The sequence below is a fragment of the Tannerella forsythia 92A2 genome, assembly GCF_000238215.1.
Lineage (GTDB): Bacteria > Bacteroidota > Bacteroidia > Bacteroidales > Tannerellaceae > Tannerella > Tannerella forsythia.
On sequence record NC_016610.1, the window covers coordinates 1,557,127 to 1,614,797 of the forward strand.

The window sequence follows — 57,671 nt, forward strand, 5'->3', positions numbered from 1 at the left end:
GTTGAATAATGCAATCGTCAAGATAAACGCCAGAATCAGGAACGTCATCCATTTCTCCACCTGCATCATCTTAAACGATGCTTCCTGTTGTTCATAGCGATTCTGCACCCTGAACCCGTCGCCGAGTATCGTGCGAATCTCCTGCTGCACGGCTTTCGTATCGGCCTGCGACGAAAGTTTAAGTTCTAACGCCGATACTTCCTTCTCGTAACGAAGCATCGAACGCATCAGTCCGATAGGGAGAATCAGGTAATTCTCGTCATACGAAGGCTGATTAAGGCAGAAGACCCCCCCGATAAACGCATATTCGATCTGAAACGAGGTAGCCGGATTGGCCATGTTCACCCGTTCGTCACGCTTGGGAGCGTAAATCTCCATCGGCGACGTAAACGCCGCATTAACACCTAACGAAGAAGCCAGACCAATCCCCATCACCCCATACGATGTCTCACCTTCCTGCAAGACGAAACGTCCGTCGACTAACACCGTATCAATCGATACCATGTGATGAAACGCGTCGTCTACTCCTTTCGCCACGGCAACCTGCTGACGGTCGTGGTAACGTACCAGTACATGGTCCTGCAATACCCCGGTGCACATCGCCACCTCTTTCAACTCCCTGACTTGACGCACCGCCGGGCTGTCGGGATCGAACACCTTACCGACGGCCGGTGTAATCTTCAACTCCGGATCGAAATTGCCGAACATCGACGCAACTAAATCGTTAAAACCGTTGTAGACCGACAGCACACATACGAGCGCAACAGTAGCGACCGCCACACTGCACACCGAAATCATCGAGATGATATTGATGGCATTATGCGATTTCTTCGCGAACAAATAACGGCGGGCAATAAAAAACGGAAGATTCAACGGATAATTATTTTTTTAAGAGATGGTCGATGTTCTCCACATAATCGAGCGAATCGTCAAGGAAGAAAATCAACTCCGGAATCCTCCGCAGTTGCAGACGCACCCGCTGACCGAGATCGTAACGGATCGTCTTCTTATTCGCCTCGATGGCTTCCATCAGCGCCGAGCTCTTCTCCGAAGGGAAAATGCTCAAAAAGACCTTAGCCACGCTCAAATCCGCACTCACCCGTACCGCACTCACCGAAACGAGGGTACCCGGCATACCTTTCGTCTGCTTCTGAAACAGGTCGCCTAACTCTTTTTGAAGCAACCTCCCGATTTTATTTAACCTTGTTCCTTCCATGTCCTGTTCTTTTTTAATGAGGTCATCGTCATGTTTTATTCTTACAGAGAAGGAGAGGAATAATTATTCATGTAAAAACAAAAAACATGTGCAACTTCCTCCCCTACCTATGAAGTACCTGACAAAGGTACGATAAAATAAAGAAATTCCAATTCATCCGACAAGGACGGATCGCTCCTTTTTCAGCCCTATCACCTTATCCCAACTTTCGATCCATCCTATTTATGAAAACCTATCTCAACCCATACCGGTGAATGATCAGAAGCAAGGGACTCGACCTCTACTTTTGACTTTAAAACTCGATATGGATATGGAAAATCCTTCTTAATCAAAATATAATCGATACATTTCGTGGGATGTACAGAGGGACAGGTATACTCCTTCTCATTGTTAAGAACCTCCCAGGTTAATTTTAATTCTTGTATCTCCCGGTCATTCGGTGCTGCATTCAGGTCACCTGCCAGAAAAACAGGTTTATCCGTGTATTTAGCAGCTAATTCATTGATTAATTCTACGGAGGCCATTCTGTCTTCACGGGTTAGCGACCAATGGGTACAGCAAATCACATAATCATCCGTTTCTACAAGTAACATGCTGCGTTTCTCTTCTCTTCCCGGTAAAGGAATCGCTTCTTTCTTTATTGGTTTCTCTTTTGTGAGAATGCCGATACCGTATTTCCCGCCATCGTATTCAATCGAAGCATTAAACACGGCATACATTTTCGTTCTTCGGGCTATTTCATCCAAGACAAAGTCTCCGTTGCTGCGCATGGTTGCACTGTCTAATTCCTGTATGGCGACACAGTCAGCCGAAACTCGCCGGATCACCCCTGCGACTCGATCATAGTCTGTAACATCATCTGTTCCTCTTGCATTTCGTATGTTATAACTTAAAATTTTTACCTTCTCAACACCTGCATTATACTGTATCCGTTTATCGGCCGAATCAGAATAAATAAAAGATGCCAACAAGGAAAGGCAAAAGACACTTTGTAAAATATGCATCTGTTTCATTTTTAATATATTTTGAAAATCAAATCAATACACTGTTATCATTCATCACAGCCCATCCTTCCAACCGGGGTTTTGTGTTAAACTCGGGTTTAACAAACGTTCGCTTATCGGGATGGGATAAAGATACTACACTCTCTTTATCCCGATTGGTTCACCAGCCGACCGGCCAAATCATTTACCAATCGGGGTTTTGAACTAACTTTCCTTTATTTTTATCAATTTCAGACTGAGGTATCGGCCATAGATAGTGTTTTTTCTCGAATTTATATGTGACTGGTGCATCAGCAACTGCATTAAGTACGGAAATAGCTGTTTTCCATCGCTTTAAGTCAAAGTAGCGATGCCCTTCAAAGGCAAGCTCTATTCTTCGTTCATTCCGTATTTTATTTCTCATTTGTTCCTTGCTTAGCTTTGGAGGAAGTTCAGGCATTAATGCACGTTTACGGATAGTATTAATACTTTTATACACTAATTCTGTCGGACCATTCAGTTCATTCTCAGCTTCTGCTAACATCAATAATACATCTGCATAACGCATAATGACCCAATCTTGCTGACTTTTCGTATTATAACCGAAAGGAGGGGGCAGATTAGGAGATAAAAACTTATACAGACCAGCTCCTGTAGGTTTGGCATTTCCTCCTGTATATTCGCTTCCATTGATGATGTATTTTTCAATAAAGACAGTTTTAGCCAACCGTGGATCACGATCTGCTAACGAGGTATTAGAGAAAGCCTCAAGGTCAATTAGAAATTTGCTCCCTGCCTTTTTGGGAATCGGTTGTCCCGGGGTACCGTCTCTCATCTCAAAAGTTTCCAAAAAATTAATGAGAGGGCTTACAACTAACCAATCGGCATACCACATGTCTGCCGAACTGGATGTATTCGGTGCCAAAAACTTTATCGACATCATAATTTCCGGTGAAGACTCTTGCTTTAGATCATTAAAATTATCAGAAAAATCATTTGCTAATGCATAGCCTTTTATTTCACCCAAGAGCGTTTTCGCTTCAGTCATCTTATTCGTGATCATATTGCCTTCCTCATCGTATGCCGTAAAAAGAATCATCCGTGCTTTGTAGGCTTTTGCCGCATTCTTGGTCCATCGTCCTTTCGATTCACTATAAGTTTGATCAGGCAGGTTATCTATGGCAAAACTGATATCATCCATTATAAATTTATATACATCACTCATCGGCTTTTTCTCTTGATATTGTGTTTCAAGATTCAGCGGTTCACTAATAATTGGCACTTCTCCATATCCACGGTACAAATAGCTGTAAAAATATGCACGTAGCATTCTTGCTTCCGCTTCATACTGTTTTTTAATTATATCGTTCAATTTGTCAATTTTTTTCAGTTTGTCTAAAAAAATATTGACCGTAGCAATGTCAGCAAACGCATCCGTATAGACTGCAGATATGAAGCCATCGGAGGAAGGTTCGATATTTCCCATGACCATATTAGTTGTCATGCCATATTGCCTTTCAGCGTGTTGTCCGTATCCGTTATCGGTGAGATTGTCCCAACACGGCGTCGAGAACGAAAACAAGTCTCGATGCATAGCTCCATAGCAAGCTGTGAGTGCTAAATTGATGTCCTCACTTGTTTTCCAAAATGTTTCCGACGATGGCCTGTCATTCGGATTTATATCTAAATCTCCGCAAGATGTCAGGCCTGAAATCATGATTAATAGATATATTCCTATCCGTTTCATTTTTTTATATGATCAAAATTCAACATTAATTCCAAAAGATACAATTTTATTCTGGGGGTACTGAACAAATCTCCCGTCACCGGCACGTTCCGGATCGAGCCCCTTATATTGGGTAAATGTAAGGAGATTGTCTCCGGAAAAATAAAGTCTTATTTTTTCGATATTCATTTTTGACAGCAATGATTGAGGAAGAGTATACCCAATAGTGAGATTCTTCAGCCTTAAAAATGATGCATCTTGTAGAAACCATGTACTGGGTCGACGATTCGGGTTTGTTCCCTCCCATCCGAAATATATACGCGGGTATTCATTTGAAGTACCGGGGCCTGTCCACCGATTCTTTACATAATCCAATGTCGGAGCAGCACCTTGAATAAACGGTTCTAAGCCCCATCCTTCCGTATAGATGCGCCGTCCCTGTACTCCTTGAAAAAGAAAAGATAAATCGATGCCTTTCCATGAAACATTTCCGTTAAACGAATATTCAAATTTGGGAAATCTGCCGGGAATAATTGTACGGTCTTCATTATTGATTACCCCATCTTGGTTTACATCCCGATATTTCAGATCACCGGGTTTGAATTCACCGGAGAATTGTTTCGGAGAATTGTCGATCTCTTCCTGTGTTTGGAATATACCGATTGCTTCGAGCATATAAAATGAATTATATGGAAGATCATTTTCTCGTATCACGTATCCGCTGATCTCTCTTGAACCGAACTTCAGGAGCTTGTTTTTAAACAGGTCGATATAAAACCCGCCACTGTATTCCAATCCGGAAAAAATACCTTTAGTCATTCGGTCACTGTATTGTATGGACAATTCATGTCCCAGATTCAACATATCGCCGCCATTGACAAAAGGTGCTCCTAATCCAAGTGAACCTGTGACTTGGGCTTGGCGTAAGATATCGTAGGTATGTTTACGATACCAATCGTACGTAATATTTAGCTTTCCGAACAACTGCAAATCAATACCAACATCCGTCACTGCCGTCGATTCCCACTTCAACGCCGGATTAGCAAGGGCTGATTGTGCGACTCCAGGGCTCAAGGTGTTATTGTCGAATGTGTAATCGCCTGTGAAATTCAGCAGATCCTGATAGGGATAAGGATATGCATAACGGAACGGCGTATCGTTATTCAGATAAATATTTTGATTACCGAGTAATCCGTAAGAAAATCTTAGTTTAGTGCTTGTCAACCAATTATATATCTGATTTTTTTTGATAAAATCTTCTTCTGTTATCCTCCATGCGCCTGAAAAAGAAGGGAAGGCACCCCACCGAAAATCTCTGGCAATCCTTGATGTCCCATCATAGCGTATATTCGCTTCGAGTAAATATCGATCTCGATAATTATAGTTTAAACGACCGAAATAGGAACGTAATGCCCATTCTGTTGTATTTCCCCAAGCATTTTGCACAGCTGTGGCACCGGCATTTAACTCAAGCAAGTTATTTGTTACATATTTTTGACGATATCCTCTCAAAAATTGGTAATTGTCATATTCATAGCTATATCCACCCTGTAATCCAAAATGATGCGTATTGTTCAAACAAAAATCATATTTCAGATAAGTAAAAAAGTTCGTATAATACTCTCTGCTGTTTTGAGCAATCAGTCCTTCACCCCCAACATCAAGTGTACGAGCAAATTTCCCTGTATGATAGTTGTAAGTATTTACAACAGGCCTCCAATCTTTAAAGGATATATCACTCAAGTTTATCGCCATTTTAGAATACCAACTCAGTCCTTTAGCCAATTGAATATCCGTCCAGATTTGTGATGAGACATCATAATCGGTTGTTTTTCTCAGGACATCATTTTCCACAATTGCTACCATATTCTTATTATGGCTCTCAAAATCATATGCAGAATTTACATATTTTCCATCAGGTAAAAACGGCATATAGGTAGGGGCTTGCGATAACGTGGACAGAAAAGCATCATCATGATTCTGGCGTGGATTCTTTTGATCTCCTTTTTCCAATGCTATATTTACGCCAACCGTAATCCATTCTTTCAGATTAGATTTTACATTTACTCTGAAATTATATTTATCGAAGTGAAACCCTTTCATTGTACCCGGTTGACGGATGTATCCCATTGTGATATTATATGTTACACCTTTGTTTCCGCCGTTTAAAGAGAGGCTGTGATTTTGTACGAGTGCCGGATTGAACATATAGTCCAGCCAATCGAAATTGGGATATTTTACCCTATCGGTTGCATTACGATATGTGTCGATCATTTCTTGGGTATATAAACCTGTTGATATCCCCGAATTTTTCTTTGCTTCATTAAACAACTCCATATATTCAGCCGAGTTCACAACAACTTTCAGCATTTTAGTAGGCGTGTGGATACCCCAGTTGGCATTATAGTTAATTTTAAAACCTCTGTCACGACCTGTTTTTGTGGTAACAAGCACTACGCCATTTGCAGCCCGCGCACCGTAGATAGATGCTGAAGCTGCATCTTTCAATACAGAAATATTTTCGATATCATTGGCGTTCAGTTTCGACAATGAACCTGGAATTCCATCGATCAGTACCAGCGGGTCAGAACCTGCATTACTGTATGTTCCTTGACCGCGTACGCGAATTTGAGTCGACTCATTCCCGGGCTGTCCCAATCCTTGAACAATACGAACACCCGGCATTTGTCCTTGCAGCATGGTGGTTGGATTAGTTACCGGACGCTTAATCATCTCGTCGCCTGATACGGAAGATACAGCTCCTGTCAGATTTACTTTCTTTTGCACACCATACCCCACCACGACAACTTCCTCCAGTGCCTTCGTGTCATCTTTCAAGACGATGTGCATATTTGCGCCGCCTGCAGGCACTTCCTGCGTCAGATAGCCGATGTAAGAAACTACAAGTATCGCTTTATCCGGAACCGACAGCGAAAACATTCCATCGACATCCGTTATCGTTCCGTTGCCCGGTACTCCCTTTTCGATTATATTGGCTCCGATCACCGGCTCTCCTCTCTCGTCCCTCACAATCCCGGATATCGTCTTTACCGGGGTATCGGGACCTACTCCTTTTACCGGCAATCGCGTCAGCACAATCTGTTTGTTTTTTAACGTATACGTGATATCCGTACCGACAAACAATTGCGATAAGGCGTCGGGCAATTCTTTGTTCTGTACATCGATGCTGACTCTACGGGTAACATCTACTCGATCTTTGTTATACAAAAAACGATAGCTTGTTTGCGTCTCGATAGCGGATAAGACCTGTTCTAAGGGTACATCCTGCAACCTCAACGACAGGGAGGTCTGCGCTTCGGCACAGTAAACTTCCAGGTAAAACAGGAAAAACATACACAGAAGAAAGGTTGTCCGACGATAAGCCGAAAACGATGCTCCTCTTCTCTTTCTTTCGAATGAAACGGTTAGTGCTGTCATGTGTTCTATATTTAGATAATTAACATAGATTTTTTAACGCTTTACATATTTAAGACGTTTCAAAAGAAAAATCCCACATTTTTTCTTTCATTTTTGGCGTATCAAAGTGTTTATCCGGGAGTATATCTGCTGAAAATCAAATAAAAAAGACCAAATATGCCTCTTCCATCCATAATAAGTAGAATAAGAAAACTGTCTTTCATTATAGAAAAGAAGTTTATATGTCGGAGGTTCGAAAGGCCGTTGATAGGAAAAAGAGATTTAATCGGTACGATATACGTCAATGATTTTTTTCGGCTTTCGTCTTTCTCCCTTGAAATCATAACGGATCGGAGCCGAGATTCGCAGCAGCTCCAGAATTTCGTCCAGTGACTCTTGTTCGAAAGTTGCGTGATAGTGTTGTTGGGCGAGTACAGGGTCTTTTACACATATATCGACGTTATATGTTCTTGCGACTCGTTTGAAGATATTCTCAAGAGTTTCATCATGGAATATAAGTATTCCTTCTCTCCATCTGCCATACGATAAAGCATCGATCTGTCGCATACGGCCTTTTTCCGTATTTTTATTCCACACAAATTGATTGCCCGCTTTCATTTCCCGTATTCCTTCCCGATGAAGTAAATCGACCGAAACCTTCCCTTGTTCCAAGGTGACAGTACAAAGCGTATCGGAAGGATAGGCCTCTACATTGAATCCGGTTCCGGTTGCGTTGATACTCATATCCCCTGCTTTGACGACAAAAGGGTGTATGCGGTCCGCTTCAATCTCGAAAAAAGCTTCGCCGGTCAAGGAGGTTTCCCGTGTATCTTTCACAAAAGGAAGCGTATACGATAACTTACTGCCGGAATTTAACCAGACGGTTGATCCGTCGGGCAACGAAATCCGGCTGTACGTACCGGGGGGCGTCTGGATTTCCTGATGGGAGCATGCAGCATCTTTTGCAGCAGGACGACTGAAAAACAGATACACGGATAACAGTAACAACGGAACGACAATGACTGCGGAGATTCGTTGCCACCATATCGGAAAGGCCATACGATATCGCTGTCTTCTTCTTATTTTCTTCCATACGTTAGCCTCCGCCTGATCCGTGTTCACCGCCCGGGAAGAGAAAGCCGGTCGTGCCGCATCCCAGACACTCTTCATTTTCACGAACGCAGACTTGTTCACTCTGTCATCGTGATACCATTTTTTCAGTTGTTCCTCCTCTTTGGCAGAAATCGTTCCGTCAAAGAGTTTCACTACCAGTATTTCTATGTCTCGTTCCAATTTCAGATATATTTTCTTTGATCAGTCTATGTTGTTCTTTTATGAAAAGACGTTTCCATGATGACTTTCCCACACCTCAAAATTACCAATAAACTATAAAAGTAATCCAGAAAAGAAAATCACTCAAAAAATGACGCAGAAATTTCAATGCTTTGGCCATTCGCTCCTCGACAGTTCTCTCCGATAGATGCAATTCTGTTGCTATTCCTTTATTTTTTAACCCCTTATTGTGTCTCAATACAAATACGTTACGGTACTCTTCAGGCAGTCTGTCCAAACCTTCTCTCAGCCGGTTTTCAAGATCGGAATATAAGATATATTCTTCTGTTTCCCAATGACGGTCTATTCTTGAAAAAGCCATGTATTCGGCATGTACTCTGACCACTCCGTCATGTCGCAACTCATCTAAACAGCCGTTCCGAACCGATTGTAATAAAAAACCTTTGATGGAAGTTTTAATAACTCTCTCGTTACGCCGGTTCCACAAATCCGTGAACACATTCTGTACGATATCTTCACAAAGTTCCTTCCGATCGGGGAGAATTGTTCCGGCAAATAACACCAGATCCCTGTAGTATTTACGGAACAGAGACGAAAACGCTTCTTCATCCCCTTCCTTTAAATAATCGAATATCTGTTGCTCATCTGACATTTTGTATCGCCAATTAAGTACCTCACGCACAGTCTACGTATACGGATGATTTTTGTGTCCGACTTGAGACGGGCGAGTGCAACGAATCTCCCTGTCGTTATTTTTTCCAGATCAGTGTCAGGCCATCGCGCAGAGGGAGGATTACCTTCTCGACTCGCTCATCGTCCTTTATTTTTTTATTAAAGGCTAAAATGCCCTGAGTCTGAGTGTCGGACGAAAGAGTCTTTTCCTCCGCCACCTTTCCCGACCAGAGCGTATTATCGGCAAGAATCAGCCCCCCGGGACGCACCCGCGGAAAAACCATCTCGTAGTAAGTGGAGTAATCACGCTTATCCGCATCGATATACACCATATCGAACGTCTCGTCAAGCTTCGGAAGCACATCGCGTATGTCCCCCCAATGAGGGTGAATCTTCTTCTTGTCGGGAGACTGTTCGAAATAAAACCGGAAGAACGGTTCCATCTCGTCGTTGATCTCGACCGTATGGATGACCGCATCCTCATCAATCCCTTCGGCCATGCAAAACGTAGCATATCCCGTGTACGTTCCGATCTCCAAGATTCGTTTGGGACGAAGTATGCGGCAGAACATTTTCAGCGCGCGGCCCTGCAACGGCCCCGCAATCATACGCGGACGGAGCAGTTTCACATGAGCGTCACGGTTCAGCTTCGCCAGCATGGGAGGCTCGGCATCGCTATGTTGGAGAATATAATCTTCAATGCCCATGTCGGTAGTATCGAAATATTAAAAGGTCGGTAGCTGGTACTCCTCTCCTCCCTGAAGCACTCTGTGTACATCATTGATTTCGAGAAAGGTCGTACCACCTCCCCCTCCGAAGCTGCCACTCAGGTAAGCCACCTTGTCCTGCTCGGTAAGCATACTGCTTGTGATCAACTGGTTCAAGGCATCGTAATAATACTGGCGACGACTCGGCTGCCACGGCTGAAATACGGCCCAAACACCGTACGAGAGCGAGAGCATCCGCATCACCTCTTGTCGATAGCAGATGGCAAAGACAGCCGCACGCCCCCGAAAGGCAGCCAGATAACGTGCTGTACGCCCCGTATAACTGTCTGAGATAATCGCACGAACACCAAGTTTGGCCGACGACTTCACGGCTTGTTCGGCCAGGAATGACGTCACATCCGTTTCGGTACCTTCGATCGGGATGCGGATATCGTTTTCCGCAAGCTTCGTTTTTTCGGCCTCACGCGCCACTTTGGCCATCATCCGCACTGCTTCGACGGGATACTTGCCATAGGCTGTTTCTCCGCTAAGCATTAACGCATCCGTCCGATAGTAGATGGCATTGGCAATATCGGTCACCTCGGCGCGTGTCGGCCGCGGATTGTTAATCATCGAATGCAACATCTGTGTAGCAACGATTACGGGGCGTCTTGCTTCCACACATTTGCGGATCAGCATGCGCTGGATACCCGGTATCCGCTCAGCCGGCACTTCGATACCCAGATCGCCTCGCGCAATCATCACTCCATAAGCCGCCTGAAGAATCTCGCCGATATTATCGACACCTTCCTGATTCTCGATCTTGGCAATGATTTTGATTGCACTTTTACGGGCATCGAGGATGCGCTGCACGGCCTGCACATCTTTCTTGTTGCGAACAAACGAGTGAGCAATAAAATCAAGCTTATTCGCAATCGCCCACTCGATATTCTTCTTGTCTCTTTCCGTGAGTGAGGGTAAATTGATACGTACCCCCGGCACATTCACACTCTTTCGGCTACCCAATATCGCATTATTCTGCACCTCACACACCAGCCGGTCGGTTTCCTTCCTGATCACCTTCAACTCCAGGTCGCCATCGTCGATCAGGATACCGCTTCCGATCGACAAGTCTTTAACGAAATCGGGATACGAAACACAAATGCAATCGTGGGTTGTCTCAATGTCGGGGCATCCCTTCATCATCACCTGTTCGCCCGCTTTGAACTCAATCGGGGCCAATGTTTTTGTGGTACGTATTTCCGGACCTTTCGTGTCGATCAGAATCCCGATCCGGCCGGAGACCATGCGTGTGTTCATCACCACGCGATTCAACCCTTCTTCATCCATGTGCGCCGTGTTCAGTCGCACCACATTCATCCCCGCCTTGTAGAGCGAACGGATAAATTCGACGTCGCAGCGCCGGTCTGAGATTGTCGCTACTATTTTCGTATGTTTAATCATTTATTAAGCGCCTCCACCGCTAATCGGTACGAGTCCATTCCGAATCCGAGAATGACCCCTTGGCATACGGGAGAGAGCAACGAGTGATGCCGGAACGTCTCACGTGCGTAAATATTCGAGAGATGCACTTCAACCACCGGCGCCGTTACGGCCTTAATTGCGTCGTGCAACGCGATTGACGTATGCGCATATGCACCCGCGTTAAGCACAATACCGTCACATACGAAGCCCGTTTCATGAATCTTATCGAGCAGTTCGCCCTCGCTATTGCTCTGGAAATAGGTAATCTCACATTGCGGACAGGCTGCCCTCAATTGCCTCAGATAATCTTCGAACGAGACGTCGCCGTAGATTCCCGGCTCCCGTTTTCCCAACAGATTCAGATTAGGCCCGTTGATGATTTGAATTTTTTTCACACTTTGTTTTTTATAGGAAATATGCTATCTTTGTCATTCTTCAACGCACAAATATAGTGCTTTTTTTGAGAATCTCACCATGAACCGTCATCAGAAAGACGAATTTTCTCTCATTTATTTTCATGAAACGATCCGTCATAAATTCCACCAACCAAGAAGTGCAAATCGTTTTTCTTAATTTAAATACGATGAAAAACACTCGAGAACCGCTGTCGGCAAGGGACCGAAAGCTCCATCCGGTGAAGAATGGTTCTCGCATCAGAGAGTTCCTTCTATTTTGTCAAGTTTGTCTAAGATTTCATAGGTGGTACGCAGTGACGTAAAATCCGTTGGGATAGCAGGTTTGTTAATACATTCTACCCTGTCGACAAACACCTTAATTTCGTTAAAGTACCCTTGTGAGATTATTTGGTTATTTGCCAATATGGGATTGAAGTTATTCCTTGAATACAAAGAAGTCATGCAAGAGTTCCTCGTATAAACTTTCTCAAGGGGAATCTTTCCGAAAGAAAGTGAGGAGGGCGTAAAGGTTAGTGTTTCCATCTGTTGCATGTCATACATACCCGATTCCGTATTGATACAAATAGCCTCATGCGCTTCTCGCCAGGAATAGGATGTGGATAATTCCAGTGTCCCCGCAATATGATTATGCGCCAGCATAAGCAAGTAAGTTCTTCCTCCGTTTTTGCTGTTCGTTTTATGAACACCTAAGATTTTAGCATCGCCAAAAAGAAACGTGACTAAATCAATCGGATGTATAAATAAATCATAGAGTTCATTACCTTCAGGGTACAGACCCACTCGATAATGTAAGTTGTAACTTACAAGTTGCTTGTCTCTGAGTTTTTTTCTCAGAATCGCAGTAACGGGAGAAAACCTTTTCTGCATTCCGACAACGATGGTATTGGGTCCGTATAATCGCTGCTTATCAATAAGGTCGTTCAGTTCTTCTACGCACATGCAGGGAGGCTTTTCTATGAATAGAGCTTTACCTGCCTTTATTGTTTTCGATGCAATCTCAAAATGGGAAGAAGGTGAAGCGGAAACGAAAACGCCGGCAATGGTTTCATCATTCAAAATATCATCAATCGAAGTTGTCCCGATGACATTCTTAAATTTTTGCGGAATCAATTTTGCCTTTTGAGGTGAAGAACAGCAAATATACTTTACGTTGACCTGTAAATGTTGAATAATTGGATAAAGATTGTGAATGCAATGATTCCCAAACCCAATAAATGCATAATTCTTTTTATAAACTTGAGAAAGATATTGATTGTCTCTTCTGCGCTTATAACCTTTTATTATGTCTTGGAACCCTATCATTTGACTAAATTTTTGATTTTTTTGAAATATGCCTTGTAAGTACAGTTCAAGTCATCATTCCACTGATATTTCCCGTAAAAGAATTCAATGAGTCTTTTAGGGAAAAATTTCTCTGCGGAACGTAAGAGTATAATATCAAACTTTCTGTGATAGTTTATCCAACACCGGTTACAATGATGAGAATATTCACAAATAGTCTTTGCCGTTTGACGTGAATTGAAAATTTCATCGAGCGATTTCTCATACACATTACCGAGAATAACCTCTAAATTCTGGCAAATTGGAACGTTTCCGTTTGAGTGTATAACCAATTCGTTATAAATACTATGACATCTTAGTCTGAGACTTCCTTTTTTCCATTCATTATATAAAGTCACGAAATCATAATTCTCTTGTGTCTCATGGATTGATTTTGGGATTTGTCTGATATAATCATCACCGACATCCATTAATTTTTCCTTCGTGTCAAAGAAATCCATCGTATTATAAATCCCTATTCTTACATCTATATCATATTTTTGGGCAATCCGAATTACATAATCCATATCTTCAAAAGAGTTCCAGGGCGTAAGGCAAAACATGAGAGAAACAGGTACAATGTCTTTGCAGCGTTCGATGACCTGTATAACTTTGTCGTAGCCATCGACGCCTCTGACGATCTTATAGGTTTCGTTACCTCCGTCTAAAGAAAGATATAAATGTTTGGGAGTGTATTTCTGTACGGCAGAGACAACCTTGTTCGGAGCTAATCCGTTTGAAAGTAAGGTATAATTCTTATGATTCTCATGAAACCAGCTCAGTATTGCATCAGCTTCCGGATGTAAAACAAATTCTCCGCCCTCCAAGCCAACTGTTGTTCTTTTCGTTACGCATTTGCTTGACATTATATGAACAATGTCTTTTAGCGGCAAATGCTCCACAGGAGTCTTTTCCCAAATGGAGCAATGCCTGCAACGTGACTGACAAAGTGAAGTCGAATAAATCATTAAAGAGGATAAGGTCTTGTTTGTGGGGAACATTACATTTTTTATAAAAGACCCTCCTGTTGTTAGATAATCTAAAAAGTTATACATTGTGTTTGGATCGTAATTTTCTATTCAACAATAAATTAGTTTGATTTATACCGGAAATTATCGCCCCCAAAATTACAGGATCAAAATGAAACGGCCAAGAAATGACTGACGCATTTTTTATATGCATGTTTCTGTGCACTGCTTTAGATTCAATTTTCTTCTATAGCTTTCTCTGTTAAGTTTAATAAGAGAATTTTCTGCAATGTTTTGATTTTTATGCTTAAAAGTAATGAATGATAAAGTCGAACCTACGGTGCAAAAATCATCGATTTTCCTCCCATTACAGGATGAATTTTAACTATTTTTATATTGTCTGTCTTGTTTTAAGCATATAAATTTGTATTAAATTTAAATAGAACACTTATGGAAAGAGAATTTAAGAATCACATGAATGCGCTGTCTCCAAATACAACGTATGTAGTATCTGAGAACTGCACAGTGGCGAATCATCTGTCTATACCGATAGGTGTATCACTTATCTTTAAAGGAGGAATGGATCAGCAAATAACATATATTCAGAGATAAGGGGCTGCACCTTGCTGCTCTTTATCTCTTGGAAATAGACAATAAAAGACACCCATGAAACGATCAATAGCAAACGCTATCAGCAAAAAGAACAGAGATCGCAAATACAAGTATTTTAAAGAGAGGGTGGGGTTTACAGCCGATACAAAAGTGTTGGATGTAGGGTTTGCCAACCATGAATTTTCACCGATCGATAATTATCTGGAAAAACACTATCCGTTTCGAGCGAAGATAACGGCGCTCGGAGTGGGAGGCAAAGACGAATTTACAAAGAACTATCCGGATGTCGAGACTGTACTTTATGACGGAAAAGTTTTCCCTTTTGCCGACAAAACCTTCGACATCGGGTGGAGTAACGCTGTTATCGAACATGTCGGGGGAAAAGACAGGCAGCTTTTATTCCTAAAAGAGTTACTGCGTACATGTCGCACGGTTTATTTCACAACACCGAACGTTTATTTTCCCGTCGAACTGCATACCCGGACACTGTTTTTACACTGGTTGCCCAAAACTTTTTTTGACCGGTATTTAAGGCGTATCGGGAAATCATGGGCGGCAGGAGACTATATGTACTTATTGTCGAAGAAACGAATCATTGATTTGTGCCGGGAAACCGGTGCTCAAAACGTCACCGTCAAAGGCAACCGTCTTTTCGGATTTGTGATGGATTACAGTGTCATTATAACATAATCTGAAAGAGAAAAAGTATTTTTGCAGCTTGATTATGTAACCGATTTATAAGACTATTTTACTATGGCTGAAGAAATAATCATTCATCAGGGAGGGAAGTCGGAGAAGTATGCAACGTTGCTGCCGCAGATGAAAGGTTTGCTCTCGGGCGAGTCTGACAGAGTGGCCAATATGGCCAATTTTGTAGCTGCTCTCCAAACGACGTTCGGCTTCTTCTGGGTTGGTTTTTATGTCGTCCGTGAAGAGGAGTTGGTGTTGGCGCCTTTTCAAGGACCGGTAGCTTGCACGCGTATCCGTCACGGAAAAGGAGTGTGTGGCACCGCCTGGAAAGAGCGGTGTACGCTTGTGGTCGACGATGTGGATGCTTTTCCCGGACACATCGCATGCAGCTCCGCCTCGAAGTCGGAGATCGTTGTTCCGATGATACGCGACGGTGAAGTCGTAGCGGTACTCGATATCGACAGCAAAGAGTATGCGACGTTCGACCATGTTGACGCGGTCTGGCTGGAGAAGCTCGTGCAGACTTTCCCATGGTAATATCGTTCGGCCGAACCGGGGAAGAACTGCTCGGAACAGAGGCATAAAAGAAGCAGGTCGTTTTGTTCTACAGCCGACTTGCACTATCTTTGCACGCTCAAAAACAACCGGAGCATGTTTTATTACGAAGCAGATATAGAGAGAGTCCTTTCCGAGCAGCCTTTCCCGTTGATCTCGGAAACGGCCGACGAGCTGGGGCTGGAAACATACGTCATTGGCGGCTATGTGCGCGATATTTTCCTGCGCCGTCCGTCGAAAGATATCGACGTAGTAACGGTCGGGAGCGGCATCGAGTTGGCCAAGGCCGTGGCGAAACGGTTGGGCAGAAAGGCACATCTGTCGGTCTTCAAAAATTTCGGCACGGCACAGGTGAAGCACGGAGAGCTGGAGCTGGAGTTCGTCGGGGCACGCAAAGAGTCGTACCGGCGAGACAGCCGCAAGCCAATCGTCGAAGACGGAACGCTCGAAGATGATCAGAACCGCCGTGATTTTACGATCAACGCCTTGGCCCTGTGTCTGAATGGCGATCGCTACGGTGAACTGGTTGATCCGTTCGGCGGGGTGGAAGATATGGAAGACTTGCGTATCGTCACGCCGCTCGATCCGGACACGACGTTCAACGACGATCCGCTGCGCATGATGCGCGCCGTGCGTTTTGCATCGCAGCTCGGCTTCTTTATCGATCCCAATACGTTCGACGCCATGACACGCAACAGAGAGCGTATCGGGATCATCTCGAAAGAGCGTATCGCCGACGAGTTGAATAAGATCGTGCTGTCGCCCAAGCCCTCGATCGGGTTCGAGCTGCTCGACAAATGCGGATTACTGGAACTGATCTTCCCCGAACTGTGCGCCCTTAAGGGCGTCGAGACGAAAGAAGGCATCGGGCATAAGGATAACTTCGCCCATACGCTGATGGTACTCGACCGGCTGAGTCGTACAACGAACGACCTGTGGCTGCGCTGGGCAGCGCTGCTGCACGACATTGCCAAGCCGGCTGTCAAACGTTTTGACAACCGTCTCGGCTGGACGTTCCACAACCATAATTTCATCGGCGAAAAAATGATCCCCGGCATCTTCCGAAGGATGAAACTGCCGATGAACGAGAAGATGAAATACGTGCAGAAACTCGTTTCGCTGCACATGCGCCCGATCAGTCTGGCAGACGACGAGGTGACCGACTCGGCCATCCGTCGGCTGCTCTTCGAAGCCGGCGATGATGTGGACGACCTGATGAAGCTCTGCGAAGCCGATATCACGAGCAAGAACCCCGAGAAAGTGCGCCGTTTCCTGAATAATTTCCGTTTAGTACGTAAAAAAATGGCGCAGATCGAGGAGAAAGACCGGGTGCGGAACTTTCAGCCGCCCGTTTCGGGCGAGGAGATTATGGCGACGTTCGGTCTGCCGCCCTCGCAACCTGTCGGAGTGCTCAAGGAAGCGATTAAAAACGCGATCCTCGACGGGGTCATCCCCAACGAGTACGAGGCGGCGGTACGTTTCATGCACGAGAAAGCCGCCAAGATGGGGCTTTCACGTGTTTAACCGGTCGACACTTTTCACACCTTTGACTGTTCGGATTTTCTTCGTCAGCATGTTCAGCGCGGAAGTATCTTTGACCATCACGGTGAAGTTGCCCTGAAACAGTCCGTCGACCGAATCGATCTGGAGTGAACGCAGCGAAACACCGTCTTCCTTGCCGATGACCGACGTGATGTTCGTCACAATTCCGATATCGTCGTTCCCGATAATCCGCAACGTAACCGCGTATCCGTCCGTCCCTTTGCCGCTCCAGCGCGCCTGAATGACGCGATAACCGAACTTGCTGAACATCTCCTGCGCATTCGGACAGTTCGTGCGGTGAATCTTGATGCCACGTGTGGAAACGAATCCGAAGATCGCGTCGCCGAAGATCGGATTACAGCATTTCGACAGTTTGTATTCAATACCCGTCAGGTCTTTGTCGATGACAAGTACATCCTGATGCGAGGAAATCGTTTCGGCCTCCGTTGTCGTAATATACTCTTCCGCGCTCCGATTCTCCATGTGTTCGGCCGCTTCCCGCTCTTTCCGTCCGAAATCAAGGTAATCGTCGATGATTTTATTCACATCCGATTTCCCTTCGGCCAAATGGATATAAAAATCCGTCACTGTCTTGAAGCCGCTCTTTTTGATATAACGCATCAGCAGAGCCTCTTCTACTTCAATCTTCCGGTTCTTAAAACGCCGCTGCAACGATTCCTTCGCATATTCGACGGCTTTGGCCGACTCTTCGCGCAAGGCCTGTTTGATTTTCGAACGCGCTTTCGAGGTGGTCACGAACGAGAGCCAGTCGCGTTTCGGTGTCTGGGTCTGGGAGGTAACTACTTCGACCGAGTCGCCGTTACGCAACAGATGACGAATCGACACGTTCTTGCCGTTCACTTTCCCCGACACGCACCGACTGCCTACCTTCGAATGAATGGCAAACGCAAAATCGAGCACCGTCGCACCTTTCCCCAGTTTAATCAGTTCGCCGGTCGGCGTAAATACATAAATCTCATCCTGATAAAGATCCATCCGGAACTCCTTCATCATGTCCATCGGGTTCGAGGTCTGCGTCTCGAGCATGGCGCGGACATCACTCAGAAACTCATCTAATCCATGCTCTTCCCTGATCCCCTTGTATTTCCAGTGTGCGGCCAGGCCTCGTTCGGCCACTTCGTCCATCCGGCGCGTCCGTATCTGCACTTCGACCCATCGGTTCTTCGGCCCGAGTACCGTGATATGCAAGCTCTCGTAGCCGTTACTCTTAGGCACGGAAATCCAGTCTTTCATCCGCTTCGGATTCGGCTGATACATATCGGTGATGATCGAGAATACCTGCCAGCATTCCGAACGTTCTTTGTCGAGCGGCGAATCGAGAATGACACGGATGGCAAACAAGTCGTAGATCCCTTCGAAATCGATGTTTTGTTTCCTCAGTTTGTTGTTGATCGAGTGGATGGACTTCGTGCGTCCTTTGATATCGAATTTCAGCCCCGACGCTTCGAGTTTCTCCTGTACGGGTCTGATAAATTCGGCAATATATTCGTCGCGCGAACGTTTTGTCTCGTTCAGCTTCGTTTTGATGTACTGATACTTTTTCGGATCGATGTATTTCAGCGACAAATCTTCCAACTCGCTCTTGATGGTATAAAGACCGAGTCGATGCGCCAGCGGCGCGTAGAGATACGACACCTCCGTAGCCAACCGGATACGATCCTTTTCGTCCCTGATCTGCTTGCCCATGCGCATCATGCAGAGACGGTCGGCAATCATGATCAGGATGACGCGCACATCTTCGGCAAACGAAAAGAGCAAGTGATGAAAATTCTCGGAGTTGACGGCCGTATTACGGGCATAGAGATCGGAGGTTTTCAGCAGACGGCGAATCATCAGCGCCACCTCGTCGTCGAAAGTACATTCCACTTCATCGAGTGTGACAGCCTCTTTCATCACCGGCCGATAAAGTAACAGCGCGATGACGGACGTTCGTTTCAGTCCGATATCTCTCGTCGCAATCAGCGCCGTGTTGATATTACGCAACAAGCCGTTGATCCCGTTGCGGTCACGTCCGTAACAGTCGAGTGCGACGACCCGTCTCATCAGGCTTTTCATCTTCGGCGCATCCTCTTTCTGCAAGCAATACGACAAATGTGAAAACAACAGACGATAGGTCGTGAAAAACTCTTTCTTTTCCTCCGGTGTAAAAAAAGGCATTGTCTTATCCATAGCGATGAGTCTGTAAATTCGTAAAAATAATAATGATTCGGATCAGGATCTGATGTGGCCGGTGCGACCGGCAACGCGCTCCTCTCAGTCGAGCAGCGCAAGCATCTGTTCGTAGGTGAAGCCGCGGAAATCGGGAATCACGAGGTCGCACAGCCCTTCGATGGCTTCGGCCGGGTTCGTCGTAGCCAGCCCGACCACCTTCATACCCGCCCGGCGCCCCGACTCGATCCCGTGAAACGAATCTTCAAAAACGATGCAGTTCTCCGGCACCGTACCGCACGTCTCGGCAGCCAGCAGATAAGCGTCGGGAGCGGGTTTCGACCGGACAAACATCTCGGCCGTGAGGATATGCTCGAAAATCTGCCCCAACTCCGGATGAGCCCGGTGAACATGCGTCATCTTGGCTTGGTCCGAACTTGTCACCACTGCCATACGCACCCCGTTTCGTTGCAATACTTCTATAAGCATTTCGATCCCCGGAATATAATCGTAGCGCATGGCGCTCTCGAACTCCGCCAAACGGTCGAGAATCAATTGCTGCGCTTCGCGCTGATCCTTAAAATACTTCTCGAATATCTGTATCAGCGTTTGCCCCTTGATGATGCTCCCAAAATCGGGTATATCGGGTTGAAGTATCGGCGCCAGCTCTCTCCAGAAACGTGTATAATGCGTTTCGGTGTCGAATATCACCCCATCCAGATCGAACAGAGCGGCTATCGGTTTCGTTTTGTCCATCTTGATCACGTTTTCGCGTAAAATCCGAGTACAAAGATATTATTTTTTATGGCTTTCCGGGCTTTTCCCCTATCTCTTTTCTACTCTGAAAAGACCGACGGTTACGAATCTATATTAGTGAAAAGTGAAAAACGAAAAACGAAGAGTGAAACGTGAAGCCCTGCGGGCATTGAGGTGTTGAATTGTTGAGGTGTTTGTTGGCTGATGGCTGAATGCTTATTAAAACAAGGTATGGGCATCGATACCCCAACCTTATGGGATGGGGCTGAAATAGATCGGACTTTCAGCCTTTGTGCCCCTTGCGGGCGTTGAGCTGTTAAGTTGCTGATTTTTGGCTGAATGCTGACAGTTGATAGCTGAATGCTTCAACAGCCCTGAAAGGGCGTATTAATTCAGCCCAATGCGTAGCGAAGCGTTGGGAAAAAGGCAATCTCCTCGGCGGAGGGCTGAAAGCCCGACATAATTATGAATGGCTAATGATTATTTTCAGGATAGTCAGGAATAGCCATCAAACGTGCGGTAAAATCCGAACGCTGACGGCTGACAACTGACGGCCAGATACAACCGTTGTGTTGCATCGTCCCGAAAATTCGTACGATCCGACGCAAACCCGGTAGAAAACAGCAGCACGTCGGTCGGATGCCAACCAATGGACACAGTATTCTCCAGTTGACCAGCTGACAGTTTAAATTGTTTACAATACTTTCTTTTGTGCTTAATGTGGAATCTGGGATAAAATATCCTGGCACAAGAAACTTATAATTTGAAGATGATAGGCGTCTTCGTCTTTATAAAACGAAGAAAAAATGGTACGACATACAACGGATTGTAAAACATGTTATATAACATGTAAAAAAACAACAAAAATACTTGCCGCTTTGCTTAAAGCATTATACTTTCGCCATCTCTAAAAGGGAGTAAATAAGCTTTTTTAAAGAAATAAAAATATATAAATGTCCGTATATATGCCTAAAATTAATTATATATTGCTGATATACAGAAATTTATTCCCTCCCCAATCCATACATCCAAATTATTGTTATTAAATAGTTTAATGGAGCTTTTAGGTACAAACACGGATATTTATTTAAAAATAATAATGAATATCCGTATATTTGCCCAGAAATAATTATCTTTGCAAAAAAAATAAGGCAATGACACTGATCGATTTTTTATCTCACTTTCCAGACGAAGAAAGCTGCAAGCAAAAGTTTAAGGCATATCGCGACCAAGTAGGAGTTGTTTGTTCCAAATGCGGAGGCACGGATCATTATTGGAAAAAAGACAAGGAGCAATATGAATGCAAACACTGCCAAACGCGCACCACGCTAAAAAGTGGAACGGTAATGCATAAATCGAAACTACCTTTTCGTTATTGGTTTATAGCCATGCATCTGCTCACGTCAACGAAAAAGACATTTTCGGCCAAAGAAATCCAACGTCAATTGGGACATAATCGTTATCATCCTATTTGGCATATGGTTCACAAACTTCGCGAGGCCATGGGTAAAAGAGATGATGAATATGTCCTTGCAGGTTGTATAGAATTGGATGAAGGTTATTTTTCCACAGAGATGAGTCAAGAGGAAAAAGATAAACCCTTGAAGCGTGGACGTGGCAGTCAAAAGAAAAGCAAAGTTTTAGTAATGGCAGAAAGTGAAATGGTTGAATTTCCGAAAACCGGTCAAAAACCACGAAGAGTCGGCTATTTGAAAATGAAAGTAATCGATGACTTGAAAAAAGAGACCATTAATGCAGCGGTTCAGCAGTTAGCTTCCGGAGCTAATCAAATCGACACGGATCATTCTACCTCTTATGTGGAATTGAAAGACTTTGTACCTAGACACAACTCTCAGGTGATTCCCAAAGAGAAGGTGGGGGAAGCCTTGCCTTGGGTTCATATCGCCATCAGCAATGCCAAGAGACAGTTGATAAATACGTTCCATGACATCAAGCCCGAATTCTTACAAAATTATCTCGATGAATTCTGTTATAAGTTTAATCGAAGATACTGGGGAGAAGCCCTCTTTGGAAGATTGCTCGTAGCTTGCGTAACCTATAAAAATGAGTTTAGGTATAAATACGGATAATCATAAAAATAATACATGTATAATTGGCATGACCAATGGACTTTGCCAATAAAATAAAACAGTATTTTTTCAAATAAAATTTAACCGGTATAAAATGAACAAATTAGGAATATAAAATAATAGGTAAAATGAAATCAGTTAAATTATTTGTAGCCTCAATATTCGCGGCTATTTTTGTAATGAGTTGCAATGATGAAATTGCAGAATTGTCAGAGTCCAACAGGATAGAGGATAAACGCGCGAACACTAATTATAGAGTTTCCATTGATGAGGCAAAAGAAACTCTTTCTCAATTTATGGAAATGATGAATGGGGTAGATTTACGGGTGTCCGGAGGTAATTCTTCTATATCGCACGATTATAGCATAAGAAATGTTGAAGTGATAAGTTCGAATAATCACCAGGTTTATACTCGTGCAGGTAATACATCCAAAGGCATCGACACGCTGATGTATATTGTAAATTTTGAAGATAATAAAGGCTTCGCACTTGTTGCTGCAGATAAACGTACGGATCCTATCTATGCGATTATCGATGAAGGAAACTTTTCGATGGACAGCATAGATAAAGTTGATAACCCCGGATTTATGCTATGTGTAGAACGCTCTCTAAAAAAGCTGCTTATGATATCAAAAACTATTCCGTTACAAATAACGGCAAGATGATAAGCACATCTACTCCCGGTTGGGGAGGGGGAAATCCCGGACGAAAAGTCTATCCTCTGCTTTCTGTAAAATGGGACCAAAGTTCACCGTACAATAATTGCAGTCCTTATGTGGACGGTATCCAGACTTCGAATGGTCGTGGCCATACGGGGTGTGTAATAACGGCAACCGCTCAAATCATCTCTTATTTCAGATGTGTGGGGCAGATTACATACAATACAAATCAAGGAAATGATTTAAACTCGAATCATGGCACGGCAACTTTGAATTGGGACCGGATCATTGCCGATAGTAAATCTATTGCAAATGATAAAAGATATGGCACATTGGATAAAGATTTACACCATGAATCATCGTATGAGGTTGCCCGATTAATGCGCTATCTGGGAGTTGCACTTAAAGCGGACTATTCTAATAAAGGAACGGGAGCAAAGAGTGAAAAAGCAATCGACTGGTTAAATGATTGGGGAGGACTTTCCGCATCCGGATTAAGCGATTATAATGGAGAAGAGGCCGTTAAAGCGCTTGACGCCAAAAAATTAGTATATGTGAGAGCCAATGCTACTAAATCACACACTTGGATTTTTTTTAATAAATATTCAGATGGTCATGCCTGGGTAATAGACGGGTATATAGAAAATATGACAAACGGCAATTTGGACCGACGTTTGGTACATTGCAATTTCGGGTGGGGCGGTCAGTGCGACGGTTATTATATCGACGGAATATTTGACACCGGAGAAGGCACTTTTACTTGGGAACTCGAGGATGAAAACGATCCGCGCAACCCTTATACGCGTCCGGATAAGGATAAAAAAACAAGAGATAAATTGTTTTTCAGATACAAAGTAAAAATGTCGGTTATAGGTAGATGAAACGGAATATGAAAAAATTATTTAGAAATATATTAAGTGCAGGCATTCTTATAGTGCTTTGCTGCAATTGTTCTGACTCGGGGGTAGTACAGGCCGTTTCCCACAATGCTCGTATAAAAGTACTGTATTGCGATAAATCCGGCCATCTATTGAATCTTGGCAAAGGTAAAAATACGATTGAATTGATTTCCGTAAAAAAAGATGGCAGTCATATCGATGATTATGTTCCCGAATCATTGGGCTATGGAGACGAGATGATGATAAACTTGAAAGTCAATACGTATTGGGGTACTTATGAATCGGAATTACACAAGTATACCGTGAAGTGGAAGTCGAATGTTTCCACGGACGCGGACAGTCTGAATGTAACTATCCAAGGGCCTTTTCTTATCCATTATAAAAAAGATGTTTTATATAACGGTAAAAAAATATCTTTATGGGATAATGCGGATTACGGATTAAAAATGGATTTCTACGATAGGTTCCGTGAGGTTAAAGATAATATTTATCGTTATAAAGGCGGTATGGATACCATAGCTCTTTTGGATCAACAAGTATTGACTCTGATCATTCCGATTGATACGATGTCGATCGTGAACTAAAAAAGGCATAATCAACCTTAAAAGGCAGTCAGGGAGAGTATCCTTGGCTGCCCTTTGCAGTAACAGCATCAACATACTCACACAAACACAATATTTTCTGTAAGCTATTGATTATATTGTGATTTAACAGACTTCTCCCTTCTTCTTTTCTACTCCGAAAAAGACATAGGTTGTGAATCTATATTAGTGGAAACGAAAAGTGAATCGTGAAAAGCGAAGCCTTTCGGGCGTTGATTTGTTGAATTGTTGGCTGAATGCTGACGGCTAAGATCAATTACGAATGACGATATCCGAACGCAAACGGCGCAAATAAATGCAGGACTAAATAATATTAAAGGAACTTCTCTCGGTAATAAAAGGCTCAAGAGTCCAGCCATTAAAAAGAACGATTCTTCAATCTGAGTCTTCCCTACAGACATATCCCCAAATATTCAGGTGCAACAACCATTGACCTCTGCAACAAGCCCTTCAAGAAGCCACATAAACATGGCATCAGAAACTTCCTTTATCAACATAAATCATAATAAATTATAAAGCCTATTGGGGTGATTTATTAAAGACGCACCCGGCGAAAACATGCCTAAAATCGAAGTGGATAAAAACGAAGTAACCGTTGCAGGAGATTATGCATCTACCACACTCTTCAAGATTAGCACCTCCGCCGGTATTTCTCGATTAAGACTACGCTTTGAAGACGTAGACACTGTGCTTTACAATAAATTGAAGCCTCCTTTCAATCTGTATGACGACTCAATGGAAGGCGATTGGTACGTTGTCGGGACAGCGGGTCATGAATTGGCCGTCGTGCTGCAAAAGAACGATACGGGGAAAGAGTGAACGCTTTGGATCAGTCTGGATCGGGTAGCTTATCTCCCGGCAATCGTGACAATTCATCAACAAGCACAATGAGAGCCGGTGTAGTCAAGAATAGCCATTAAACTTACGGTAAAATCCGAACGCTGAAAAACTGATGGCTGTGAAAGCTCCAACGCAAACCCGGTAGAAAACAGCGGCACATTGGCCGGAGGGCTGAAAACATCGGATGAAGCGCAGGCGATTTCAAGTCTTGCGAACCCTGTATAACAACACTCTGAACTTTCTTTCAGACAGAAGAACAATATGGAATCGATCTAAAAGAGAGGGTCGGATGTCGTTTTTTTTCATTTATTCTTGTTCGATCGGAAAATACTGATTTCCTTTGCCCCCGTCACAGGTGATTCATCATGCGCTCATGGATGATGGATTGAAAAGGGAATCCGGTGCGAGTCCGGAACTGTACCCTCAGCTGTAATTTCAGTAGAATGGTTCTGCATTCTTTTTGATCACTGTATGCCGCATCAATGGCAACGGGAAGATCGCAAAACCTTGAAAAAGTCAGAAGACCTGCCTGGGCGACTTTTTTTTATTCTTGGGGAATAGGGAATGAAAAAGACTGCAACATATTTGAATCGAATAGATGTATTATTATTTTTTAAAATTAATAATTAAACCAGTATGAAAAAATGTTTTTTTTGTGTAGGAAGAATGGTAGGAGTTTTTCTACTTTTATTGAATTCTTGTTCTGATAATGCCCTTTTAGAGGATGGCATCAATGCCTCCGAAAGAGAAAAAGCAGAAAGAGTAATGTTGAGAAATGCAAATGAAGATGAGACGGAAAAATATCTCGTGCAATTTGCAGAAGTGCTTTCAAAGGCTGTCTATGAAAGAGAAGATGTACGCGCATTTTTGAAAAAAGAGTCCCTAAAGCAATTTGACAAAAACTATGATGTCTTATACGAGCTTGTAAAAGAAGAAACCATCAACGGAAAATCCTTCCGAGATATCCTTGTTTCCTATTCTTCGGATAAGATAATCAGAGAAATTGAAACCAATGTATCTTTATTAAATATTTTGGTTCCCAAAATTGCTCTGTTTAAAGTAGAACCAGAGAATTTGAACACTGAAGACAATGAAATTCCAGTAGCAATATCTAGAGATTCCGAGACATCGCTTTATTTAAATGGTAAAAAAGAATTAAGCCTCCAAAAAGGGGAAGTGCCAAGCTTTCATGTATTTGTGGTAAATGAAAATAGTCGAGTTGTAGCTGTAAATGAAGAGAGTGAAATGCTTGCTTCAACCGGAAGCACAAAAGCAAAAAGGGTTAGAAGTATGAATACCGGAACAAATCGCAAGTCTATTATTTTCAAATCTCCAAACTTTGATGGAGGGAATAATTCGGAAGCAGTGGATACAAGATCGGCTTGGGTAGGAAGTGATATAGTTGGAGAGAAAGAGTTGGAAGCTTTTGAGTATTTTTATACTAATGATGGAAGTGTTAATCAAAAAGCACTTCAACGTGACTATATTTATTATGGAATAACACCTCAAAAAACATCAGGAAGTCTAAATCGATCTATATCAGAATACATTTCTTTTTTAGAAATAAATCCCAAAACCTACTTTAAAATATCAGATCAGCGAGATTCACCATCTCCTAATAAAGACCCCTATATTAAAGAAGATGAAATCGTTAATATGAAACGTGAACTTTCCGAGGCGGAATTAGTAGATAAAATGTGGACAAAAGGTGCATATGAATTTCGATTTGAAATAGTAACATCGACAAATCAACATCCTTATATCGTATATATACCGTTGAGACCAGATGAAATATGGGACTTTCATATTGACTATGAGTATATACACCATACTTTCTTTAGACATTCTAAACATATATATAAAATAGATCCTAATAAATTTACTGCCAAAAGAGTGAATTTGACACCCAATAGAATATCATTTGGCAAATGGCACCTTGCAGAAGAATCGATTTACCGATATGTAACAATTTTAGAAGAAGATGAAAGTATAGAAAATACATATGAAAATGAATATGAGACCACTCGTGTACAAATGGACAAATTTAAAGGAGACGTAAAAGTAGGTTTAGGTCTTGGAAAAATTAATATAAATGGGGGTGTAGAGACTGAAAAAACAGAAACAAACAGTATCAGAGAGAAGAAGAAAGTAATTGTTAGAAGAAAAGAGGCGTCTGATCACTTAGGAAGTGTTCGCATCTATTTTTATGATCCTATTATTGAAAATGTTCTTTGGAAAGGGGTATTTCATGAGGTTTATACATACAATACAGGTATCGTTACATTTGGCATTTCTGTACGATAAGATAAATCATATTCAATTATGAAATCACAAAAATCACAACTTCTTTTTACTTTATTCACAGTTATGATATACAGTATGGTATTATGTAGTTGTGAGAAAGAAAACGGATATGCAAAAAAGGAGAAGAAAGAAAACCAAGTGACTATGAAAGTCTTTTGTAATACTTCCGGTGTACCTGTAAGAATATATGGGTACAAGTCTGGTGGTCTAATCATTAAAGATCAATGGGAAGGTGAATTTGTTACAAAAGACTGGGAAGTACAGTTAGTTGCTTACTGTAATGATAAAACAGCATTGGTAACATTAGAAATTTATGTAAATGGAAAGTTAAAAAGCAGAGGAGAGGGAAATAGCTATGTGGCTATTGGCGCCAAATTAAAATAACCTTTTTCATTACTGACCGACAAAAGTTTAGAATAAAAATAAGGGGCTCCACCGAAGCATTGCCCCCAAAGCTGTAAATTTGTATTGCAACGCAAATTCTCAACTATGGGCAAAGATAATACAAAGAAATTAGTTGGTCAGCCGATTTTCAAACAAATCGTAAAAATACTTCCGCGTGAGCAGTTTGACATCTTGGTACGACAATGCGGCAGCGACCGTTATTATAAGGCATTCTTTTCGTGGGATCAACTTATCGTGATGTTGTTCGGGATATTTTCCCGCTGCGATTCTATGGGCGAAGTCTGCGACGGTATGCGGGCGCTGGAAGGCAAGCTGAATTACCTGAACATGGATTGTGCACCGGCGAAGAGTACGGCGGGTGACGCCTTGCGCGAGAGGAGAGCTTTTCAGGTTGTATTACTTTGCTTTGATAGCCTATTTCTGTCCGCTTTTGTCGGTCAGCCGGAAAAAGGACGTGGGTTTCGAGGAGTTTTACGCCTTTGACTCCACTACGGTGACCTTGTTTTCGGACATCATGAAAGGTGTGGGGCGCAACCCCAAGGACGACGGGAAGAAGAAAGGCGGGCTGAAAGTCCACATGCTGACCGACGTACACGCCGACACGGCCGTTTTCGCCACCATCAGCGAGGCGAAAATGCACGACAAGAAGTTTCTGTCCCACCTGAATCCGTCGAAAGGCAGCATGCCGGTCTTCGACAAGGCGTACAATTTCTATTGTCTGTTTTCCGACCGGACAAAAGAGGGGGTCAACTTTGTCTGCCGGTTGAAAGACAATGCCAAATCTCAATTACAGGAAGTCTTGTTCGAGAAGGAACTCAAAAAAGAAGAATCCGGTGTTTACAAAATAGAACATATCCACCTGGATTATAAACGGGGAAAGAAAAAAGAGACTCTTTGTCTGCGTTTGGTTTATTACAAGGACGAAAAAGGCAGGAAATACAAGTTTATCACCAACAACTGGGAGATAGCGCCCGAAGAAGTCGCTTTGATTTACAAATACAGGTGGACTATAGAGCTGACATTCAAAAAACTGAAACAAAACTTTCAACTGCACTTCTTCTACTCGGAAACGGAAAACGGGATAAAGACGCAGGTCTGGTGCACGCTGATTGCCCATTTGCTGTTAAACGTGGTGCGAGTCTTGTCCGGGGAGCAAAAAGGCGTTTTCAACCATCGCGGCATTGGTGCGGATACACTTGATTAGTCACTTGGATTTAATTTGGGTGGTGACAGAAGGACGTAAAGCCTACTCCAAACGTACTAAAAGTAAAAATAAAAACCCTTCGAATGTTCAATTATCTTTATTTTAGAAGGAGGCAGCTTTTGAAAAACAGAAAAAGAAATGATAAATGCATGTATATTAACTAATTACAGATAAAAGCCGATGGATTTTGATTTTAGTCGGTTAATAGTGAATCTTTTTCTCTTAAAGACTAAGTAATGTTATACATTCCTTCATTCTTTCTTTTATGGAAAGGATGGCGGAATTTTCTATACAAACTAAAAATGGAATCATTGAGTAAATGAGCTATAGCGAAGAAAATAATCTTTTTTGCTTTCTCTTTTTTCTGGCCACTTAAATATAAAAAACTCTTCTTTTTATCTGATAAATCGATGTGGGAGCCAGTTTACAGTATTGACAACAAGTTCACAAGTCGATATGGAGATGAAAAACATGACTTGGCAGACGTATGAGGAGGCGTGGCACAAGGTGATAACGACATAGAATTCGAATAATTTCCTTGTGTCGGTCAGCAATCATGTACGGCTTAGATTTTCGCAAAAAGACCGTATGTAGCGCCCTCCGACGGAGGCAAAAAGCCGGCAGAGCCGCATATTACCAGACACGGCGGATGAACTGCAAAGAACAGTCCGGAGCAACGATAGCACCGGCCGACACTATCCTCAACGAGCAACTTCCGTTCCGTTACGCTCGCTTACAATAACTTGTTTATTAGCATATCTTCATCCTCTTTCAGACAGAAAACAAATATGGAATCTGTCTAAAAGAGCGTATCGGATGTCATTTTTTTTCATTTATTCTTGTTCGATCGGAAAATACTGATTTCCTTTGTCCCCGTCACAGGTGATTCATCATGCGTTCATGGATGATGGATTGAAAAGGGAATCCGGTGCGAGTCCGGAACTGTACCCTCAGCTGTAATTTCAGTAGAATGGTTTTGCATTCTTTTTGATCACTGTATGCCACATCAAGGCTACGGGAAGATCGCAAAACCTTGAAAAAGTCAGAAGACCTGCCTGGGCGACTTTTTTTCATTCTTGGGGAACAGGGAATGGAAAAGACTGCAACATATTTGAATAGATATAATTGTTGAATCTATTGCGAGAAGACAGGTTCGTGGTGTGTACACGAGGTCTTCGGATGGGTGTGTAACGCAACAGACCTTGTTCTGTGTCGACGTAAGGAAGAGTCGCGTCGTTCCGGAATCGGTGTAGAGGCGAAGTATATCCTTTTTGTTCTTCTTCGCAATGGAAGAATCGGGCAAACCGGACATTTTTTAACTTATAAAAAGAAATATACATGAAGACAAGAGAAGAGTACGTGGAAAGCCTCAGGAAGCTGAACCTGAAGGTGTATTTTATGGGTGAACGGATTCATAATCCAGTCGATCATCCGGTAATCAGGCCGTCGCTCAACTCCATCGCCATGACGTATGAATTGGCCGAAATGGAGGAGTACAAGGATATCATGACGGCGACATCGAACCTGACCGGTAAAACGGTCAACCGGTTCTGCCATCTGCATCAAAGCCCCGAAGACTTGAAGAAGAAAGTGAAAATGCAACGCCTGCTCGGACAGAAGACTGCAAGTTGTTTCCAGCGATGCGTCGGAATGGATGCCTTCAATGCCATCTATTCAACGACCTACGAAATGGATCAAGCCCTTGGCACAGAATACCACAAACGCTTTGTGGAATACATGAAATATGTACAGGATAACGACCTCGTAGTCGATGGGGCAATGACCGACCCGAAAGGCGACCGAGGACTCTCGCCATCGCAACAGGAAGACCCCGATCTATATGTTCATATCAACGAAGTAAGACCTGACGGCATCGTGGTGACAGGTGCCAAGGCCCACCAGACGGGAGCCGTAAACTCGCATGAGCACCTGATTATGCCGACGATCGCCATGAAAGAAGCCGACGCCGACTATGCCGTATCGTTTGCCATCGAGAGCGATGCCGAAGGAATCACGATGATCTACGGACGTCAGTCGTGCGACACGCGCAAGATGGAAGAAGGCGCCGATATTGACCTCGGCAATCCGATGTTCGGAGGGCACGAAGCGCTCGTCGTGTTCGACCATGTATTTATCCCCAACGAGCGAGTATTTATGTGTAAAGAATATCAGTTTGCCGGCATGATGGTCGAGCGTTTCGCCGGGTATCACCGCCAGTCATACGGAGGATGCAAGGTCGGTGTGGGCGACGTCCTGATTGGCGCGGCCGCTCTGGCTGCCGATTATAACGGCGTACCCAAAGCATCGCATATCAAAGATAAACTCATTGAGATGATTCACCTGAACGAGACGTTGTATGCCTGTGGAATCGCCTGCTCGTCGGAAGGGGTGAAGATGCCGGCCGGAAATTATATGATCGACCTGCTGCTGGCCAATGTCTGCAAACAGAATGTGACCCGTTTCCCGTATGAAATCACCCGTTTGGCCGAAGATATTGCCGGTGGACTGATGGTCACCATGCCGTCGGAACGGGACTTGCACTCGGAAGAAACGGGCGATATCGTCCGTAAATATCTGGCCGGAGCAAAAGGTAAAGACACCACCAACCGGATGCGTATCCTGCGTCTGATTGAGAATTTAACATTGGGGACGGCTGCCGTCGGCTACCGTACGGAGTCACTGCACGGAGCCGGATCGCCGCAAGCACAACGCATCATGATCGCACGTCAGGGCGATCTGGAGGCCAAGAAGAAAATGGCGCGCACCATCGCCCGCATCGACGAATCGTTAGACCAATAAGAACGTGAAGGAAACGGAACGATTCATCGAGAAAGAGGCCGTCACTGCCGTGCTGCGCGAAAAGGTCAGCCCTCTCCTGCGCAGTCACGGTGGAGACTTGACACTGACGGGAATCTCCCGGTCGGTCGTCAGAGTGTCTTTCACCGGAGCATGCCGATATTGTCCTTCGGCCTGCGAAACGCTCGAGCACGTCGTGCAGAAAATCCTTCGCGAAGCGCTGAGCGACGAAACGATCCGCGTGGAAACCGACTATGGCGTCAGTCAGGCACTGCTCGATGAAGCAAAACGGATCCTTCGAAAAACCCATGAATCGAATTTATAACAATGGAATGGAAAACAACCTATCGTAACAAAATTGTCTCGGCTGACGAAGCCGTCAGACAGATTCGCAACAATGAGCTGGTATCATTGGGTCATGCCGCCGGAGTGCCGCAGATGTGTGTCGATGCCTTGGTACGAAACTCTACGTATTTCAAAAACGTCGGCATTTATCACATGTTAGTTCTGGGCGAAGCAAAATATACGGAACCAGGGATGGAAGAGGCTTTCCGCCATGTCGCGAGTTTTATTGGGGCGAATACGCGTTCGGCGATCAAAGAGAAGCGGGTCGATTTTCTTCCGGCTTTCCTTTCCGAAGTGCCCCGCATGATTCGTGAGCGACTCATCCCCGTCGATGTCGCCATCGTACAGCTCTCCCCCCCTGACGAGGACGGGAATTGCAGCTTCGGCATATCGTCGGATTATTCGAAGCCATCAACCGAACATGCGCGGTTAGTGATCGGCGAGATCAACGAGCAGATGCCGTACATCGGAGGAGATAACCTGATTCATCTGTCGAAGCTCGACTGTATCGTGGAAGCCGACTATCCGCTTTACACGATTGCGCCTCCTCGTATCACCGAGGTAGAGGAGGCCATCGGGAGAAACTGTGCTACTCTGATCGAGGACGGAGCAACCCTTCAGTTGGGTATCGGCGCGATTCCGGATGCCGTGCTTCTTTTCCTGAAAGACAAGAAAAATCTGGGGATCCATTCGGAGATGTTCTCGGACGGAGTGCTGGAGTTAGTCAAAAACGGTGTAATCAACGGAAAGGCAAAAACGTTACATCCGAATAAAATGGTGGCAACGTTCCTGATGGGGACGCAGGCGTTGTATGACTTTGTGAATCATAACCCCGACGTGGAGATGTATCCGTCGGATTATGTGAATGACCCTCGGGTAATTGCGCAAAACGATCGGATGATCAGCATCAACAGTTGTCTTTCGGTCGATCTTGCCGGTCAGGTTTCGTCGGAGAGCATTGGCTTGCAGCAAATCAGCGGGACGGGCGGTCAGGTAGATTATGTACGTGGCAGCATGTGGTCGAGAGGCGGAAAAAGCATCATGGCCATGCCTTCGACGGCAAAAAACGGTACGACTTCGCGGATCGTAGCCACACTGACCGAAGGCACCACGGTCACAACCTCGCGCAACGATGTGGATTACGTGGTGACCGAATACGGAGTCGCCCGTCTGAGAGGCAAATCGCTCCGCGAACGCGCCAAGGCATTGATCAAGATTGCTCATCCCGATTTCAGAGAAGAATTGGAAGCATTTTATCAACAGCGTTTTCATTAAGTCCGATACGTATCATTCAAAATATTACGAATATGCAACTATTCAAATTAAAAACAACGATTCACCGGTTCGAATCATTCGGTGATTTTGCGAAAACATTTGCTCTCGGCGAGAATGACCTTGTTATTACCAACGAGTTTCTGTATGAGCCTTACATGAAATCGTGCGCCCTTCCCTGCCGCTTTATCATGCAGGAGAAGTACGGCTTGGGAGAACCGTCGGACGAAATGATGAACAGCATGCTGAATGATGTGGCGAACCTGCGCTATACACGTGTCATTGCCATTGGCGGAGGAACGGTGATCGACATCTCGAAGCTTTTCGTACTGCAAGGACTCAAGAATGTATCGGAGGCGTTCGACCGTAAGATACCGCTTATCAAAGAGAAACAGTTGGTCATCGTTCCGACTACTTGCGGAACAGGCAGCGAAGTAACGAATCTCTCCATCGCCGAAATCAAAAGCCGTCATACGAAAATGGGACTGGCCGACGATACAATTCTGGCCGACGACGCCGTCATCATTCCGGAGTTACTGCGAGGACTGCCGTTCAAATTTTATGCGTGCAGCGCTATTGATGCGTTGATACATGCGATTGAATCCTATGTCTCTCCCAAAGCGAACCTGTACACGCGGATTTTCAGCGAGGCCGCCTGGAACATCATTCTCGATGTGTTCAAAGAGATTGCTGCCAAAGGGCAGGACTGCCGTTTCGAGAAAATGGGCGAGATGATCATGGCCAGCAACTTCGCGGGAATCGCTTTCGGGAATGCCGGGGTAGGCGCCGTACATGCGCTCTCGTATCCGCTCGGAGGCACGTATCATGTACCACACGGCGAAGCAAACTATCAGTTTTTCACCGAGGTCTTCAAGATGTATCAGGCCAAGAACCCGGAAGGAAGCATTGCAGAGCTGAACAAAAAAATCGGGGAACGACTGAACTGTAGCCCTGAAGAGGTGTTCCCCGAGTTAGATAAGTTGCTGGGTTGTCTGATCGAGAAACGGTCGCTCCGGGAATATGGCATGAAACCCGAAGAAGTAAAAGGCTTCGCCGAGTCTGTTGTGAAAACACAGCAGCGTCTGCTGGCCAATAATTACGTGGCATTGACTCAGGACGAGATGGAAACCATTTATCAAACGTTATATTAAATCATCAACACTATGGAAATTAAAGAAATGATCGCCCGAGCTCGCGCGGCACAGAAGGAGTATCAGGAAAGATTTAATCAGGACACGGTCGACGAAGTCGTAAAAGCAGCGACCAAAGTCGTATATGATCGTGCCGAATTATTGGCGCAGATGGCCATCGACGAGACGCAGATGGGGGTGTACGAACACAAGGTCGCCAAAAACAGAAATAAGGCGAAAGGCGTATGGAGTAACCTGCAAGGTAAAAAATCGATGGGAGTGATGGATATCGATGACAAAACAGGACTGATTAAAATAGCCAAGCCCGTAGGAGTCGTTGCGGCCATCACACCGATGACAAACCCGATTGTGACCCCGATGGCTAATATCGCTTTCGCGTTGAAGACGAAGAATGCCATCATCGTAGCACCGCATCCCAAAGCCAAAAATTGTTCGACATACACGGTCAACAAAATCGTCGAGTGTCTGCGCAATTATAACGTTCCCGAAGGACTGATTCAGATCATCGAAGAGCCAAGCATCGAAAAGACGCAGGAACTTATGGCTTCCGTCGATGTGGTGGTGGCTACCGGAGGCATGCAGATGGTACATTCGGCCTATTCGTCGGGCAAACCGTCGTTCGGCGTGGGAGCCGGCAACGTACAGGTGATCCTGGACCGTTTTATCGATTACGACGAAGCAGCCGACAAGATTATCACGGGGCGTGCTTTCGACAACGGCATCATTTGTTCGGGCGAGCAGAGTTTTATCTATCATGCGAAAGATAAACAGGAAGTTTTTGAATCTTTCGTAAAGCACGGTGCATATTTCGTACCCGAAGAAGACCGTGAGAAAGTCGTGAATGCCATCTTCAATAACGGCGCTCTTTGTCGCGACATCGTAGGGCAGAGTGTTGAAATGATCAGTCGAAAAGCAGGTATCTCCGTTCCTGAAGGAACCAGGGTACTGGTCGTGCAGGCTCATGGAGTCGGCCAGGAAGATATGATATGTAAAGAGAAGATGTGCCCTGTCATGGCCTGCTTCCCGTATAATTATTTTGAAGAAGCCATCGATATTGCAAAGACGAATTTGAACCTCGAAGGCAGCGGCCATACGGCAGGTATCCACTCGAACGATCAGGCCAATATCATCAAAGCCGGAATGGAAATCTCCGTCTCACGCCTGATTGTCAATGCACCTTGTTCCATCACTGCCGGCGGGTCGATTCAGAATGGGTTGTCCGTGACCACCACGCTGGGATGCGGAAGCTGGGGAAATAATTCCATCTCGGAGAACTTTACCTACAAACACTTGCTCAATATCACACGCGTTGCACAGGTGTCACCGCATATTCAGATCCCTACCGACGACGAAATCTGGGCAATGAAATAAAATCAACGGACCAAGATAGAAATGTATGGATTTTAATCAGACACGTGAGGAGGCCTTGTTCCTCCAGATGATTCGCACCTTTGCCGAGAAAGAGGTGAAACCGCTGGCTGCGGAAATCGATGAGCAGGAGCGTTTCCCGATAGAGACCGTGCGTAAGATGGGGAAAATCGGGCTGATGGGCATTCCTTTTCCGGTAGAGTACGGCGGAGCGGGAGCCACAAATCAGATGTATTCCATGGCGGTCGAAGAACTGTCGAAAGTGTGTGCTACCACGGGAGTCGTACTGTCGGCGCATACGTCGCTGTGCACCGCCCCCATCTATGAGCACGGCACTGAAGAGCAGAAGAAAAAGTATCTGCCCAAACTTTGTTCGGGCGAGTGGATCGGTGCCTTCGGGCTGACCGAGCCGAATGCCGGAACGGATGCGGCCGCACAGCAGACCTTCGCCGAGGAGGAAGACGATCACTACATCCTCAACGGGAATAAAATATTTATCACCAATGCCGAGTATGCCCATGTATATGTCATCTTCGCCATGACGGATAAAAGTCTTGGCACGAAAGGAATCACGGCTTTCATCGTAGAGAAAGGTATGCCCGGGTTCAGCATCGGAAAGAAAGAATTGAAAATGGGGATACGGGGATCGGCCACATGCGAACTGATCTTTGAGCATTGCATCGTTCCGAAGGAAAACATGCTCGGCACGGTAGGCAACGGCTTCAAGATTGCGATGAAGACGCTCGACGGAGGACGTATCGGGATTGCATCGCAGGCATTGGGAATAGCGCAAGGCGCCATGGACGAGACGGTAAAATACGTGACCGAGAGAAAGCAGTTCGGTAAATCCATCGGTCAGTTCCAGAACACGCAGTTCCAGCTCGCCGATCTGGCAACGCGCATCGAAGCGGCTCGCCTGCTGGTACGAAAAGCCTCGTGGAAAAAAGATCGGAAGATGAATTATACGATGGATTCGGCCATGGCCAAGCTGTATTGTGCCGAGGTAGCGATGGATATGACCATCAAAGCTGTCCAGTATCACGGCGGATACGGTTATACCCGCGAATATCCGGTAGAACGGATGATGCGCGACGCGAAGATTACCGAGATTTACGAAGGTACATCCGAAGTACAGCGACTTGTGATTGCCTCCAACCTACTAAAAAAGAAAAAATAATACATTATGAATATCGTTGTTTGTATCAAACAAGTTCCGGATACGACGGAAATCAAACTCGATCCGGTGAAAGGAACGCTTATCCGCGACGGGGTGCCGAGCATCATGAATCCGGACGACAAGTGCGGACTGGAACAGGCATTGCTCCTGAAAGACAAGTTCGGGGCGCATGTTACGGTCCTTACGATGGGGCCGCCGCAGGCCGAAGCGATTCTTCGCGAAGCGTATGCCATGGGCGCAGACCGTGCCATCCTGCTTAGCGATCGGAAATTCGGCGGAGCCGACACGTGGGCAACATCGTACACGCTGGCTGCCGCCCTGCGAAACATCCCTTTCGATGTCATCTTCTCCGGAAGGCAGGCGATTGACGGCGACACGGCGCAGGTAGGTCCGCAGATTGCCGAACATCTCGGATTGCCGCAGGTTACGTATGTGGAACACGTAGAATATGACGGGGACGAGACGTTCACCGTCACCAAAAGCACGGAAGAAGGGTACGAGATACTCGAAGTCGGCCGGCCTTGTCTGTTCACCGTTATTTCGGCGGCCGAGCCGCCGCGCTATATGAATGTACGGCTCATCATGACTGCCTATGAGCGGGAAATTGAAGTGTGGGGTTTCGATCATATCCGTGTGGACGCGGAACAGATCGGTCTCAAAGGCTCTCCGACAAGGGTAGCCAAATCGTTCACCAAGGGAGCGAAGGCGATGGGAGTGCTGCATGAAGTATCTCCCGAAGAAGGCGCACAGATTATTTTTGAGAAATTACAGGAAAAATTCATCATCTAACACCCCGCTATTGTGATTACATCATGAACAAGGAAGAATATAAAGGAATCTTCGTCTTTGCCGAACAACGGGAAGGCGAAATCAAAAACGTAGCTTTTGAACTGATCGGAAAAGCGCGCGAGTTGGCCGAAGCTGTGGGTGAAGACGTCACGGCGCTGTTGCTCGGCGATCAAGTATCCCCCTTGGCACAGAGCCTGATCGAAGCGGGCGCCGACAGGGTGCTGGTCATCGACTCGCCCGAACTGAAAGATTATCTGACGGAGCCATACACGCAAGCCGTTACCCACCTGATCAAGACCTACAAGCCGGAAGTCCTGCTTATCGGAGCGTCGACGATCGGGCGCGATTTGGGCCCGCGTGTCTCGGCACGGGTAAAGACCGGGCTTACGGCCGACTGTACGGCGCTGGCCGTTTCGGACGAGCGCGACCTGCTAATGACGCGCCCCGCGTTCGGCGGAAATCTGATGGCGACGATTGTCTGCAAGGAACATCGTCCGCAGATATCGACCGTTCGCCCCGGAGTGATGCGCCGCCGGCCGGCCGACAAGAACCGTACAGGAGAGATCGTAAACGTAAACATGCAGTTTGATGCCTCGGCGTTCAAGGTACGTTTAGTCAAAAAAGAAAAGAAACCAAAGAGTCTGGTAGATATTACCGAAGCCAAAATCTTGGTATCCGGCGGACGCGGCGTAGGCAGCAAGGACGGCTTTTCACTGCTCGAAGCGCTGGCTTCGTCGATCTGTGCAGAGGTCTCCTCGTCGCGCGCGATGGTCGATGCCGGCCTGATCGATCACGAAAGGCAAGTCGGACAGACGGGCAAAACCGTTCGCCCCGACGTGTACTTTGCCTGTGGCATATCAGGCGCCATCCAGCACCTGGCAGGTATGGAAGAGTCGGACTATATCATTGCCATCAATAAAGACAAGTTCGCGCCGATCTTCCACGTGGCCGACCTCGGTATCGTGGCCGACCTGACGAAGGTCGTGCCGTTACTTACCCAGAAGCTGCAAAAGGCTCAGATGAAAACGTAAAACCGTAGACTTCTTTATTTATTTGGGTTTTGCCCCGGGACGGCACACGAACTTAGAAGTTCGTATCTGCTGCTTCCGGGGCAAATACTTTTCAAGGGCTCGGCGGCAAAGCAACCGAGACCATCTGCGCTTTGACGGTCACGACGCCGGCCGCTGTAAGCCATAGCTCCATGCGAACCTTCCGGGCGGTAACTTCGAGAATTCGCGCGTGGAGTTCAAGCGTCATCCCCATGGGAGTAGGCTTCAGGTAATCGAGTTGAAGAGAGGCCGTCACGTAGCGGAGCGCGGGCAGACTGCCCATCGCTCGTCCGTGAAAGCGGTAACCGGCTGCTGCTGCCGTTCCGTTGCCGTGACAGTCGAGGATGGCGGCAATGAGTCCTCCGTACACATATCCCGGATAACCGCCCGTATGATACGGTTGAGGGGTGTAGAAAGCGATGGTCGCATCGTTCGCATCGTCGTTCCAGTAGCTTTTGATATGCAGCCCGTGCGGATTCTCCGCGCCGCAGCCGAAACAGTGCCCGAAGGCTTCGGGGTAATAATCTTGAAATGCTTTTAGGTTCGTCATGATAAAGTTGTATGATAGCATGCGTGTTGATACGTATGATTTACGGCCGAAAGATACAAAAATATCCTATCTTTGCAGCGGGTAAAAAAATCAGAACCGATGGATGAACAGCAAATGATGCTCCGCACCGAAGATTTGGTGAAGAAATACCGCACACGCACGGTGGTGAATCACGTATCGATCAATGTAAAGCAGGGCGAGATCGTCGGGTTGCTCGGCCCTAACGGGGCAGGTAAAACGACGACGTTCTATATGAGCGTGGGGCTGGTCACTCCCAATCAGGGCAAAATCTTTCTGGACGATACGGAGATCACCGGTTATCCCGTCTATAAGCGCGCCCGCCTCGGAATCGGTTATCTGGCGCAGGAGGCCTCGATTTTTCGCAAGATGACGGTCGAAGACAATATCCGTTCCGTACTCGAGATGACCGACAAGCCGAGGGAGTATCAACGGGCGAAGATGGAAAGCCTGATCGAGGAGTTCGGTCTTCAGAAGGTACGCAAGAATCTGGGCGACCGCTTGTCGGGCGGTGAGCGCCGTCGGGCGGAAATTGCCCGCTGTCTGGCCATCGACCCGAAATTTATCATGCTCGACGAGCCGTTCGCCGGTGTAGACCCCATCGCCGTGCAGGATATTCAGACCATCGTCGCCCGTCTCAAGCATAAAAACATCGGCATCCTTATCACCGACCACAATGTGCACGAAACGTTAAGCATCACCGACCGCGCCTATCTGCTGTTTGAAGGGAAAGTACTCTTTCAAGGCACGGCCGAAGAGCTGGCAGCCAACGAAATTGTGCGCGAGAAGTATCTGGGACGAGACTTTGAGTTACGCAAGAAAAACCTCTAAGGCCTCTGCGAACATCAAAAGCAGGGCGCTTGTCTTGTCCATAATTTTCATAATTTTCACTGGTTTCAAATAGCATGCTGACAACCGATTATCCAACCGCAAACAACCTTTGCCGCAAAACGAAAAAAAAATGCCTCAGGCTTACAGCCCTGCAAGTGTTGAGGTGTTGATCTGTTGAGGTGTTGATCTGTTTGCTGACCGTTGTAAAAGCCCTGAAAGGGCGCATTAATTCAGCCCAATGCAGAGCGAAGCGAAGCGTTGGGAAAACAGGCGCCCCCTCGGCGGAGGGATGAAAGCCTGACGTAATTCAGTTGTTAATTGTCAATTGTTATGCGTGGTTATCCGAACGCAAATTTCGCAAATGGCGCAAATCAACGCTGTACGCACCGTAGAGACGCAATGACTTTTGCGAGTAAGCGAGAGCAGAGCCGAATTTATTCGAGCTATGCCGAGCGTGAGCAAATTGTTAGAATAAAATTGCATCTCTACACCATGTACCCGGCATGACCATTGACAATTAACCATTGACAATTAATTTCGTCGATGGGCCTCGGGCGGTGAGCTGACGGAGCAGCGAGCAGGGCGAAAGAAAATCAGGCTGTCCGAAGCGAAGCGAGTTACCTGATTTTCCGACCTGCGAGCGTCGCGAAGGCGTGTGAAGCGCACGAAGCCTTGACCTTTTGGTTACTTTTGGGTCAAGCCAAAAGTGACAGAAGGAGATTCTTCGCTTACGCTCTGAATGACATATTAATGGTTAATTGTCAATTGTCAATTGTTATGCCGGGTACACGGTATCCGAACGCAGAGGGACATCCCCCCCCTTCAAAGGGGGGAAGAGCGAAGCGAAGGGGGATGTTATCCCTTCAAAGGGGGGGGAAGAGCGGTAAAACGAAAAAATCTGTGTGAAGATTTATTCCCCGCAAATTGTTTCTGATAAATCACAGTTGTGAATTATCTCCTGCAAATTGTTTTTAATAGATCATAGTTGTGATTTGTCTCCCGCAAAGGGGGTTGTCATCAATCCACGTGAGGGATTGGTGTCTTTTCGTTGTCAACTCTTGAAGTGCGAGGCAAGTTCATCATCCGTCAGGATAAAGAGGATGGGTTTTCCATCGGGAGTCAGGCGATTCGATTCGGACGAGAACAGGGCGGCCATCATCGCTTCCATTTCTTCGACGGAGAGCGGTTTTCCCGGACGTATGGCAGCCGATTGGGCCAGCGAGAGCGCAAGAGCTTCGGCTATCTCGTCGCCGAGAGCGCCGCATAACTCGGCTGCACTATGAACGAGGTCTTTGAGCAGCTCGGCAGGATTGTTTTCCTCCACTCCGGCCGGGAGCGCCGTTATCGAGTAACTGTTGTTTCCCATCGGGTTGAGGTCGAAGCCCAGCCGGCGCAGGTCGTCCATCAAGTTCGGAATCAAGGCGGCTTCGGCAGGTGTAAGCTCGATGAGTTCGGGGAAGAGCATCTGCTGTGAGGCGGCTTTCTGCTGTCTGACGTTGCGGATGTATTGATTGTACAGAATCCGTACATGCGCCCGATGCTGGTCGATCAGTACCAGTCCCGATTTCAGCGAAGTGATGATATAGCGGTTTTTATACTGGAAGCAAGGAGAGGAAACGTCGGGGAACAGACTTTCCGGCTTCGGTTCACGCGAGGAAATATCGGAAGATAGTCCCATCTCTTCGGAGGTGTCTTTGCGTCCTTTTTCAAAATCCTGATACAGCATTTCCCAATTCCGTTCGGGATAGGAAGGCCGATGTGAGGTCTGAAACGGATTGTATTTCGTATCGACCTGCACGACAGGGGGGCGAACACGTCCCTGCATCGAAGGGTTGTATGTCGGGATATCGATGGCGCCTTCGGTATCGAAGTCGATGCTCGGTACGGAATTCGATTTGCCCAGCGCTTCCCGTACGGCCGACGAAAGAATCTGCCAAATAGGCTGTTCGTTTTCGAACTTGATCTCCGTTTTGGTGGGATGGATATTTACATCGATTTCAGAAGGGTCTAACGTTATGTAAATGAAATAGTCAGGATATTCGCTGGCCGGTATCAGCGGCTCGTAAGCGTGCATGACGGCTTTGTGGAAATACGGATGCCGCATATATCGTCCGTTGACGAAGAAATAGTTCTGGTACCCGCGTCGGCGCACGGTATCCGTCCGTCCGATGAATCCTTCGATTTTCACGAGCGAAGTTGCGCTTTCGAGCGGGAGGAGTTTGGGACTAAAACTTTTGCCGAATACGTTTACGATGCGTTGACGCAGCCCCGATGCCGGCAGGTTCATCACCTCCGTATCGTTGTGATAGAGTTTGAAGGCAATCGGCGGATGCACGAGTGCAACGCGCTCGAACTCGGTCATGATGTTGCGAAATTCCGTTTCGTTCGATTTGAGAAACTTACGGCGTACCGGAACATTGTAGAACAGGTTTTTAATCGAGAAAATAGCTCCTTGGATGCAGGCATCGGCTTCGATGGATTCGAGCACGGAGCCGCAGATCGAGAGCCTCGTTCCCAGTTCGGCGTCTCTTGCCCTCGTGCGCAATTCAACTTGCGCCACTGCTGCGATCGAGGCCAGCGCCTCGCCGCGAAAGCCCATTGTGCGCAAGGCATAGAGGTCTTTTGCATCCGAAATCTTCGAGGTGGCGTGACGCTCAAAAGCCATGCGGGCATCGGTCTCCGACATGCCTTTGCCGTTGTCTGTCACCTGTACAAGCGTACGCCCTGCGTCCTTGATATTTACGATGATCTCTGTCGCCTCGGCATCGACTGCGTTCTCCATCAGCTCTTTTACGACCGAGGCAGGTCGTTGAATGACTTCGCCGGCTGCGATCTGGTTGGCGATATGATCGGGTAATAGGTGGATGATGTCGCTCATTGACGAATGTATAAGAACCAGAAAATGAGGGAAAGAATGGCCAGAATGAGCAGCAAACGCATATTCTTGTATATGCGATTGCGCACGTCGTCTCCTTTTGTTTTGCTTTTTTTCAGGTGGGTCGTCCCTTCGATGAAACTGCCTCTGATAGCCTCTTTATATTGTTCGTAATCGGTTTCTTCGACACCCATTTCCATTTTTACCCGATGAATTCGTTTCTCGAGATTTTCCTTGCGGGGATCCCAATAAATCGGTTTATGCTCGAACTGCCGAGGCTTGCGCACGTTATAAAAAGAAAACATTCCCATGATTGTCCCTATCGATTATTCGGGGGCTAAATTACGAAATTTATCGCTTCGTTTGGGTATGTCCTGCGTTTTTCTTCGTACCGGCGTGTAAATATCGTCTTTATTGAGAGGACGCATATAGTCGTACCAGTAAAAGTCTTTGAGTGTTTTTTGCTCGGGATGGAGTTGAGGGATGGGGGTCAGAGTGCCTTGCGGCGACGGCCAGATAAGAAGTTTGTCGATTTTGTTTTCTTTCAACCAGATCGTCATATAGCTGCTCTTCGTCTCGTTCATCCCCACCATGCTCCCGTCTTTCTCTAACGGATAAAATATGGATTCGGCATTGCCGTCGATATGAATCTTACGGACGGCACGTCCCTCGAAATAGGCTTTCAGATCACTTCCTTTCAACTGGTTGAAGCAGGACGAGTCAAGATGCTGAATGGAGAAGGCGAAACGGATCACATGCACATAATCGACGGTCGTGTCTTTCATATAGACGGCAATCGTATCGCCATAGAGCTGATACTCTCCGCTCCACAGTACGGGGTCGGTGTACAGATATAAAACCGAATCTCTCGTGCTGAACTGCATCGAGTCACAGACTCCCTGCAAATCGGCGCGGAAGAAACGCACACCGTGATAAGCTTTGACAATTCGCACCGTCGAATCGACCGTCATCATTTCGAACGTGTCGGCATGCATATAAAGCGTATCGCCTTGCGAATATTCGAGGCAACGGGCGCTGTCGGTCGCAAATGCGTATTCGTTCTTTTCGTCGTAAAACCCGTACTGTCCTTCGAAAATAATTTTTTGTGCCGTGTCCTGCAAGAAGATATTGCCAAAAGCTTCGCCAAAGCCCACCTCCCGCTTATAGGAGATCGAGTCGCCTGTCAGCAGACGGTTGCCGGAGACGATTTGCGAACGGTCTAAGAGCAGCGCCGTATTCTCGACCGTGTTGTACCAGCCTTTTGAGGTGTATATCTTACCGCTGTCCGATACGATGACCGACGGCCCCAGAATCGTCGCGATCTTCGTTTCCGTACTGTATTGCAACGTGTCGGAATATAATGTGAATTTTTCGTTTTGAAGTCGCACGCTATCGTTAAAGACGGCGATCTTTGTGCCCGGAGCATATTGACCGTAGAAGGAGGACAACTCGTTCTGAGCGTCTACAATTGTTCCTCCTTCGAAATAATAGCCGATATTGGCGGCGCGGTCGTAGTTCAGGCTGTCGGTAAAGAGTGTTACGACCGAGCTGTCTGCCTGAATATTTTCCATGCGCACGTTTTCGCGCATCTTAGCCAATTGTATATTCCCGTCATAAAAGAGGTAGTTCCCGTACACAAACAGGGTGTCGCCCTGTTCCATACGTACCGACCCGAATGCTTCTAATGAACTGCTTTGTTCATAGAAGTAAGCGCTGTCACAATACATATACGAACTGTCGTGACGGAAACTGACATTACCACTCAATACTTGCCGGTCGGCGTTCACCTCTTTGTCGAACAATTGCATGTCCGCATGTTCCAGATAGACTTTTGTTTTTGAAGAAGGGGTTCTATCTGCCTGCTGTGCGGCAAGAGGGAGGCAAAAGAACGGCAAAAGACGGAGCAAGATGTATCTGCCGGCAGTCTTCATTCTTTGATCCAGCCCGGATACCGGAAGTCGCAATTACGCCATCCGTCGGCAATGCGGACGTAGGTTGTTTTTTGTTGTTTAATGACCCAGTCCTTCAGCAATTCTTCTCGTTTGCGGTTTTCGACCAGCGTTTTCAATACTTGATAATCGTCGGTGATGTTTGCGCGATGACTATCCGTTCTTGCTTTGAGCTTGACAATGGCAATCACTTCTTTCTGTTTGTCTGTCAGCATTCGGAAGGGTTTCGACAGTTCTCCCACCTTCATCCCATAGACGACCTTGCTGACGTCCTGCGGCAACTCCTGCATCTCGAACTTAGGAGTTCCGGCATGACTGCTTTCATAATTCTGATTAACCATCAATCCTTTGTTGTTACGGGTATCCTTGTCGAACGAAAGATACATTGCCGCCTCTTCAAACGTCAGTTTATGGCTTTGGATATCGGCATAAAGCGAATCCATGCGGGCGGTTGCTTCGTTCAGCTCCTTGTCCGATACCCTTGGGCGTAACAGGATATGCCGACAATTGACGCGGTCTCCTCTTTTTTCGATCAGCTGGATGATGTGATAGCCGTATTCAGTTTCGACAATATTCGAGACGCGTTTCGGGTCGGAAAGGTTAAATGCGACGTTGGCAAATTCGGGCAACAAGCTTGTCTTGCCCAGAAAGCCCATCTCCCCGCCGCGGGAGGCGGAGCTGGGATCTTCGGAATAGAGACGTGCCAGCGTTGAAAATTCCATCTTACCGCTGTTTACCTGTTCGGTAAATTCGCGTAATCGAGCCTTGATGGCATCCGTTTCTTCGAAAGATATTTTAGGCTCCATCGTGATGATCTGTACCTCGACGGTTGTAGGGATCATCGGTAGACTGTCCTCCGGGATATGCTGAAAATAACGGCGCACATCCGAAGGGGTGAGCTTGATTTTACCGACCAGCTTCTTCTGCATCTCCTGCACAATCTGCTGCTCCCGTACCATCACCTTCCGCTCTTCCTTGATCTGTGGCAGTTTTTTGTTGTAGTATTCTTCCAGTTTTTCTTTCGATCCGCTCTGGTTAATCGCCCAAGTGATCCACTGATCCACAGCACGGATCACCTGACTTTCACTCACGTCTACACTGTCGGTTTTCGCCTGATTCAAGTATAATTTCTGAATCGCGATCTGTTCCGGAATGATACAGTATGGATCACCGTCGAAACGTTGCCCTTCGTTTTGCATATACAGGCGCTGAAATTCTACGTCCGAGAGGAGTATCGCTTCGTCACCCACCACCCAAACAATCTCATCGATCACATTCTTCTGTCCGTAAGCCATGCCTAGATGACAAGCCAACAAGAAGCATATCCAACCTTTTTTCATCTTATTCTATATTTTATGGTTTTGTATTATAAAAGATGACGTTCCCTTTCCGTACGGCATCACGGTATAGCTCTTCTTCAAAATTTCGTAGAAACTCGACTTTTCGCTTATTGATCATCTCTTCCTCAATTTGCGGTTCCGCATATTCATAAGGAGCAACATTGCCGGCTAACAGATGTTCGGCGATATTCAGGAAATAACAGTAGGAGCTGTCCGTGAATTCCACGTAACGGTTGGTTTTGAGAAATTGGGCCTTATTCGATACATGCATCGGTATCTTAGCTAAGGCTTCATCGAAATCGACCCATCGGTCATAGAAGTAGTCGTAGATCGATGCGTTTTGAATACTGTATTTCTCAATATTCTCTACGGCGTCCAGCTTATCGGATTTATACCATTTTCGTACATTTTCCAAACCGGGAGCATCGACCGGGACTTTGATAAAAAGTCCTTTGATCAGATGCCGGTCTAAGATGAATTTCTGAATATGTTCCTGATAATAGCTTCGCCTGTCATTCTCTCGAATCTCGGCAGACAGTTTGCTGTGTACCATCCCTTCCAGATAACGATGCCGGAGCAATGCCCTGCGATATTCTTCGACAAGCCGGTTGACCTCCTTTTCGTCTTTTCCCAGATTATGCTCGGCAACTTCATAGATCAAGATATCCGTGATCCATTTCTTGATGTAGTTCTCGGCCATCAGGAGACTGTCGGCCGGCGTACTTCCCTGCGGAATGACTTTCTCCACCTCGCTGCGTGTGAGGGTCAGTCCTTCGACCTCTACCAGGATATCAGTCTCTTCCTTTACGGTCGAAGGCCGGCAGGCACTGAAGATACAGAAACCGGCCCATACACACCACAACAATGGAGTTTTTCGTTTCATCGTAGAAAGGGTTATATCACCGAATATATTTTTTCAGATTTTTCAGAACCTTCCAATGGACTTTTGCGTCATATTTACCGTTCAGCTCTTTGATCCACTCTTCTTCAAGTCGGGCCTGGTCTTCGACCGGTTTGCTCCAAACCCGTTCGTTGCTGATCTCGAACAACAGGATACCATCGCGGTACTCTTTCAGCAGCTGTTGAAACTCCGGATGATTTCCTTTCAGGCTACGCCGTCCGAGCTCGTTGATGATATCGCGGACAAAGAGCCGATACACTTCGTTCATAAAATCGCCCGAATACGTTTTTGTAGAGAACGGATAACGACGAAGGTACTCCGCAAACTCTTTCTGAGGGAAATCCATATTATTCATATGCATCAGCACTTTGTCCATTTTGCTGGCGCGGTTATAGAATGCCGTATCGGTAGGGAAATAGTCATCGCACAGACGCTGCAGTTCGTCATACGCTTCCTGATTCAGTTTATAACCTAACTTTTTCTTTTCACGTTCATCATAGCTGTAGAAGAGTTCGAAGTTGTATTCTCCCTGCCGCATGGCATTATAATATGCTTTTTCAACTTCTTCGTACGGGGCTTGAGGTTTACGATCCAACAACTTAATGATATGATAGCCGTAACGTGTTTGAACCGGCTCGGAAATGTCGTTGATTTCTTTCAACGCAAAGGCGGCTTGTTCAAAAGGTTTGACCATCTCGCCCAATCCGAAGTAAGGTACGGCTCCTCCCGTAGCATACGTTCTTCCGTCAATGGAATACTTAGGGACTAAGTCTTCAAATTTTTCTCCGTTCTTCAGTTTTTCGTACACTTCTTTGGCCTTTTGAGCGAACACGATGGTGTCAAAAGCTTCGCCCGATTGTTGCTCGGGGCCGACTAAGATATGTGCCACGCGAACTTTGCCCGGATTCGGAATCTTCCGGTCGATACGGATAATATGGAAACCTAATGGCGTACGTACGGGCTCGGAAATATCTCCGACATTCATCCGGAACACAGCATTTTCAAATGCCTTTACTGCTTGAAGAGGATACAAATACTCGATACGTTCGTACATAACGGTATCCTTGTCTCCACTTGAGGCCATAAGCTCTTTACCGACTTTATCGAAGTCTTCCCCTCCTCGGATGCGGTCGTAGGCGGCTTTTGCTTTGCGATACACCGAGACGGTATCTTTCGATACTGTCTGACTTGGCAACGGAAAGAATATCTGTGTGACTGTCGGAATCTCCTTGCTCCTGTTATAGAGCTCACGAATGGCTAACGCTTCACCGCGTTTATCGGACAGGAAACTGGCGCGCAGCTGTGATTCATAAGTTGTCAACTCTTCCTGAAAGGCTTTCGTTTGGTCTATGCCGGCTGCTTCGGCATCTGCCACTTTCAACTTAAAGTTTTTAAATAATGTCACATAGTTTTCCAGCGATTTTTTATTCATTAAATCTACCCCGCTGTCTTTCTGTGCGATAAACAGAAACTCCGATAAAGGAATATCTTTTCCTGCAATCGTCATAACGACTGGGTCTTCAGCCGTTTTTTCCTGTGCAAATATCGGCGTACCTATCGCTACGGCTAACGCGGTACATAAAATAATCTTCTTCATTACCTTTGCTTTATTTTATGATGTTTATTGTCATGTTTTAATTGGCCATTTCGGAAAGGAATTTAATACGGATCAGACGGATCTCCTCTTCCGTATAGTCGCTTCCCAACTCATCGATGGCTTCCTCCAAATCATCGGTTTTTGCTTCTTTGAAATATTCGTAGATATCATCAACATGATCTTCATCCATTGCTTCCTCGATGAAATAATCGATATTGATCCGTGTACCCGAATATACAATCGACTCGACCTCGTCCAATAATTCGCTGAATTCCAGTCCTTTCGATGCGGCGATGTCGTCAAGAGCGACCTTCCGGTCAATGCTTTGAACAATCCATACTTTCAGCTTTGATTTGTTCGCAACGGTACGTACACGCATGTCTTCCGGACGTTCGATCTCGTTCTCTTCGACATATTTTTTGATCAGCGCCACAAACGCCGTTCCGTATCGTTTCGCTTTTCCGGCTCCCACTCCCGGAATATTTTGTAATTCATCCAATGTAATCGGATAGGTTGTTGCCATCGCTTCCAATGAAGGGTCTTGAAATATTACGAAAGGAGGTACATCCAATTGCTTGGATAGCTTCTTCCGCAAGTCTTTCATGATTGAGAACAGGGCAGGGTCTACGGCACTTGATCCTCCGCTTCGTAGCGTCGTTTCCGTGGCATCATCTTCTTCGAACTCGTTATCTTTTACAATCTTGAATGATACCGGCTGCTTCATATACTCTCTTCCCTGCGGAGTAATCTTTAACAATCCGTAATTTTCAATATCCTTGGCGATATAACCGGCTATCTGCGCCTGACGGATGACCGCATTCCATGTTTTTTCATCTTCATCCTGACCGGCACCAAATAATTCCAGTTCGTTGTGTTTGTATGACAGGATATCGGCAGTCTCATTCCCCAGTAAAAAGCTGATCACATACTCAGTCTTGTATTTTTCTTTTAACGAATCGACAGCTTCCAGAACCGTGAGCAACCATTCTTTTGCCTCGATCAGGGTCTTCGGGTTGAGACAATTGTCACAACAACCGCAATTTTCTTCGAAGTATTCTTCACCAAAGTAATGCAACAATACTTTACGGCGGCATACGGCCGTTTCGGCATAAGCTGCCGTTTCAAGCAATAACTGCTTGCCGATCTCCTGTTCCACAATCGGTTTGCCTTGCAAGAATTTTTCCAGCTTCTGCAAGTCTTTATTCGCGTAAAATGCAACACATTGCCCCTCGCCTCCGTCACGTCCGGCACGTCCCGTTTCCTGATAATATCCTTCTAAACTTTTCGGGATATCGTAGTGTATGACATAACGCACATCGGGCTTATCAATTCCCATACCGAAAGCGATCGTGGCCACAATCACATCGGTTTTTTCCATCAGAAAAGCATCCTGATTGGCCGAACGCTGCTGCGAGTCCATGCCGGCATGATAAGGCAGGGCTTTGATTCCGTTTGCACACAGGATATCGGCAAACTCTTCCACTTTTTTGCGGCTCAGGCAATAGATAATACCGGACTTGCCTTCGTTGGCCTTGATGTATTTAATGATTTCACGATCGATATCTTTCCCCTTCGGACGTATTTCGTAGTACAGATTGGCCCGATTAAATGAAGATTTGAATACTTTCGCATCCATCATCCCGAGATTTTTCTGGATATCGTGCTGTACTTTCGGAGTAGCCGTAGCCGTCAATGCAATCAAGGGGCGTTTCCCGATCTCGTTGATGATGGGACGAATCCGACGGTATTCCGGACGAAAATCATGTCCCCACTCTGAAATACAATGTGCTTCGTCTACCGCGTAGAACGATATTTTAACTTGACGCAGAAACCCGATATTTTCCTCCTTGGTCAGCGACTCCGGGGCTACATAGAGTAATTTTGTTTTACCGGACAGGATGTCCTGCTTGACTTGTTCGATGGCTGCACGGTTCAAGGATGAATTGATAAAATGGGCTACGCCGTCTTCCTCGCTGAAGTTGCGCATGGCATCCACTTGATTCTTCATCAGAGCAATCAGAGGTGAGATAACTAAAGCTGTCCCATCCATCATCAGCGACGGCAACTGATAGCAAAGTGACTTCCCTCCACCGGTCGGCATGAGCACAAACGTATCTTTTCCGGCTAAGACATTCTCGATAATTTCTTTCTGGTTGCCTTTAAACGAGGAAAATCCGAAATGAAATAGCAGCGCTTCCGTTATGTCGGCACCGGTAAGATCCTTCTTTGTCCGACCCGTAGAAACTTTTTTTGCGGTTTGTGCAACGGCTTCGCCCGACATCTTCTTGCCCGACTTACCTGCCGGCGTCTTCTTCTCTACGGGTTTACGTTTCTCCGCCGACGTTTTTGTCTTTTCTACGTTCGGTTCGTCCTCCGTGATGTCTTTTTTCTTTGCCATATGTTTTGTAAATATTTACGATAGCTTTATGCTCTTTGCAGGCGGCTGACATCTGTTTTCTCGAACTGTTCTTTTGCATAATCCAAGGAAACGGCCAGTTTTTTCCTGTTTTGGGAAGGCATTTGATACATGGCGTCCATCATAATTGCTTCCACGATAGAACGCAAACCACGTGCTCCCAGTTTAAATTCAATGGCTTTATCTACCACATATTCATAGACCGCCTCATCAAAGGAAAGTTTGATACCGTCCATTTCGAACAGCTTAACATACTGCTTGATGATAGAGTTCTTCGGTTCGGTTAAAATCTGTCGTAAAGCCGACCGGTCTAAAGGTTCCAAATAGGTCAAAATCGGCAGCCGACCGATAATCTCAGGAATCATGCCGAACGATTTCAAGTCGGTAGGGGTGATGTATTGCATCAAATTGTTTCTGTCTACGACAGCCGTTTCTCTGCTGGCTGCATAGCCGACCACCCGTGTGTTGAGCCGCTGGGCGATTTTTTTTTCGATGCCGTCGAATGCTCCTCCGCAAATGAACAGGATATTACGGGTGTCCACGGCAATCATGCGCTGCTCGGGATGTTTGCGCCCTCCCTGCGGCGGGACATTTACGATCGATCCTTCCAGCAATTTCAGCAAGCCTTGCTGTACCCCTTCGCCGCTGACATCGCGTGTGATCGACGGATTGTCACTTTTGCGAGCAATCTTGTCAATCTCGTCGATAAAGACAATTCCCCGCTGAGCAGCCTCAACATGATAGTCGGCCGCCTGCAACAAGCGTGTCAGAATACTTTCGATATCTTCTCCCACATAGCCGGCTTCGGTGAGTACGGTAGCATCGACAATGCAGAATGGCACATGCAGCTTGCGCGCCACGGTTCGTGCCAGCAACGTTTTTCCCGTCCCCGTGGCTCCGACCATGATGATATTCGATTTCTCAATTTCCACATCGTCCGGCGTCACTTTTTGCATCAGTCGCTTGTAATGGTTATAGACAGCTACCGAAAGGTAACGCTTAGCCGTATCCTGACCGATCACATACTGATCAAGGAATGCTTTTAGTTCCTGAGGCTTAGGGATGTCCTCTCCTTTTGGCATAAATCCTTGACTTTTCGGTTTTGCCTCACGCACGATGTCGTATGCCTGCATGACACAGTCGTCGCAGATCGCACCCGTCAGACCGGTAATCAACAACGTCGCATCTTTGCGACTTTTCCCACAGAAAGAGCAAGAACCGTCTAATGTCTTTGCCATCGTATTCTTTTCGTTGTTTATTTACGCTTCATAATTTCGTCGACCATCCCGTATTCCTGCGCTTCTTGTGCGTTCATCCAATAATCGCGGTCACTGTCGCGAGAAATCACTTCATACGGTTTGCCCGAATGTTCGGAGATGATACGATAGAGTTCGTCTTTTACCCTCAAGACTTCACGAACGGCGATTTCCATGTCCGAAGCCTGCCCCTGCACGCCACTGAGCGGTTGATGAATCAGCACGCGCGAGTGCGGCAAACAGTAACGTTTCCCTTTTTCACCGGCTACGAGTAACACCGAAGCCATGGATGCGGCAATCCCGGTGCAGATCGTTGTCACCTGACTTCCGATGAACTGCATCGTATCGTATATCCCCAGTCCTGCATATACCGAGCCACCGGGTGAATTGATATAGATCGAGATATCTTTACCCGGGTCGCTCGAGTCTAGATAAAGCAACTGGGCTTGTATGACATTGGCGGTATAATCGTCGATCTGTGTACCCAGGAAAATGATGCGATCCATCATCAGACGTGAGAAAACGTCCATCTGAGCGACGTTCAACTGGCGCTCTTCGATGATGGTCGGCGAGATATAACTGCTTGAGACATTCATATAGCTCTCAAGTGCCGTAGCACTCATTCCTAAATGCTGGGTCGCATATTTCTTAAATTCGTTTTTCATTCGTGTCTTTTTTTTATTTCCGTTTTTCTGCCAGCACTTTTTCAAACTCGTCGAGCGAGATTGTTTTCGTCTCTACCTTAACATGCTCTTTGAGCCATTCCGCAAGCTTCCCGTCAATTACACGATCAACCAGATTCTTTACGGTTTCTTCCTTTTTCATCATGTCTTTGGCATAATTCTCAAGTACATCGTCGGGCACGGAGAGCATGCCGTACTGTGCAAACTGTGTCCGGGCTACCTGTTTGGCAAGCGATTCAACGTCTGCGTCTTCTACTTTAAGATCATGGGTACGTACAAGCTGTTCCTTGGCCAGATGCGCTTTCAGGTCTTCCACGACATGCGGATAGTCTTTCTCTACCATCTCCGGCGTATTCTTCTCGTCCGACTTGAGCAGCCAGCGCTTCAGGATATCGTCGGCAAAAGATATGTCGGCTGTCTTCTTAAGCATCAAGGCACGTACATCGGCAAAAAACGTATAATCGCTCTGCGGACGGAACTGCTCTTCCAGCGACTCTTTCACCCGATCGCGAAATTCGGCTTCAGTCTTCACCGCTCCTTCGCCGAAGATCTTATCATACAATTCCCGGTTCAAGTCGGAGGGCTTGTGGCGTGTGATTTCTTTGATCTCGAAACGGAAATCACGGGTAATACTCGCCACTTCTTCCTTCTTTACATTCAGGAAAGATGCGATCTCCGCTTCGGCTCCTTCGTAGGCTTTATTCGGATTGAAAACAACCTTGTCGTTCAGTTTGGCACCAAGGAATTTGTTGCGTTCTTCTTCGTCTTTGATATATTGGGGCATGAGCATGGCTTCTTCGACCCATATACCGCCGGGCAGTTGTTCGTCCCCCTCCATCTCTACTACTGTACCTTTTACAAGGTCATTTTCCTCAATGTCTTCCACATTGTCGTACGATCCGAAACTTCGCCGGTACGAGTCAATCTGCTTGTCTATCAATGCATCGTCAACATCCACTTCATACCGTGTCAGTTTATCGCGTTTCGTCAATTTGATATCGAGTACAGGTGCCAATGCGACGTCGAACCGAAACTCAAAATTCTCCTGTGTGTCGAAGTCAACCGTCGGATGATCGGTGCATGGCACAGGCTGTCCGAGAATAGCGATGTTATTTTCACGAATGTAATTAAACAGACTCTCTGAAGCGATCCGGTTAATCTCTTCGGCCAGCACGTATTTGCCGTACATTTTCTTGATCAAGCCCAACGGGACCATCCCTTTCCGGAATCCCGGCATATCGGCTTTCCGACGATACTGACGCAGATTCTTATCAACCTGCGCTTCGTAGTCTTTCTTTTCTATCGCTACTGTCACAACGCCACTGACGGAGTCGTTGCTTTTTAATGAAACATTCATTCCGTTCTGTTTAATATTTAATCTTTTAAATCTGTTTTTTCTTTTATGCAGGGTGCAAAATTAGACTTATAATTTTAATCTCGCAAATATAAAACATCCAATAAACAATAATTTTCGCTATAAAACACTTGTTTATTCCGATTTTATCTGTTTCTTTGCGGCGTGAAAGGAGTGATTATACTTCCGAACGTACTTAACAATCGGTTTTTATCTCTGTCAGCGATTGATGATTTATTTTTCATTGTTTTGAACTTCCGGTTTTCTTGCACTTTTCATTAGTAACGATCGAGTATTTTTAATTTTATATTTTATGAACATTTACATTGGAAACCTGAACTATCGTGTCCGGGAGAATGAATTGCAGAAACGATTGGAAGAGTATGGGGCGGTAGACTCTGTCAAAGTAATCAAAGACCGCGAGACGGGCCGGTCGAAAGGTTATGCTTTTGCTGAGATGCCGAATACGGCTGAGGCACAGCGAGCGATCTCGGAGATGAATGAGACGGAGTTTGAAGGCCGTCAGATGGTTGTCAAAGAAGCGCTTCCGAGAGCTTAAACGACGATATCTCTTTGAAGGGATGAAAGGATAACTTCCGTCGCTCGTCGAAAAGACGGGGGCGGAAGTTGTTTTTTATACTTTTGTATCGATGAAAGGGATTTTTGCCGATCGAGGGGCCGGATTTCAGGCCGGTGTGTTGCTCATCACTATGATGGTCGGATATTTACTTGCCTCGTTGTTTTATGCAAGCATCCTGTTGATGACGGGAGAAAATGATAAAACACATCTGCCGCCCGGCATACTGTTAGGGATGCAGTTCGTTGGCTCCGTGACAGCCTTTTTGATACCGGCACTCGTTACCGCCTTTCTTTGTAGCGACGATCCCCGTCGCTTTCTGCAGATGAACAGCCTCCCTAATATACGTATTTGGTTTCTGGCGGGTGGTATGACCATGCTCCTGATGCCGGTCGTTTCGCTCATCAGCATCCTGAACGCGCAGATGGAATTGCCTGATGCGCTGACACCGCTCGAAAGTCGCATGCGCGAGACACAGCAAGCTGCCGACACCCTCGTGCGACAGATGCTTTCCGGCTCTTGTACATTGCTGCCATTCAGCCTGCTGGTGATGGCCGTAGGAGCCAGCGTAACAGAAGAATTCTTTTTCCGCGGGACTCTCTTCTCTCTCCTGCGAAAGAAAATCCGCAATCCTCATGCACTGATCTGGATTGTTGCCGCACTTTTCAGCGCCCTCCATTTCCAGTTTTACGGATTCCTGCCACGTATGCTGCTGGGCGCATTTCTGGGTTATCTGATCTACTGGTGTCGTAGCATCTGGATGCCTGTCTTCGCCCATTTCATTAACAACGCGTGTGCGATCATCGGGATATCGGCTGGCGGAAAATCGGAAAATGCTGTCACGGCGGATGCTTCGCCCGAGAGACTTCGAATGTTGGCCGTCGGCTCTATCGTGGGACTTGCTTTATTTGTCGTCTTGACGATGCGTATGAAACGCCTGCTACGAAAGTAGAGAGAAACGTAATGCCTCTATGGTTTTCCTTGATGCGATCCTCCTCCATGCCCGCCGCGTCCTCGCTTCTGCATAAATTCACGCATAAACCGGGCTTCTGCTTCCTGATATTTATATAACTTTTCCACAGATAGTATCCGCTTGAATTTCTCGTGGTATTCTTTTTCCAGCTTGGCTTCTTTCAGCCGTGTTTCGGTCGTGCAATCGACCAGCTTCTGCTGTTCTTCTTCCGTCAGCCCTTCTTTCGAACGGCTCCTGCGTGCCAATTTCCGGCAATCCCGCCCAATCTCGAACTTCTTTCGCTGCATTTCATTCTCGATCGGGATAAAAGCTGCGGCTTCATCGGCTGTCAGGCCGGCTGATGCCGTGATATAAGCGTTTCGTTTAGCCATAAAAACTTCACGGTCAAACTTCCCTTTGTCATCCTGTGCCATAACCGTAAGAAAAATACCTGTTACAGCGACCATAATCAATATAAAAAGTGTACGCTTTCTCATACGTTCTTATTCCATGGCTTCGACTTCTTCTAAAAACAGCTCGTCCGCATATTGCGCCTCCAGGTATTCCAGAAATTCCTGGTCCTCCTCGGAGATCGCATTCAACGAGGATTCGGGTGCTTCCGTTTCCACAAGCAACGGATCGACCGTATGCTCTTTTTGCATCCCCCCCTCCTGTATCCCTTTGAAGATTAGGAGCAGTCCGATAAAGCTTGCCGCCAAATAAAGCCACGGACGCATCTTCTCAGCCATCGAAACGGCTTGGTTTTCTTTCTGTTGAGGACGCTCCGGCAGACCAGCCATAATCCGATCCGTCAGCCCTTCCATATACCCTTCAGGCACACGAAACGGATTCTTCTTCTTATCCTTTATATTGAATTGCTGTATCTTCATAACTG

At 45.9% G+C, this 57,671-nt stretch carries 51 protein-coding genes, 1 pseudogene and 2 riboswitches (1 of these 54 running past the window's edge); of the genes and pseudogenes, 23 read left to right on the top strand and 29 right to left on the bottom strand.

Translation table 11 applies throughout. The features are described 5' to 3' along the window. From BFO_RS16095 to BFO_RS06375, 13 genes and pseudogenes are all read right to left on the bottom strand, one after another. Positions 1 to 873, bottom strand: a pseudogene (locus tag BFO_RS16095) (FtsX-like permease family protein) (its annotated part extends 345 nt beyond the left edge of the window); the annotation flags it as partial. Between the two features lie 7 nt (positions 874 to 880). Further along, positions 881 to 1,216: a 30S ribosome-binding factor RbfA gene (gene rbfA / locus BFO_RS06325; protein ID WP_014224812.1), complete on the bottom strand. Its 336-nt coding sequence runs from the start codon at positions 1,214 to 1,216 to the stop codon at positions 881 to 883. Between the two features lie 218 nt (positions 1,217 to 1,434). Then, a complete protein-coding gene (locus BFO_RS06330; protein ID WP_014224813.1) occupies positions 1,435 to 2,229 on the bottom strand; it encodes an endonuclease/exonuclease/phosphatase family protein in 795 nt (264 codons plus the stop codon). A 45-nt stretch (positions 2,230 to 2,274) separates the two neighbouring features. Continuing rightward, entirely contained in the window at positions 2,275 to 2,325 is a 51-nt protein-coding gene (locus BFO_RS16645) for a hypothetical protein (RefSeq protein WP_394330004.1), read from the bottom strand. Positions 2,326 to 2,404: 79 nt separating this feature from the next. Beyond that, positions 2,405 to 3,946 carry a RagB/SusD family nutrient uptake outer membrane protein gene (locus BFO_RS06335; RefSeq protein WP_014224814.1) on the bottom strand — a complete coding sequence of 514 codons (1,542 nt, stop codon included), beginning with the start codon at positions 3,944 to 3,946 and terminating at the stop codon, positions 2,405 to 2,407. Positions 3,947 to 3,958: 12 nt separating this feature from the next. Further along, positions 3,959 to 7,363 (bottom strand): TonB-dependent receptor, encoded by a 3,405-nt coding sequence (locus BFO_RS06340; protein WP_014224815.1) that lies wholly within the window; start codon positions 7,361 to 7,363, stop codon positions 3,959 to 3,961. A 261-nt stretch (positions 7,364 to 7,624) separates the two neighbouring features. Then, positions 7,625 to 8,635: a FecR family protein gene (locus BFO_RS06345; RefSeq protein ID WP_060827729.1), complete on the bottom strand. Its 1,011-nt coding sequence runs from the start codon at positions 8,633 to 8,635 to the stop codon at positions 7,625 to 7,627. Between the two features lie 82 nt (positions 8,636 to 8,717). Then, a complete protein-coding gene (locus BFO_RS06350) occupies positions 8,718 to 9,287 on the bottom strand; it encodes an RNA polymerase sigma-70 factor (protein ID WP_014224817.1) in 570 nt (189 codons plus the stop codon). A gap of 97 nt (positions 9,288 to 9,384) precedes the next feature. Then, a complete protein-coding gene (locus BFO_RS06355) occupies positions 9,385 to 10,014 on the bottom strand; it encodes an O-methyltransferase (protein ID WP_014224818.1) in 630 nt (209 codons plus the stop codon). Between the two features lie 18 nt (positions 10,015 to 10,032). Then, the gene (pyk, locus tag BFO_RS06360) at positions 10,033 to 11,478 is read right to left on the bottom strand and encodes a pyruvate kinase (protein ID WP_014224819.1); all 1,446 of its coding nucleotides are present in this window, start codon (positions 11,476 to 11,478) and stop codon (positions 10,033 to 10,035) included. Further along, complete coding sequence (aroQ, locus tag BFO_RS06365) at positions 11,475 to 11,894, bottom strand: type II 3-dehydroquinate dehydratase (protein ID WP_014224820.1); 420 nt, start codon at positions 11,892 to 11,894, stop codon at positions 11,475 to 11,477. Before aroQ ends, pyk begins: the two co-directional genes overlap by 4 nt. 258 nt (positions 11,895 to 12,152) lie before the next feature. After that, positions 12,153 to 13,217, bottom strand: coding sequence for a Gfo/Idh/MocA family protein (locus BFO_RS06370; protein ID WP_041590732.1), 1,065 nt, complete (start codon positions 13,215 to 13,217; stop codon positions 12,153 to 12,155). Continuing rightward, complete coding sequence (locus BFO_RS06375) at positions 13,214 to 14,290, bottom strand: radical SAM/SPASM domain-containing protein (RefSeq protein WP_041590733.1); 1,077 nt, start codon at positions 14,288 to 14,290, stop codon at positions 13,214 to 13,216. The genes BFO_RS06370 and BFO_RS06375 overlap by 4 nt, the downstream gene beginning before the upstream one ends. A gap of 579 nt (positions 14,291 to 14,869) precedes the next feature. Here BFO_RS06375 and BFO_RS06380 point away from each other — a divergent pair. From BFO_RS06380 to BFO_RS06390, 3 genes are all read left to right on the top strand, one after another. Further along, positions 14,870 to 15,505 (top strand): class I SAM-dependent methyltransferase, encoded by a 636-nt coding sequence (locus BFO_RS06380; RefSeq protein WP_014224825.1) that lies wholly within the window; start codon positions 14,870 to 14,872, stop codon positions 15,503 to 15,505. Between the two features lie 63 nt (positions 15,506 to 15,568). Continuing rightward, positions 15,569 to 16,042, top strand: a complete 474-nt coding sequence (locus BFO_RS06385; RefSeq protein WP_014224826.1) for a GAF domain-containing protein — start codon at positions 15,569 to 15,571, stop codon at positions 16,040 to 16,042. A 114-nt stretch (positions 16,043 to 16,156) separates the two neighbouring features. Beyond that, complete coding sequence (locus BFO_RS06390; RefSeq protein WP_014224827.1) at positions 16,157 to 17,584, top strand: CCA tRNA nucleotidyltransferase; 1,428 nt, start codon at positions 16,157 to 16,159, stop codon at positions 17,582 to 17,584. Here BFO_RS06390 and BFO_RS06395 read toward each other — a convergent pair. The 3 genes from BFO_RS06395 to BFO_RS15600 all read right to left on the bottom strand — a co-directional run bounded on the left by BFO_RS06395 (position 17,573) and on the right by BFO_RS15600 (position 21,184). Next, a complete protein-coding gene (locus tag BFO_RS06395; RefSeq protein WP_014224828.1) occupies positions 17,573 to 19,792 on the bottom strand; it encodes a RelA/SpoT family protein in 2,220 nt (739 codons plus the stop codon). The genes BFO_RS06390 and BFO_RS06395 overlap by 12 nt on opposite strands. Positions 19,793 to 19,876: 84 nt before the next feature. Beyond that, positions 19,877 to 20,527 carry an HAD family hydrolase gene (locus tag BFO_RS06400; protein ID WP_014224829.1) on the bottom strand — a complete coding sequence of 217 codons (651 nt, stop codon included), beginning with the start codon at positions 20,525 to 20,527 and terminating at the stop codon, positions 19,877 to 19,879. A 495-nt stretch (positions 20,528 to 21,022) separates the two neighbouring features. Continuing rightward, the gene (locus BFO_RS15600; RefSeq protein ID WP_014224830.1) at positions 21,023 to 21,184 is read right to left on the bottom strand and encodes a hypothetical protein; all 162 of its coding nucleotides are present in this window, start codon (positions 21,182 to 21,184) and stop codon (positions 21,023 to 21,025) included. A gap of 497 nt (positions 21,185 to 21,681) precedes the next feature. Here BFO_RS15600 and BFO_RS06405 point away from each other — a divergent pair, with 497 nt between their 5' ends. From BFO_RS06405 to BFO_RS06490, 17 genes are all read left to right on the top strand, one after another. Further along, complete coding sequence (locus BFO_RS06405; protein WP_041590710.1) at positions 21,682 to 22,617, top strand: IS1595-like element ISTfo1 family transposase; 936 nt, start codon at positions 21,682 to 21,684, stop codon at positions 22,615 to 22,617. Positions 22,618 to 22,745: 128 nt separating this feature from the next. Beyond that, positions 22,746 to 23,282, top strand: coding sequence for a Spi family protease inhibitor (locus BFO_RS06410; protein WP_080561786.1), 537 nt, complete (start codon positions 22,746 to 22,748; stop codon positions 23,280 to 23,282). Continuing rightward, entirely contained in the window at positions 23,279 to 24,157 is an 879-nt protein-coding gene (locus tag BFO_RS14935) for a C10 family peptidase (protein WP_014224831.1), read from the top strand. Before BFO_RS06410 ends, BFO_RS14935 begins: the two co-directional genes overlap by 4 nt. An 8-nt stretch (positions 24,158 to 24,165) precedes the next feature. Then, the gene (locus BFO_RS06420; RefSeq protein ID WP_014224832.1) at positions 24,166 to 24,759 is read left to right on the top strand and encodes a hypothetical protein; all 594 of its coding nucleotides are present in this window, start codon (positions 24,166 to 24,168) and stop codon (positions 24,757 to 24,759) included. A 576-nt stretch (positions 24,760 to 25,335) separates the two neighbouring features. Beyond that, on the top strand, positions 25,336 to 25,596 hold the full coding sequence (locus BFO_RS06425; protein WP_014224833.1) for a hypothetical protein: 261 nt from the start codon (positions 25,336 to 25,338) through the stop codon (positions 25,594 to 25,596). A 357-nt stretch (positions 25,597 to 25,953) separates the two neighbouring features. Further along, a riboswitch (cobalamin riboswitch) is annotated at positions 25,954 to 26,164 on the top strand. A gap of 89 nt (positions 26,165 to 26,253) precedes the next feature. Next, positions 26,254 to 27,921: a hypothetical protein gene (locus tag BFO_RS06430; RefSeq protein WP_014224834.1), complete on the top strand. Its 1,668-nt coding sequence runs from the start codon at positions 26,254 to 26,256 to the stop codon at positions 27,919 to 27,921. Positions 27,922 to 27,939: 18 nt separating this feature from the next. After that, positions 27,940 to 28,305, top strand: coding sequence for a hypothetical protein (locus tag BFO_RS06435; protein WP_041590738.1), 366 nt, complete (start codon positions 27,940 to 27,942; stop codon positions 28,303 to 28,305). 105 nt (positions 28,306 to 28,410) lie between these two features. Then, positions 28,411 to 28,809 (top strand): DUF4372 domain-containing protein, encoded by a 399-nt coding sequence (locus tag BFO_RS06440; RefSeq protein ID WP_041590739.1) that lies wholly within the window; start codon positions 28,411 to 28,413, stop codon positions 28,807 to 28,809. Further along, positions 28,781 to 29,530 carry an IS4 family transposase gene (locus tag BFO_RS06445; RefSeq protein ID WP_041590740.1) on the top strand — a complete coding sequence of 250 codons (750 nt, stop codon included), beginning with the start codon at positions 28,781 to 28,783 and terminating at the stop codon, positions 29,528 to 29,530. The genes BFO_RS06440 and BFO_RS06445 overlap by 29 nt, the downstream gene beginning before the upstream one ends. A gap of 863 nt (positions 29,531 to 30,393) precedes the next feature. Then, a riboswitch (cobalamin riboswitch) is annotated at positions 30,394 to 30,603 on the top strand. Between the two features lie 265 nt (positions 30,604 to 30,868). Beyond that, positions 30,869 to 32,329: a 4-hydroxyphenylacetate 3-hydroxylase family protein gene (locus BFO_RS06455; protein ID WP_014224837.1), complete on the top strand. Its 1,461-nt coding sequence runs from the start codon at positions 30,869 to 30,871 to the stop codon at positions 32,327 to 32,329. 4 nt (positions 32,330 to 32,333) lie between these two features. After that, positions 32,334 to 32,651 (top strand): NifU family protein, encoded by a 318-nt coding sequence (locus tag BFO_RS06460; protein WP_014224838.1) that lies wholly within the window; start codon positions 32,334 to 32,336, stop codon positions 32,649 to 32,651. A 2-nt stretch (positions 32,652 to 32,653) separates the two neighbouring features. Further along, positions 32,654 to 33,946 (top strand): acetyl-CoA hydrolase/transferase family protein, encoded by a 1,293-nt coding sequence (locus tag BFO_RS06465; RefSeq protein ID WP_014224839.1) that lies wholly within the window; start codon positions 32,654 to 32,656, stop codon positions 33,944 to 33,946. A gap of 32 nt (positions 33,947 to 33,978) precedes the next feature. Further along, positions 33,979 to 35,094: a 4-hydroxybutyrate dehydrogenase gene (locus BFO_RS06470; protein WP_014224840.1), complete on the top strand. Its 1,116-nt coding sequence runs from the start codon at positions 33,979 to 33,981 to the stop codon at positions 35,092 to 35,094. Between the two features lie 12 nt (positions 35,095 to 35,106). Next, entirely contained in the window at positions 35,107 to 36,465 is a 1,359-nt protein-coding gene (locus tag BFO_RS06475; protein ID WP_014224841.1) for an aldehyde dehydrogenase family protein, read from the top strand. Between the two features lie 25 nt (positions 36,466 to 36,490). Continuing rightward, on the top strand, positions 36,491 to 37,639 hold the full coding sequence (locus BFO_RS06480) for an acyl-CoA dehydrogenase (protein ID WP_014224842.1): 1,149 nt from the start codon (positions 36,491 to 36,493) through the stop codon (positions 37,637 to 37,639). A 6-nt stretch (positions 37,640 to 37,645) separates the two neighbouring features. After that, on the top strand, positions 37,646 to 38,428 hold the full coding sequence (locus BFO_RS06485) for an electron transfer flavoprotein subunit beta/FixA family protein (protein WP_014224843.1): 783 nt from the start codon (positions 37,646 to 37,648) through the stop codon (positions 38,426 to 38,428). Positions 38,429 to 38,451: 23 nt separating this feature from the next. Beyond that, the gene (locus BFO_RS06490) at positions 38,452 to 39,459 is read left to right on the top strand and encodes an electron transfer flavoprotein subunit alpha/FixB family protein (protein WP_014224844.1); all 1,008 of its coding nucleotides are present in this window, start codon (positions 38,452 to 38,454) and stop codon (positions 39,457 to 39,459) included. Positions 39,460 to 39,550: 91 nt separating this feature from the next. Here BFO_RS06490 and BFO_RS06495 read toward each other — a convergent pair whose 3' ends face one another. After that, positions 39,551 to 40,027 carry a PaaI family thioesterase gene (locus BFO_RS06495; protein ID WP_014224845.1) on the bottom strand — a complete coding sequence of 159 codons (477 nt, stop codon included), beginning with the start codon at positions 40,025 to 40,027 and terminating at the stop codon, positions 39,551 to 39,553. A gap of 99 nt (positions 40,028 to 40,126) precedes the next feature. On the opposite strand from BFO_RS06495, the gene lptB reads away from it, so the two are divergent. Then, complete coding sequence (lptB, locus tag BFO_RS06500; protein WP_014224846.1) at positions 40,127 to 40,876, top strand: LPS export ABC transporter ATP-binding protein; 750 nt, start codon at positions 40,127 to 40,129, stop codon at positions 40,874 to 40,876. A gap of 1,051 nt (positions 40,877 to 41,927) precedes the next feature. On the opposite strand, the gene mutL is transcribed toward lptB, so the two are convergent. From mutL to tig, 10 genes are read right to left on the bottom strand one after another with little or no spacing between them, the layout of a single operon-like run. Continuing rightward, positions 41,928 to 43,754 (bottom strand): DNA mismatch repair endonuclease MutL, encoded by a 1,827-nt coding sequence (gene mutL, locus BFO_RS06505; RefSeq protein WP_014224847.1) that lies wholly within the window; start codon positions 43,752 to 43,754, stop codon positions 41,928 to 41,930. Beyond that, a complete protein-coding gene (locus BFO_RS06510; RefSeq protein ID WP_014224848.1) occupies positions 43,751 to 44,062 on the bottom strand; it encodes a hypothetical protein in 312 nt (103 codons plus the stop codon). Before BFO_RS06510 ends, mutL begins: the two co-directional genes overlap by 4 nt. Before the next feature lie 15 nt (positions 44,063 to 44,077). After that, on the bottom strand, positions 44,078 to 45,682 hold the full coding sequence (locus tag BFO_RS06515; protein ID WP_014224849.1) for an OstA-like protein: 1,605 nt from the start codon (positions 45,680 to 45,682) through the stop codon (positions 44,078 to 44,080). Beyond that, a complete protein-coding gene (locus tag BFO_RS06520; protein WP_041590742.1) occupies positions 45,679 to 47,040 on the bottom strand; it encodes a peptidylprolyl isomerase in 1,362 nt (453 codons plus the stop codon). Before BFO_RS06520 ends, BFO_RS06515 begins: the two co-directional genes overlap by 4 nt. Positions 47,041 to 47,053: 13 nt before the next feature. Then, positions 47,054 to 47,923: a peptidylprolyl isomerase gene (locus BFO_RS06525; RefSeq protein ID WP_046472583.1), complete on the bottom strand. Its 870-nt coding sequence runs from the start codon at positions 47,921 to 47,923 to the stop codon at positions 47,054 to 47,056. Between the two features lie 16 nt (positions 47,924 to 47,939). Continuing rightward, a complete protein-coding gene (locus BFO_RS06530) occupies positions 47,940 to 49,538 on the bottom strand; it encodes a foldase protein PrsA (RefSeq protein ID WP_014224852.1) in 1,599 nt (532 codons plus the stop codon). Positions 49,539 to 49,575: 37 nt separating this feature from the next. Next, positions 49,576 to 51,936 carry a DNA helicase RecQ gene (recQ, locus tag BFO_RS06535; RefSeq protein WP_014224853.1) on the bottom strand — a complete coding sequence of 787 codons (2,361 nt, stop codon included), beginning with the start codon at positions 51,934 to 51,936 and terminating at the stop codon, positions 49,576 to 49,578. A gap of 26 nt (positions 51,937 to 51,962) precedes the next feature. Beyond that, positions 51,963 to 53,192 (bottom strand): ATP-dependent Clp protease ATP-binding subunit ClpX, encoded by a 1,230-nt coding sequence (clpX, locus tag BFO_RS06540; protein WP_014224854.1) that lies wholly within the window; start codon positions 53,190 to 53,192, stop codon positions 51,963 to 51,965. 17 nt (positions 53,193 to 53,209) lie between these two features. Further along, a complete protein-coding gene (gene clpP, locus BFO_RS06545) occupies positions 53,210 to 53,875 on the bottom strand; it encodes an ATP-dependent Clp endopeptidase proteolytic subunit ClpP (protein ID WP_014224855.1) in 666 nt (221 codons plus the stop codon). A gap of 13 nt (positions 53,876 to 53,888) precedes the next feature. Further along, complete coding sequence (gene tig, locus BFO_RS06550) at positions 53,889 to 55,250, bottom strand: trigger factor (RefSeq protein ID WP_014224856.1); 1,362 nt, start codon at positions 55,248 to 55,250, stop codon at positions 53,889 to 53,891. Positions 55,251 to 55,560: 310 nt separating this feature from the next. On the opposite strand from tig, the gene BFO_RS06555 reads away from it, so the two are divergent. Together BFO_RS06555 and BFO_RS06560 are read left to right on the top strand one after the other, a co-directional pair. Continuing rightward, complete coding sequence (locus BFO_RS06555) at positions 55,561 to 55,806, top strand: RNA recognition motif domain-containing protein (protein WP_014224858.1); 246 nt, start codon at positions 55,561 to 55,563, stop codon at positions 55,804 to 55,806. A 91-nt stretch (positions 55,807 to 55,897) separates the two neighbouring features. Further along, positions 55,898 to 56,776, top strand: a complete 879-nt coding sequence (locus tag BFO_RS06560) for a CPBP family intramembrane glutamic endopeptidase (RefSeq protein ID WP_041590743.1) — start codon at positions 55,898 to 55,900, stop codon at positions 56,774 to 56,776. 17 nt (positions 56,777 to 56,793) lie between these two features. On the opposite strand, the gene BFO_RS06565 is transcribed toward BFO_RS06560, so the two are convergent. Together BFO_RS06565 and BFO_RS06570 are read right to left on the bottom strand one after the other, a co-directional pair. Continuing rightward, complete coding sequence (locus BFO_RS06565) at positions 56,794 to 57,273, bottom strand: hypothetical protein (RefSeq protein ID WP_014224859.1); 480 nt, start codon at positions 57,271 to 57,273, stop codon at positions 56,794 to 56,796. Between the two features lie 6 nt (positions 57,274 to 57,279). After that, complete coding sequence (locus BFO_RS06570; RefSeq protein WP_014224860.1) at positions 57,280 to 57,666, bottom strand: hypothetical protein; 387 nt, start codon at positions 57,664 to 57,666, stop codon at positions 57,280 to 57,282. Positions 57,667 to 57,671 lie beyond the last annotated feature (5 nt).

Coding starts and splice junctions, on each gene's coding strand:
- BFO_RS06340 (WP_014224815.1), bottom strand. CDS start 7,363: ATGACAGCACTAACCGTTTCATTCGAAAGAAAGAGAAGAGGAGCATCG.
- BFO_RS06565 (WP_014224859.1), bottom strand. CDS start 57,273: ATGAGAAAGCGTACACTTTTTATATTGATTATGGTCGCTGTAACAGGT.
- lptB (WP_014224846.1), top strand. CDS start 40,127: ATGGATGAACAGCAAATGATGCTCCGCACCGAAGATTTGGTGAAGAAA.
- BFO_RS06555 (WP_014224858.1), top strand. CDS start 55,561: ATGAACATTTACATTGGAAACCTGAACTATCGTGTCCGGGAGAATGAA.
- BFO_RS06375 (WP_041590733.1), bottom strand. CDS start 14,290: ATGTATAACTTTTTAGATTATCTAACAACAGGAGGGTCTTTTATAAAA.
- BFO_RS06560 (WP_041590743.1), top strand. CDS start 55,898: ATGAAAGGGATTTTTGCCGATCGAGGGGCCGGATTTCAGGCCGGTGTG.
- BFO_RS06430 (WP_014224834.1), top strand. CDS start 26,254: ATGAAAAAATGTTTTTTTTGTGTAGGAAGAATGGTAGGAGTTTTTCTA.
- BFO_RS06425 (WP_014224833.1), top strand. CDS start 25,336: ATGCCTAAAATCGAAGTGGATAAAAACGAAGTAACCGTTGCAGGAGAT.
- BFO_RS06530 (WP_014224852.1), bottom strand. CDS start 49,538: ATGAAGAAGATTATTTTATGTACCGCGTTAGCCGTAGCGATAGGTACG.
- BFO_RS06515 (WP_014224849.1), bottom strand. CDS start 45,682: ATGAAGACTGCCGGCAGATACATCTTGCTCCGTCTTTTGCCGTTCTTT.
- BFO_RS06490 (WP_014224844.1), top strand. CDS start 38,452: ATGAACAAGGAAGAATATAAAGGAATCTTCGTCTTTGCCGAACAACGG.
- BFO_RS06480 (WP_014224842.1), top strand. CDS start 36,491: ATGGATTTTAATCAGACACGTGAGGAGGCCTTGTTCCTCCAGATGATT.
- BFO_RS06400 (WP_014224829.1), bottom strand. CDS start 20,527: ATGGACAAAACGAAACCGATAGCCGCTCTGTTCGATCTGGATGGGGTG.
- BFO_RS06395 (WP_014224828.1), bottom strand. CDS start 19,792: ATGGATAAGACAATGCCTTTTTTTACACCGGAGGAAAAGAAAGAGTTT.
- BFO_RS06330 (WP_014224813.1), bottom strand. CDS start 2,229: ATGAAACAGATGCATATTTTACAAAGTGTCTTTTGCCTTTCCTTGTTG.
- rbfA (WP_014224812.1), bottom strand. CDS start 1,216: ATGGAAGGAACAAGGTTAAATAAAATCGGGAGGTTGCTTCAAAAAGAG.
- BFO_RS06435 (WP_041590738.1), top strand. CDS start 27,940: ATGAAATCACAAAAATCACAACTTCTTTTTACTTTATTCACAGTTATG.
- BFO_RS06475 (WP_014224841.1), top strand. CDS start 35,107: ATGGAAATTAAAGAAATGATCGCCCGAGCTCGCGCGGCACAGAAGGAG.
- BFO_RS06470 (WP_014224840.1), top strand. CDS start 33,979: ATGCAACTATTCAAATTAAAAACAACGATTCACCGGTTCGAATCATTC.
- BFO_RS06520 (WP_041590742.1), bottom strand. CDS start 47,040: ATGAAAAAAGGTTGGATATGCTTCTTGTTGGCTTGTCATCTAGGCATG.
- BFO_RS06495 (WP_014224845.1), bottom strand. CDS start 40,027: ATGACGAACCTAAAAGCATTTCAAGATTATTACCCCGAAGCCTTCGGG.
- BFO_RS06420 (WP_014224832.1), top strand. CDS start 24,166: ATGAAAAAATTATTTAGAAATATATTAAGTGCAGGCATTCTTATAGTG.
- BFO_RS06335 (WP_014224814.1), bottom strand. CDS start 3,946: ATGAAACGGATAGGAATATATCTATTAATCATGATTTCAGGCCTGACA.
- BFO_RS06410 (WP_080561786.1), top strand. CDS start 22,746: ATGAAATCAGTTAAATTATTTGTAGCCTCAATATTCGCGGCTATTTTT.
- BFO_RS06570 (WP_014224860.1), bottom strand. CDS start 57,666: ATGAAGATACAGCAATTCAATATAAAGGATAAGAAGAAGAATCCGTTT.
- BFO_RS06525 (WP_046472583.1), bottom strand. CDS start 47,923: ATGAAACGAAAAACTCCATTGTTGTGGTGTGTATGGGCCGGTTTCTGT.
- BFO_RS14935 (WP_014224831.1), top strand. CDS start 23,279: ATGATAAGCACATCTACTCCCGGTTGGGGAGGGGGAAATCCCGGACGA.
- BFO_RS06390 (WP_014224827.1), top strand. CDS start 16,157: ATGTTTTATTACGAAGCAGATATAGAGAGAGTCCTTTCCGAGCAGCCT.
- mutL (WP_014224847.1), bottom strand. CDS start 43,754: ATGAGCGACATCATCCACCTATTACCCGATCATATCGCCAACCAGATC.
- pyk (WP_014224819.1), bottom strand. CDS start 11,478: ATGATTAAACATACGAAAATAGTAGCGACAATCTCAGACCGGCGCTGC.
- BFO_RS06370 (WP_041590732.1), bottom strand. CDS start 13,217: ATGATAGGGTTCCAAGACATAATAAAAGGTTATAAGCGCAGAAGAGAC.
- BFO_RS06385 (WP_014224826.1), top strand. CDS start 15,569: ATGGCTGAAGAAATAATCATTCATCAGGGAGGGAAGTCGGAGAAGTAT.
- clpX (WP_014224854.1), bottom strand. CDS start 53,192: ATGGCAAAGACATTAGACGGTTCTTGCTCTTTCTGTGGGAAAAGTCGC.
- BFO_RS06485 (WP_014224843.1), top strand. CDS start 37,646: ATGAATATCGTTGTTTGTATCAAACAAGTTCCGGATACGACGGAAATC.
- recQ (WP_014224853.1), bottom strand. CDS start 51,936: ATGGCAAAGAAAAAAGACATCACGGAGGACGAACCGAACGTAGAAAAG.
- BFO_RS06440 (WP_041590739.1), top strand. CDS start 28,411: ATGGGCAAAGATAATACAAAGAAATTAGTTGGTCAGCCGATTTTCAAA.
- clpP (WP_014224855.1), bottom strand. CDS start 53,875: ATGAAAAACGAATTTAAGAAATATGCGACCCAGCATTTAGGAATGAGT.
- BFO_RS06510 (WP_014224848.1), bottom strand. CDS start 44,062: ATGGGAATGTTTTCTTTTTATAACGTGCGCAAGCCTCGGCAGTTCGAG.
- BFO_RS06355 (WP_014224818.1), bottom strand. CDS start 10,014: ATGGGCATTGAAGATTATATTCTCCAACATAGCGATGCCGAGCCTCCC.
- BFO_RS06465 (WP_014224839.1), top strand. CDS start 32,654: ATGGAATGGAAAACAACCTATCGTAACAAAATTGTCTCGGCTGACGAA.
- tig (WP_014224856.1), bottom strand. CDS start 55,250: ATGAATGTTTCATTAAAAAGCAACGACTCCGTCAGTGGCGTTGTGACA.
- BFO_RS06380 (WP_014224825.1), top strand. CDS start 14,870: ATGAAACGATCAATAGCAAACGCTATCAGCAAAAAGAACAGAGATCGC.
- BFO_RS06350 (WP_014224817.1), bottom strand. CDS start 9,287: ATGTCAGATGAGCAACAGATATTCGATTATTTAAAGGAAGGGGATGAA.
- BFO_RS06455 (WP_014224837.1), top strand. CDS start 30,869: ATGAAGACAAGAGAAGAGTACGTGGAAAGCCTCAGGAAGCTGAACCTG.
- BFO_RS06405 (WP_041590710.1), top strand. CDS start 21,682: ATGACACTGATCGATTTTTTATCTCACTTTCCAGACGAAGAAAGCTGC.